The sequence below is a fragment of the Polaromonas sp. genome, assembly GCF_030689685.1.
GTDB lineage: Bacteria > Pseudomonadota > Gammaproteobacteria > Burkholderiales > Burkholderiaceae_C > Polaromonas.
Window position 1 is genome coordinate 1 of the sequence record NZ_JAUYEY010000078.1, and the last position, 54,597, is coordinate 54,597.

Consider the following 54,597-nt stretch of genomic DNA (forward strand, 5'->3'; position numbering starts at 1 on the left):
CCAGCGCGCGCAGCGTCACGTGCCAAGCTCGATCACAACGCTGCGCCTGCTGCTGAGCGTCGCACTCGCAAGCGCCCTGGGTCATTGCCCGCATTGCCATTGGATAAGTCCGAGACTAAACTTATGACACAGTAAGACTAGCTGAACGTAATCCCGGCCCACCGCACACGGCCTATGACCGCAAAGTCCCGACCGCTACTTTCCATGTCGTGAATATCAAAGGGCTCGTAAGCCGGGTTGTGGCTGCTCACGCGCAACACCTTGCCCGGCAAGCGTTGCAGCTTTTTGACCAGCAAGGCGCCGTCGAGCCCGACGATGTGGATGCCTTCGTTCAGCACCTGGGTATCTCGACGGTCTGTCAGCAAGGTGTCCCTGGCGTGCAACCACGGCTCCATGGAAACGCCCACCATCGCCGACAACGCGATGTCGTTGTGCTCAATGTTCAAACCCTGCCGGATGAATCCGGCGTCGAAAGGCTGCATTGCAAGCACCGAAGAGACATCATCGAACGCGGCTTTGCCGGTTGAACCTTTGATGTCGAACAGCGGGACATGAACAAAGCCGTCCGCCTCAACCGCCCGCACGCCGCTGACCACTCTTGCGATGAGTTGGGCATGGGCGTGCGGCTCACCTTCAAGTAAATGGGTGGACGTGGTGTTGTATTCACGGGCAAGCACCTCCAGTTCGAAGGCGTCCGGCAGGCTGTCGCCGCGCTCAATGTTCCAGATCGTGTTGCGGTGCACGCCGACCGTGGCGGCTACCTCCGCAATTTCTTTCGAGCCGCGCGCCAATTTGCAGCGCTCGCCGAACCGGCGCATGTAGGCCGCGCGGGCTTCGCTTCGCACGGACTTGACGCCCGCCCGGTCGGTTGCCGCAGCAGCATGGTGCAGGTACCAGGCAATGGGCTCTTCGACAGACAAGGCCGCCTGTTGCCTGACAGGGTAGGTTCCGATCAACCCCGGCGGGGTCGGCGCTGTTTCTTTTGTGTCCATGAACACTATTCTGAATTCTGATAGAGTAAAAAGCAAATTTCAGGTAAAAAATCTAGAATAAATACATAAGAAACGCCAAAATTCCTTTATTTTGAGCAATACGGTTGACTTGCACCGCATTTTTTCCATAATCATGCCCATGGGCACAAAAAAATCGACATCCATACAGGAGGATATGCATCCCGCGGATGTGGTGGCAGCCTTGCACAAGCGCGGTACCAGTCTGCGGAAAATTGCCCGGGAAAATGGATACAGCCATATCCAGCGCGTCCTCACCAGCCCGTGGCTTGCGGCGGAGCAGCTGGTCGCCAGGGCGCTGGATAAAAAGCCCGAGGACCTTTGGCCCTCGCGGTATGTCAACCCCTCTGACCGGGTCCTGGCTTTTCGGCAGACACGAAAAATCGCAGTCACCATGCCCTTCAAGCGCAGGCAAACGACGCCGGCGGGCGGCGTATGAACTGGTCTTCACTTGCCGTGCTGGCAAGCGCGCGTGATGTCCGGTAGGCCGCACGGCTTGCAGGTGGCGCCTTGCAATGGCCTCACGCCGGATGTGTGTGCTCTGTGGCTGATGCTCAAAACCGGCGGCGGCTGGTGGACAGCGGCACGGCTGACGCCTAGCTGGCACCCGACCTTTCAGCCACATGAGGTTCAGCAGGCCCTGGATGCGCTGGAAGCCGGCGGGTATATTGAAAGCCGCGATCAGGCGGGCGACCGCATTTATGGCGTCAGCCCGGCTTGCGAAGCGCCGCCCGACGATGTGCCGCAGGCCGGCCATATGGCCTTGCACGAGCGGCCAGCGGTGCATGTGGGCACACATTCTCCAGCCGGCTGGGAGGAAAACCAACTGGGCGCCAGCGCCTCTGCCGCTGGGCCGTGAGGTTTTCTCCGTGTCGCGTGCGCGCGTGCTCCCTATGAAGCCGCGCAGTCCTCGCTTTCAGTTTTCGGGCAATTGTTTTTTTAAAGCGCCAGGATGTTCTGGCCCACAATTGCCGTCATGCGCAAACATTTTTCCGAAACCACCGGCCCGCAGCGCCTGATCTACGGCCTGGCCGCCGGGGTGGGTGTGGCCTTGCTGCCGGTGCCGACCACTTTGCCGTTTCGCGCCCTGCTGGGCTGGTGCGTCGGCGCGGCGGTGTATCTGGTGCTGGCCTGGTGGCTGGCCGAGGTGTTCGACTCCAAAAACACCCGCCAGCGCGCCCAGGCGCAGGACGAGCCCAGCGTGGTGATCTTTGGGGTGATGGTGCTGGCGGTGCTGGCCTGCGTCGCCAGCGTCACGCTGATGCTGCAGCAGGTCAAGGAAATGAGTGGCAATGAGCGTGTGCTGCACATGGCGCTGGCGATGCTGGCGCTGGCGCTGTCGTGGCTGTTCATCCATACGATTTTTGCGTTTCGATATGCACACCGTTATTACCAGGAAGAAAAGCGCAAGGAGCCCGACGGTCCGGGGCTGGTGTTTCCGAAGCAGCCTGACCCCGACTACTTCGACTTCCTGTATTACTCGTTTGTGATCGGCATGACCTCGCAGGTGTCGGACGTGCAGGTCAGCTCGCGCGAGATGCGGCGGCTGACCCTGGGCCACGGCATTTTGTCCTTCGCCTTCAATGTGCTGATCGTCGCGCTGACCATCAACGTCGTCGCCGGGTCGGTCTGAATTGTCAACGCTCGTTGATCTGCTTCTTGAGCGCCATTTTCTCCGCACGGCGCAGGGCGGCGGCGGACTTCTGATGGGAACCGGCCTTGCGCTGCAACGCTGGTGCGACCAGCGGATTGCGCGGCTTGGGCGCCGGCAGCTTGAGCTTGATCTTGCGGGCGGAAGTCATCGCCCGAGTTTAAGCAATCCGGTGGACAGCGCGGTGCCGAAGATGATCACCACCGCGCACAGCAGCATCCACAGCGTGACTGCCTCGCCGAGGAAAACCACGCCGTAAAACACCGCGAATACCGGCACCACAAAGGTCACGGCCAGCGCGCGCGCCGGGCCGGCAGTTTCAATGAGCCGGAAATAGAGGACGTAGGCGATGCCGGTGCACAGGACGCCGACCACCAGCAGCGCCAACCAGGCGCCGCTGCCGGGCTGGCGCGCTGGCCACAGCCAGGCTGCGGGCAGGGCCAGGCCGAGAGTCGCGCCGATCTGGCTGCCAGCGGCGGTGACCAGCGGCGGCAGGCCGGTGAGGTAACGCTTGGCATAACTGGCCGACAGCGCGTAACAGACGCAGGCCAGCAGGCAGGCCAGCACGGCCCAGCCGGGGGCGATGCCCGAGGCGTCGGGCTTGAAGGTGGCCTTGTCCCAGGCCAGCATCGCCACGCCGCCAAAACCGATCAACAGGCCGAGAACGCGCGAGGCGGTAGGGTGGTCCTTCAGCCAGAACCACGCGACGATGGCGCCGAACATCGGCACGCTGGCGTTGAGGATGGCCGACAGCCCGGTGGTGATCGACAGCAGGGCAAAAGCAAAACACGCAAACGGAATGCCGGAGTTGAACAGCCCGACCAGGAACACACGGCGCCAGTTCTTCATCAGCGCCGCGCCGTGACCGCGCAGCAGCACCAGCGGCAGCAGAAAGGCCGCAGCAATCGCCACGCGCACGGCGGCGGTCGGCAACGGGCCGAAATCCACCACGGCGATACGCATGAACAGAAAGGACGAGCCCCAGATGGCCGCCAGCAACACGAAATCGCTGAGCCAGGCCTTGTTTTTCAGAGCGGGTAGCGCAACACTCACCGGGCACCCTCAAGGGCCACACCCTCCAGTTTGAGCAGGGCGCTTTTGCGCTCCAGGCCGCCGGCATACCCGGTCAACGCCCCGTCGGCACCCATCACGCGGTGACAGGGCACGATGATGCTGACCGGGTTGCGGCCCACCGCTGCGCCCACGGCGCGCACGGCGGCCGGCTTGCCGATGCGCGCGCTGATCTCGCTGTAGCTGGCGGTGCCGCCCTGCGGGATTTTCAGCAGAACCTGCCACACCGATTGCTGAAAGGCCGTGCCGTAGGCCAGATCCAGCGGCACATCAAATTGCGTGCGTTGGCCGGCGAAGTATTCGCCGAGTTGCCGGATGACTTGTTGCAGCACCGGGTGGTTTGGGTCGCTGGGCCACGTGGTCGTGCGCCGCGAAGCGACAAAGGTGGGGGCCAACAGTTCTTGTGGGAGGTGCCGCTGGCCGTCGAACCAAAGTCCGGCCAGGCCCTTGTCGGTGGCCGCGATGATGATGCTGCCCAGCGGGCTCTCGTGGCGCGTCTGGACGATGGGGTTGACGAATTTCATGGTGATCTCCTGGAAGTGTCTCTCATTGAGAGGTATCGGCTTCTCAGCCCTGCGGGCTGTCGTCAAGGTTTTATAGAAGGTTTTTGGGCTCCAGCCCTTTGCGGACGGGTTCGGACAGCTATCAATTCAGTAGCGTTTGACGGGGTGGCTGCGGCCTCCATCGCACCGCTCCAGGCGCGTATCACGGCGTAACTGCGCCAGGGCTTCCAGGCCAGCGAGGCCTGCTCGGCTTCCTTCGCTGGATTTTTCAGGCCCTGCACACCGAGTGCCTTGTGCAGCGCCACGTCGCCGGCCGGAAAGGCATCTGGCCAGCGCAGCGCGCGCATGGCGATGTATTGCGCGGTCCAGTCGCCGATGCCGGGCAACTCTTTCAGCGCGGCAACAGTGGCATTCACATCCGCACCGCCATGCAGTTGCACCCGTTTTTCTGCCACCGCTTTAGCAATACCGACAATCGCCGCCTGCCGCTGCCTGCCGATGCCAAGCTGGCCCAACACATCGCCGCTGGCCTGCGCCAGCACGGCGGCCGACGGAAACAGGCGCGTCAGGCCGGGCCAAGGTGTTTGAATCGGCTCGCCGAGTTTGTCGACCATGCGCTGCGCCAGCGTGCGTGCTGCCGCCACGGTGATCTGCTGGCCCAGCACGGCGCGCACCGCCAGCTCGTAGCCGTCCATCGCGCCGGGAACACGCAGGCCGTCGCCACCGGGGAAACTGTCGTGCAGCACCGCGTTGATGGCCTGGGGGTCGGCGTCCAGGTCCAGCATGGCGCGCACCCGGCGTATCACCAGCGGCAACACTTCGCGCAAGGAGTCGCTGATGCGCAGCGCCACATGGCAGCGGCTTTCGTCAAAGCTCGCCATCAGCCAGCCGGCGTGGACCTTGCCGCCCGCCTCGACGCGGAAAGTGCGCCCCATGCGGGGGCCAGCCGCGCTCTCATCGACACATTCAATCGCATGGATCTGCCGTTTTTTAAAGAAGCCGATCATGGCCGCTACGTCGTAGGGCGGGCGGTAGCCGAGTTTGACGGTGATGCCTTGGTCCGACGGTGTGTTGCCCTGGCGCCGCAACTGCGTCGGGTTCAGGCCGTAGTGGCCGACAAAGGCGGCGTTGAAGCGGCGCACGCTCGCATAACCGCTGATCAGCGCAACCTGTGTGATCGGCAGCGCGGTGTCGGCCAGCAACTGCTTGGCCGTCAGCAGGCGGCGCGTTTGCAGGTACTGCATGGGCGAGACGCCAAATTGGGTCTCGAAAATGCGCCGGACGTGGCGGTCGCTGACACCGAGTTTTGCAGACAGCAATTCGACCGAAGGCGTTGCATCTCCCCAAGCCTCGGGCTCATCGAGAAGGCGCGCGGCCTGGTGCGCCAGGATGTAGCTGGCGTCCTGAATCGACCAGACCACCGAATGCGGCGCCAGTTCGGGCCGGCAGCGCAGGCAGGGCCGAAAGCCAGCGTTTTCTGCCTGCGCTGCATGGCCGAAGAAGCGGCAGTTTTCGCGCTTGGGTGTTTTCACGCTGCAGACCGGCCGGCAGTAGATGCCGGTGGAGGTCACGCCGGTGAAAAAACTGCCGTCAAAACGCGCGTCCCGCGTCTTCAGCGCGAGGTAGCAGGCGTCATCGGCGAGCAAGGCGTTGTCCGTGGTCATGGCTGAATCATACGTTGCAGGCCGGTTCAGACTAGCCGTTTTCGGACATCTTCCCCGCCCACCCCCGCGCCTACAATCAGTGCGCTACAGCAACCCCAGGAAGGCCCCATCCATGCAGGTGAACCCCTCGATTTTCAAGGCTTACGACATCCGCGGTGTCGTGCCTTCCACCGTCAACGAAGCCATGGCCGAAGCACTGGGCCGCGCTTTCGGCGCCAGTGCGCTGGCGCAGGGCGAGGCCACGGTGGCCGTGGGCCGCGATGGCCGGGTCAGCGGGCCTGCGCTCAGCGCGGCGCTGGTCCGTGGCCTGGTCGCCAGCGGCGTCGATGTGGTCGATGTCGGTATGGTCACCACGCCCATGCTTTATTTCGCGGCCAGTACGCTGGCGAATTCCGGCATCCAGATCACTGGCAGCCACAACCCCAAGGACTACAACGGCTTCAAAATGGTGATGGCCGGCCGCGCCATTTACGGCGACGAGATCCAGGGCCTGCGCCAGCGCATGGAAGCCGACGACAGCGCTGTACCGGCGCGCAGCGGAAAAGTCACCCTCGTCAACGTGCTCGCGCCTTACCGCGACCGCATCGTCTCTGACATTAAGCTGGCGCGGCCCATGAAGGTCGTGATCGACTCCGGCAACGGCATTGCCGGCGCTTCTGCCCCCGGCATCTTCCGCGCGCTTGGCTGCGAGGTGACCGAGCTGTTCAGCGAGGTGGATGGCGACTTTCCCAACCACCACCCGGACCCGAGCAAGCCGGAGAACCTGAAAGACCTGATCACCGCGCTGCAGGCCGGCGACGCCGAGCTGGGCCTGGCCTTCGACGGCGACGGCGACCGCCTGGGCATCGTCACGCGTGACGGCCAGAACATCTACCCGGATCGCCAGATGATGCTGTTTGCGCGCGATGTGCTTGCGCGTGTTCCGGGCGGCACCATCGTCTATGACGTGAAATGTTCGCAGCGACTGGCGCCCGAGATCACAGCGGCCGGTGGCGTGCCCATGATGTACAAGACCGGCCACTCGCTGATCAAGGCGAAGATGAAAGAAGTCAACTCCCCGCTGGGCGGAGAGATGAGCGGCCACATCTTTTTCAAGGAGCGCTGGTTCGGCTTCGACGACGGCACCTATGCCGGCGCACGCCTGCTGGAGATCCTGAGCAAGGTGGCCGATGTGGGCGCGTTGCTCAATGGTCTGCCGACCAGTTTCAGCACGCCCGAGCTCAACGTGGCCTGCAAGGAGGGCGAGCCGCACATGGTGGTGGCGCAACTCATCAAAATAGCCTCTTTTGCGGCGCCGGCAAAGATCAGCACGATTGATGGTGTGCGCGTTGACTGGCCCGACGGCTTCGGCCTGATCCGCGCGTCCAACACCACGCCGGTGCTGGTGCTGCGTTTTGAAGGGCACACCGAGGCGGCGCTCAAACGCATCGAGACCGACATGCTCAAGCTGTTACGCAGTGTCAAGCCGGATGCGAATTTTTCCGCTCCCGCACATTGAGCCCGCTTGCTGTCATCCCGGGCTCGACCCGGGATCCATGTTTCGAACTCCCGGCTGCGCGACGATGGATTGCGGGTCAAGCCCGCAATGACATTCAGTGAAGATTCTTCTGGTCAAACTCTCGTCGCTCGGCGACGTGGTGCACACGCTGCCTGTGGTGCAGGACATCCTGGCCGCACATCCTGCGGCGCAGATCGACTGGGTGGTGGAAAAGGCCTTTGCGCCGCTGCTGGCCCCGCTGCGGGGTGCGGGGCTGCAGCGCGTCATTCCCTGCGAGCTGCGTCGCTGGCGCCAATCGCCCTTCAGTGCGGCCACGCGCAGCGCGTGGCGCGCCTTCCGGCGCGAGTTGCAAAGCCAGCACTACGACGCGGTGATTGACCTGCAGGGGCTGACCAAGTCAGCGCTGGTTGCCTGGCTGGCGCGGCTGGCGCCTGGCGGCAAGCGTTACGCCATGGCCAACCAGACCGAAGGCTCGGGCTACGAGGCGCCAACACGCTGGGTGGCGGATGTGGCGATTGCCCTGGCGCCGCACAGCCACGCCGTAGTGCGTGGGCGCGAGCTGTGCGCGCGTGCGCTGGGCTACACCCCGGCGGAGCGTCCCGGTTATGGGCTCAATCGCTCTCCAGCCCATGTCGGGTGGACGCGGATTGCTCCTGAAACAATAGCGTTCGTACATGGCAGCTCGCGCCCCGACAAGCTCTGGCCGCTTGAACATTGGCTGGCGCTGGGGCGGCAACTGAATGCCCAGGGTTATCTGATCGCGCTGCCGCATGGCAGCGACGACGAACTGGCGATTAGCCAGGCGATTGCTCAGGGCTTGAACACCGGCGAAGAAAAAGCGGTCGTAAATGCAGTCGTGTTGCCCCGGCTTGCGCTGGACGAGCTCACGCAACAGCTCGCGCAGTGCGCCGGCGTCATCGGCGTGGACAGTGGGCTCAGCCACATCGCCGTGGCGCTCGACTTGCCGCATGTACAGATCTACAACTTCGACACCGCCTGGCGCACCGGGCCGCTGCCGGATTCCACCGGGGAAGAGGGCGCTCGCCAGCTCAGCGTCTTCGCACAAGCTTCGCCGTCGGTCAGCCAGGTGTGGAATGCCTGGCTCACCTGTCAGCCAGCGCGTGCACATGCCCTTGGGGAGACGACGTGATGGAGCGCTTCATCCGCAAGCTCTATTCGCTGCTGATGTGGGCCGCCCAGCCTTTTCTGCGGCGCAAGCTGTCGCGCCGGGGCCAGGCCGAGGCTGGTTACCTGGAAGCGGTGGACGAGCGCTTCGGCTTTTACACGCAGCCAGCCGAAGCGGGTTCTGAACTGGTTTGGGTGCATGCGGTGTCGCTGGGCGAAACGCGCACCGCCGGCATATTGATCGACGCGCTGCGCGGCCGGTGGCCGGGCCTGCGCGTGCTGCTGACCCATGGCACGGCCACTGGCCGCGCCGAGGGCGCCGGGCTGCTGCGGGGCGGCGACGTGCAGGTCTGGCAGCCCTGGGACAGCGAGGCCGCCGTCGCGCGTTTTTTCATGCACTTCAAGCCGCGCCTGGGCCTGCTGATGGAAACAGAGGTCTGGCCCAACACCGTGGCCAGCGCGCAGGCGCGCGGCGTGCCGCTGGCGCTGGTCAATGCGCGCCTGTCGGGCAAATCGCTGCAGCAGGCCGCCCGCATCGCGCCGCTGTCGCGCCCGGCCTATGCGGGCCTGGCGGCGGTGTACGCCCAGAGCGACAGCGATGCCGAGCGCCTGCGCGAGCTGGGGGCCACGGTGCAGGGCGTGTTTGGCAACCTCAAGTTCGACGCCACGCCGGACGCAGCGCAGCAGGCGCAGGGCCGGCAGTGGCGCCAGGCGCTGGGCCAGCCGGTGCTGATGCTTGCCAGCTCGCGCGAAGGCGAGGAAGACGATTTTCTCAAGCAAATAGTGGCTCTGGCCCTTTCCACACGGGCGCAACCAGCTATCAATACCGTAGCAGGCGCACACGTTCAGGTCCTCATCGTGCCGCGCCATCCGCAGCGCTTTGACGAGGTGCAGGCGCTGGTTGAAAAACATGGGCTCTCCGTCGCGCGCCGCTCGGCCTGGGGCGGCGAGCCGCAGACCGCCGATGTCTGGCTCGGCGACTCACTCGGCGAGATGGCGCTTTATTACGCGCTGAGCGACGTGGCCTTGCTGGGCGGCAGTTTTGCACCGCTGGGCGGGCAGAACCTGATTGAGGCCGCTGCCTGCAGCTGCCCCGTGATCATGGGCCCGCACACCTTCAACTTCGCCGAGGTGTCCGAACTGGCGGAAGCGGCCGGCGCCGCGCGCCGCGTGGCAGACATGGACGAGGCGGTGCGCAGCGCCCGCGCCCTGCTGGCCCGGCCGACCACGCAGCAAGCGGCCGCAGCGGCCAGCCTGACGTTTGCGGCGCAGCACCGCGGCGCGGCGGCCAACACGGTGCAGGCACTCGCGCATTTTCTGAAAGCCTGAGTTCGTGGCAGAACCACTGGTCAACCAATACGGCGCCGATGTGCCCAAGGCCATCGCGCGCATGATCACGGCGGTGCAACCGGCCTTCGATGCGCGCAAGTTTGTCGCCGATGCACTCACCGGTTATGACGGGCTGGCCCTGATGCCGCGCGGCAAGCACATTGCGCAGGCGCTGCACCGGCATTTGCCGCCCGACTACGCTAAGGCCATCAACATCCTGCTCGCCTCGCTGGACCAGCCGCATGGCCGGGGCGAAGGCCTCAGCATGGCGTCTTTCCTCTACCTGCCGCACACCCTGTTCGTCGCGCAGTTCGGACTCGATCATTTTGAAGACTCGATGCGCGCGCAACACGCGCTGACCCAGCGCTTCACGGCTGAGTTCAGCATCCGAGCCTTTCTGCACAAACACGAAGCCCCCACACTGGCGCGCTTCAGGCAGTGGGCGACGGACCCGAGCGAGCATGTGCGCCGCCTGGTGTCCGAAGGCAGCCGCCCGCGCCTGCCCTGGGCCAGCCGCCTGTCGGCCTTCCAGAAAAATCCCGCGCCCGTGCTGGCGCTGCTGGAGCTGCTCAAGGACGACCCAGCCCTCTACGTGCGCCGCTCGGTCGCCAACAACCTCAACGACATCGGCAAAGACCACCCAGCCGTGCTGGCGCAGACAGCAAAGCAGTGGCTCAAGGGCGCGAGCGACGAGCGCCGCTGGATCGTGCAGCACGCGTTACGCTCAGCCGTCAAGCGCGGCGAGGCCGGCGCGTTGTCTGTACTGGGCTTCGGTAAAAGCGCCGAGGTCGACGTGTCGAACGCACGCATCACGCCCACGCGCGTAGTGATGGGTGAAAAAGTGAACATCGCCTTCGACGTTTCCAACACCAGCGGGAAGGCGCAGGAAGTGCTGGTGGACTTCTGCATCCACTACGTCAAGGCCAGCGGCAAGACCAGTGCGAAGGTGTTCAAGCTCAAGGTGCTGGAGTTGGCGCCGAAAGAAACGGTGCGGCTGAGCAAGACGGTATCCACTGCAGAGATGACCACGCGCAAGCATCATGCGGGGCTGCATCGGGTGGAGGTGCTGCTGAATGGGCAGGCGAGGGCGCTGGGGGTGTTTGAGTTGGTGGCCGGCGCCTGAGCAATTAGGCTAGCTATCGACAGTCTTGGATGGTCGATAGGCAGCCGATGTGACTGTTTTCGAGAAAAAGCTGAATTAGCACGCGCTCAACTGTTGGGGCTCGACATGCACGCAAAGGTAGCGCAATAGTGACTACACGATCTCCACTAAACTCAGGCGGCGCTGGGTCGGCGTCTGGGCAGACGCCGGGACGTGATCGAAAAACAAAGAGTAAGAAGTTGCTGCTCTAAGTATTTGACCGCCAGGACGAGGCTGGGCGACATTGCCTGATCGATCAGTTATAGGCCTCAGCCACAGCAGATCGTTGAAGAACGATATTTTTGCTTGAATGAAAACTTCAATAAGACGTGAGGAATGCAGCATGGCAAAGACCCAACTCAAAAAAATAACAATTGAAAAATTTCGTGCATTGAATAACGTCGAAGTTGAGTTCGGTGATTACATCACGGTTATTTGTGGGAAGAACGGGACATCCAAGTCCTCAATCCTTGGGATCGCAGCGCAAATTTTCAGCTTTGAAAAAGACTACGTCACTGGATCAAACCTCCGCGGCTTCAAGCAAATCAGCGGTAAGGGCTTCAAGTCGCAGTACAAAGAGCACATCCGAATATCTGAAGAATTTGATGTGCCAGGTTCCTTATCCGCCAGCATTCTTCTACACGAGGGGTACACCGATCAGGGCGCAACAGCCAATTTGGAGTTGATGACACGGACGGACGACGAGACCAAAAAAATATTGCCTCGCCCTGTCATCAGGAAAAACAGCACGGCTACGGGAAATACAAGCAGGAACTTCACGCATCCTGTGATTTTTTTGAGCTTGAAGCGTTTGTACCCAATTGCCGATCGCGACTACAAAGCAATTGACTTCGATTATTTGAAAGCCCACGAGCAGGAGTTCATTGCGCTGACCAACGAGTTACTCAACCGCAGCTCGACTCAAGCTACTGGCACGCATGGAACAATCACTTCTGCCGTGGCCCACGGTGACAACTACAACCATGAGTCGGTCTCGGCGGGCGAGGACAATGCGGGTCAGATCATCATGGCGCTACTGTCGTTCAAGAAGCTCAAAGCAGAATATGCCGACTACAAAGGCGGTTTGCTGCTGATGGATGAGGCTGATGCTGGCTTGTTTCCAACCGCCCAAGTCAACCTGCTGAAGATTTTTGAACGTGAATGCAGGAAGCTCAATTTGCAGGTGGTTATGACATCTCACTCCCCAGTCATGATCGAGTACGCATACGAACAGAGTCAGCATGAACACAGCAAGAAATTCAAGACCGTCTATCTGAGCAACACATACGGATCTGTTCAGGTCATACAGGATTGGTCTTGGGCGAAAATCAGTGCCGACATCCATACGAGAACTGTCAGCGCAGGACCAACGACAACCCTGCCAAGCGTCAATGTTTATTTCGAAGACAAAGAAGCAGAGAACTTTTTCGATGCATTAATAAGTAGGCAGCCGGTTAAAAAATTCACCATCGCAATGTCAGAAGTTACGCTTGGGTGTACCAATTACGTGAATCTAATAAAAAACAAGGTGCCCGAGTTCACTGAGAAGAGTGTGATTTGTCTTGACTCAGATGCGCATTCACACATTAAAGGAAAAAACTACAAAACTATTGTTCTTTTACCCGGCGAATTTCCACCTGATCAGTTAATTTTTCAGCACCTATACAACCTTCCTGCCAAAGATGGTTTTTGGCAGAATGAGTTGCAATTCACCCGCGATGTGTTCACCAATGCAGCACGGGACACAACCAATGAGCTGAAAATTACGGGCTCCAAGGTTGATCTCGGTGAACGTATCAAAGCGTACGAGGGCGCACTCAAGCCACGTGACATTTTCAAGAAGTTCTACAAAGGCGATGAAGTGCAGAAAGTGCTGAGCTGTGGAACTAAGCCTTACGGCGCATGGAAGCATTGGATCGACACCAATCCAGTGTTAGTCAACCAGTTCTTGGAGCAATTCAAGGCCACAATCTACGGTGTCATGAAAAACGGTTATGCCGTAGACGATGCCAAACTCACCACCTTGAAAGTCACGTTGAAGAAGGTGCCCCATGTTCTCAAATAGGCTTTACAGCCCACTGCGCTACCCCGGTGGCAAAGCGCCTTTTGCGCCGTTCATCGCCAAGGTGATGGAAGTCAATGGCGTTGCGGGTGGGCATTACCTAGAGCCCTACGCGGGCGGCGCAGGGGTTGCCCTCGATCTGCTGTTTCAGGGACATGCACGCCACATTCATATCAACGATGCAGACCCCGCAGTGTTTGCGTTTTGGGTCTCTGTGACGCAGCATTCTGAAGAATTGCTTGAGCTGCTTGCATCAACCCCCATCGCCATCGAGGAATGGTTTAAGTGGCGCTCGGTACTCCGTGAAGACTGTCAAGCCAGCTTGGTCGAGAAGGGGTTTGCCACGTTGTTCATGAACAGAACCAACCGTTCCGGCATTTTGAAAGCGGGCGTCATTGGCGGGAAGAGTCAGGAAGGTGCCTACAAGCTGGATGCTCGCTTCAAGAAGGAGGTCATTGCTGCACGGATTGTGGAGATCGCTAAACGGTCGAAAGACATCACCGTGTACGGCGAAGATTCTTTGGCTCTTCTGAAACGCTGCAAAGAGTTTCTGCCAGAAAAGTCGCTTATCTATCTTGACCCTCCTTACTATGTCAAAGGCAAGGGGCTGTACCGCAACTATTATGAGCACGACGATCACGTTGCGATCGCGAAAACTATCAAGGCTAAAGGCTTCAAGCGGCATTGGGTCGTGTCTTATGACAATGCAGACGAAATCCGCGCCATGTATCAACTCGTCAACACGAAAACATACGGGCTTAACTACACGGCTCAACGGCGCTATGTAGGCAATGAGGTCATGTTTTTCAGCCAAGACCTAATTGTTTCTGATGATGGTATCCCTCAGACAAAAAAAGTCGCTTGATTAATAGTTGGGCGTTCATCGCGCTCTGGCCGGACTCCCAGGCGCATGCACCACCATCAACCCAGCCACCCACTCAATAAACACTCGCAGCTTCGCACTGACATGCCGGCTAGGCGCAAACGCAATGTACAGCGGCATCGGATCTAAGCGCCAGCCTTCGAACAACGGCACCAGCTCACCGCTGGCCAGGTGCGCCCTGGCCATGTACTGCGGCAGCCAGAGTACGCCCAGCCCTGCCAGGCCGGCTGCCAGGTAGGCGTTGCCGTCATCGACTGACAATGCGTAACGCCCTTGCACCTGGGCGCTTTCGCCATCCAGGTGCATGGTGTACCCAAGGGTTTTGCCGGTGCGCGCCCACAGGAGGCCCACGATGCGGTGATGCGTGTCCTCCAGCTCTCGCGGGTGCAGGGGTGTGCCGGCACGCGCCAGGTAGCTCGGTGCAGCGTAGACGCCGAGCTGAAAATCGCCGATGAGGCGGGCCATCAGCGACGTTTTGCCGAGGGTTGGCTTGCTTTGACGCGCTGTAGTTCGCTACTTATTTGATAGCTATTGGCGCTTAAGGGGCGGAGGCTGGAGGCCGATTTGATGCCTAATGCCGATCCATCGTCCTGAGGAGTTCTCATCCCGCACTGTTCATGAATGAAAACGGGCTCCGGCCCTTTGGGTACGGGCGTGACCAGCTACTGAATGGATAGCGAATTAGTCGGCCCATACATTCAACGGGCGTGCTCCCGGGCCATCAGCACGTCCGAATTGCATTCGGTACCTGAAAATGGTACCATTTAACAATGAAGCGACGGCATCAGCGAATTGTTGAATTGATCTTTTCGCGGCCGACGAGCGGCAATGTCCAGTGGCGCGATGTTGAGGGCCTCTTCATTGAACTGGGCGCAGAAATTGAAGAACGAGCAGGCAGCCGGGTTTCTGTCTTTTTGTTTGATGAGGTGCGGGTCTTTCACCGTCCACATCCATCACCCAACACGGACAAAGGCGCGGTGGCCGCGATTCGCAAATGGCTGGAACAACACGGAGTCGAACCATGAACGTAATGACTGTTGACGACTATCACGCAACGATTGAATTTGACCCTGATCTTGACTTGTTCAGGGGGGAGATTCTCGGCCTTAACGGTGGTGCGGACTTTTACGGGAAGAATCCGAAGGAACTTCGTGCGGAGTTCAAGCGCTCGCTTCAGGTGTTTCTTGAGGTTTGTGCGGAGAAGGGGATTGAGCCAAAGCGTCATTTTTCTGGCAAATTTAATTTGCGGATTTCACCGCAGTTGCACGAAAAGCTCGCTATTGCGGCGCAGGCAAAAGGCAAAAGCATCAACACTTTGGCGCAAGAGGCTTTGCAGGAAAGTTTCGCGTGAATGGGCGACAAGGTAACTGGTCATTTTCATCGGTCGGTTCTGTCGGGCGATGAATTTTGATTCAAGCCATACCAGCGGATGAAAAAACGCACCCGCTACATTACTGCACCAACAGCGAATTGACCAGCAGCAAATCTTCCGGCGTCAGCGTGCCATTGGCCTGGCGCAGCTTCAGGCCACCCACCAGCACGTTGTAGCGTGCCACGGCCAGGTCGCGCTTGGTCTGGAACAGCTGGCTTTGTGCATTGAGCACGTCGATGTTGATACGCACACCGACCTGGTAGCCCAGCTTGTTGGCGTCCAGTGCGCTCTGGCTGGACGCCTCGGCGGCTTCCAGTGCCTTGACCTGGCCCTGGCCCGACAACACGCCGAAGAAGGCGGTGCGGGTGCCCAGGGCAACGCCGCGTTTGGCGCCTTCCAGGTCGGTGCGTGCCTTTTCTTCCAGAGACAGGGTTTCACGAATCCGGTTTTGCGTGGCAAAACCGGCAAACAGCGGCAGGTTCAGCGCCAGCCCGATGGTGGTGCTGTTGCTGCGTGAGTTCAGGGTGCTGATTGCGCTGCCTTGCGGGTTGCGCTGCACGCCGTAGCTGGCGGTCAGGTCCACCGTCGGCTTGTGGCCGGCCTCGGCCTTGTTGATTTCAAGTTTGGCGACCTCGAGGTTGGCTTGCGCCTGTTTGATGGTGGGGTGAAAGTCTTCGGACTGGCGTACCCACGCCGCCACGTCGTTGGGCACCAGTGGCGGCAGGGCAACCGGCACCAGCAGGCCTTTGGGCTGCGCGTCGGTTTTGCCGACCAGCTGGTCCAGCGCAATTTTCTTCACGCGCAAATCGTTTTCGGCGGCGATCTCCTGGGCAATCACCAGGTCGAACCTGGCCTGCGCCTCGCGCGAGTCGGTAATGGTGGAGGTACCCACTTCGAAGTTGCGTTTGGCTGATGCCAGTTGTTCCGCCACCGCCGCCTTTTGCGCGCGCACAAAGGCCAGCGTGTCCTGCGCGGCCAGTACATCAAAATAGGACTGGCTGGTGCGCACAATCAGGTCCTGCTCGGCGGCCTCCAGCTGGGCTTTGGACAACTCCACCTGCTGCTTGCCCTGTTCATACGTGGCCCAGTTGCCGGGCCGGTACAGCGGTTGCGAGGCATTGAAGCTGGCGGTCTGTGCGTTGAAGCTGCGGTCAGTCACCGGGTTGTTGTTTTCAAAATTGGTGCGGTTCATGCCCGCCGACAGCCCGGCAGTGGGCAGGACGCCGGCCTTGGCCTGGTCGGCTTTGGCCAGATTCGCCTGGTACAGCGAGCGCGACGACTGGTAGGCGGCGTCGTAGCCGCGTGCCGAGCGGTACAGCTCCACCAGGTTCTGCGCTTGCGCGGCGGGCGCCAGCGCCGCCAGCACTGTGCCGAGTGCAAGGGCCAGCGGCAGCAAGGCCGGTTTTTTGAGTAGCGTCGTCATGGGTGTCCTGATGAAATGTAGGGGGAGTGCGTGTGGGACGGCAATTCAATACATTGGCACGGCGGTGTCGCGTTGCTTGGACCAGGCATCGATGCCGCCGTGGAGGTTCACCACGTCGGTGAAGCCGCTTTGCGCCAGGAAGTTGGCGACCTGCAGGCTGCGCATGCCGTGGTGGCACAGGCAGGCCACGGGCTGGTCGGCGCCAAACTGCTCCTTCAATTGTTCGACACGGGCCGGAACCTCGCGCATGGGAATGCGCAGCAGCGTGAAGCCGTCCTCGGTCACCGAAGCGGTTTGCAGCTCCCAGGGCTCGCGCACGTCCAGCACCACCGGTGCGGGAGCATCCGCGTCCAGGCCGTCGCGCCAGGCGTTGAAGTCGGCAGGAGAGAGCTGGGCAATCATGGGCGGTGCTTTGTGCGAAAAAATCAGAAGTTGAACTTGGAAGGTTCGGGGAAGTTGAGCAGGCGCGGCGCCACCGTGTCCCAGCCCTGGGTGGTGCGGAAGGCGGCCTCACCGACGCGGGTCACCAGCGTGGCGCGCATCATGGGCTCAAAGCCGACGATGGCACTGAGCCGGCCGCCAATTTTGAGCATGGCCAGCAGGGCGGGCGGCACCTCGGCGACCGAGCCGCTGAGCACGATCACGTCGAAGGGGCCGCTCAGCGGGTCGCTGCTGGAGACGGCCTGGCCGAGTTTGGCTGCACCATCACCGGTGCGCACTTCAGCGTTGTAGACGCCGGCTTTCTTGAGGTTGTTGCGCGCGAGCTGCGCCAGATCGGCGTCGATCTCGAGCGTGATCACCTGCTGCGCACGGTGCGCCAGCAGGGCCGCCATGTAGCCGGAGCCGGCGCCGATCTCGAGGACTTTTTCATGTTTTTGCACCGCCAGGTCTTGCAAGATACGCGCCTCGACCTTGGGGGCCAGCATGCATTGGCCGGGTTTGGAGCTTAGCGGAATTTCCATGTCGGCAAAGCCCAGCGCCTTTTTGGCTGGCGGCACAAAATCTTCGCGCTTGACCACCGCCAGCAGGGAAAGAACCTGGCTGTCCAGCACTTCCCAGGGGCGGATTTGCTGCTCGATCATGTTGAAGCGGGCTTGTTCGTAGTTCATGGTGTGGCCTGTGAAATATCGGGGTGAGGAATTGCGGGTAAACCTGTGATTTTAAGGGCGGGCCACTGCGGCTTCGGGCAGGGCGCGCCGGCCAGTGAGGCGGCGTTTGAGCCATTGCGCCAGGTCGTCGAGGTAGCAATAAGTGACCGGCACCACCACCAGCGTCAGCAGCGACGACGTGATGACGCCACCGATCACGGCCTGGCCCATGGGGGCGCGCTGCTCCGAGCCTTCGGTCAGCGCAAAGGCCAGCGGCACCATGCCGAAAATCATGGCCAGCGTGGTCATCAGGATGGGGCGCAGCCGCACGCGGGCGGCGACCAGCAGGGCCTCGCTGCGTTCCATGCCCGGGATGTGGCGGCCGTCCGTTTCCGTCCGGTCTTGCCTCATCCGGATCGCAAAGTCCACCAGCAGGATGGCATTTTTGGTGACCAGCCCCATCAGCATGACGACACCGATGATGGAGAACATCGACAGCGTCGAGCGAAACAGCAGCAGCGCCAGCACCACGCCGATCAGCGTCAGCGGCAGCGAGGTCATCAGCGCCAGCGGCTGCAGGAAACTCTTGAACTGGCTGGCCAGGATCATGTAGATGAACAAAATGGCCAACACGAGGGCGGAGATCGCATAACCAAAAGACTCGGCCATGTTTTTGGTCGACCCGCCGAACTGGTAGCGGTAGCCGGGCGGGAAGCTGATGCCGTCGAGCGCTGTGCGGATGTCATTGGACACCTCGCCGGCCGATCGCTTGTAGACATTGGCATTGATGGCCACTTCACGCGTCAGGTCGCGCCGGTTGATCTGGTTCGGCCCGGTCGCCTCCTTCACTGTGGCGAGCTGGCCCAGGCGCACCGTGCGGGCCGAGCCGTCGGCATTGCTGCCGATGGCGCTGCTCAAAAAGGGCAGGCGCTCCAGGTCTTGCGGGGCGTTCCTTGCGTCGGGCGACAGGCGCACGTTCACGTCGTAGGTCTGGTCGTCGGGCGCGCGCCAGTTGCCCACGGTCTGCCCGGCCACCAGAGTGCGCAGCGCACCGGCAATTTGCGACACGCTCAGGCCCAGGTCGGACGCGATATCACGTTTGACATCAATCTCGATGGTCGGCTTGTCGGGCTTGAGGCTGGAGTCCAGGTCCACCAGGCCGGGGATGGCCCTGATGCGTTCGGTCGCCAGCCGGGTCAGCCGTTCCAGCTCCTTCAGGTCGGGGCCCTGCAGCGAAAACTCCACCTGCTTGTTGCCGCCAACGGAGTCGAGCAGGCCGACGTGGGTGACGGTGATGCCGGCCACCTGTTTGAGACGCTCACGCAGCACGCCCGAGAGCTCATCGACGCTGCGGCTGCGCGCCTTGCGGTCGACCAGGCGCACATACATGCTGGCGTACATTTTTCCCTGGGCGCTGCCGGTGTTGATGGTGGCCAGCGTGTACTTCACCTCCGGGAACTCGCGCACGATGGATTCGACCTGGGCGGTTTTGGCCTCGGTGGCTTCGAGCGAAGAACCGACCGGTGTGTAAAACGTCAGCGAGGTTTCCGAGAAGTCGGCCTTGGGCACAAACTCCGTGCCCAGCAGCGGCACCATGAAGATGCTGGTGATGAAGATGACCAGGGCCAACCCGAGGGTGGCCAGCTTGTGTAGCAGCGACCAGCGCAGGATGCGCTGGTAGGTCTCGGCCAGCGAGTCGGTGGCGCGCTCGAACCAGCCGGTGACGCGGCCTATGGTTTTGTCGTACCAGTTTTTCCGACCGTCCTGCGCTTGTCGAAGGATGCTCGGGTCGTGCCAGATGCTCGACAGCATGGGGTCCAGTGTGAAGCTGACAAACATCGAGATCAGCACCGCCGCCACGATGGTGATGCCGAACTCATGGAAAAACTTGCCGATGATGCCGCCCATGAAACCGATGGGCAGAAACACCGCGACGATGGAGAAGGTGGTGGCCAGCACCGCCAAGCCGATCTCCTGCGTGCCGTCGAGTGAGGCCTGGTAGGGCAACTTGCCCATTTGCACATGGCGCACGATGTTCTCGCGCACCACAATCGCGTCGTCAATCAGCAGGCCCACACACAGGCTCAGCGCCATCAGCGTGATCATGTTGATGGTGAAGCCAAACAGGTTCATGAACAAAAACGTGCCGATGATAGAGATCGGCAAGGTCAGGCCGGTGATCACCGTCGAGCGCCAGGAGTTCAGGAACAGGAAGACGATCAGCACCGTCAGCAGCGCGCCTTCGATCAGCGTGCGGCGGACGTTTTCGACGGCGACGCGGATCGGGCGTGAACCGTCGGAAACCAGCTCCAGGCGCATGCCCGCTGGCAGTTGGGCCTGGATGTCCTTGATGGACTGGTTCAGGCCATCGACCACCGCGATGGTGTTTTCGTCCTGGGCCTTTTGCACCGTCAACAGCAAGGTGCGCTGGCCGTTGTACAGCGCCAGGTTGTCGATCTCCTGCGAGCCGTCACGCACGCTGGCGACCTGCCCAACCGTCACCGCCGTGGCAGCGCCAGTGGCGGACGCCTTGCGCGCTACGATGATGTTGGCGAAGTCTTCTGGCCGCTTCATGCGGGCGTCGATCTTGACCACACGCTCTTGTGCGAGAGAACGGATGGCGCCGACCGGCAGGTCCTGGTTTTCGCTGCGCACCGCATTGGCAACCTGGTCGGCCGTGATGCCCAGCGCTTCCATGGCCTGCGGGTTCAGGTAAATGTTGATCTCGCGTTTGCTGCCGCCCACCAGGTTGACCGCGCCCACGCCGCGCACATTTTCCAGCCGCTTTTTCAGCACCTGGTCGGCCCAGTTGGTGAGTTCCACGGCGGTGGGAGGCGCGGGCGCTGCGCCGCTGCTGGCTGCTGATGGCGGACATTTTTCCGACGGGCCGCCCCTAGGAAAAATAGCCCCCTCAGGGGGCAGCGCAGCACACGCAGTGGCAAGCGTGGGGGCCGCTAACACCGCCACCGACCAGATGGCCCGACTGGCCGGGTCGAAGCGCAGCACGCGGGGTTCTTTCACCTCATCGCGCAGCAGCGGGCGCAGCGAGGCAATCTTCTCGCGCACGTCTTCGGCGGCCTTGCGTCCGTCGATGTGCAACTGAAACTCAATGATGACGATCGCCATACCTTCGTAGCTGCGCGAGGTCAGGGCGTTGATGCCGGCAATCGCATTGACGCCTTCCTCGATCTTCTTGGTGACTTCGCTTTCAACAATCTCGGGCGAGGCGCCGGGGTACTCTGTGGTGACCACCACCACCGGAAAATCAATGTTCGGGAACTGGTCAACCTGCAGCCGCTGATAGGAAAACAGGCCCAGCACCACGATGGCCAGCATGACCATGGTGGCGAACACTGGGTTTTGCAGACTGACGCGGGTGAACCACATCGCGATTAATAGGCTTTGGGCGACGAAGCCGCCGGTGCTGCTGGTGCGGCCCAGGCCGGCGCCTGGGTGAACTTCACGGCCGTGCCTTCACGCAGGCTGCCGACGGCGCTTTTGATGACAACGTCGTTTTCAGCCAGGCCCTGAACGGCCACCATGGGCTCGCCGTCGGCCGCGTCCTTGCCGCGTACACCCAGCTCAACCGGCTTGTGGGCAATCTGATTGTTCTCGACCACCTGCACATAGGGCGCGGGCTTGTCGGTGCGCACTGCGCTGACCGGCACTGCCAGCAGCGCCGCGCGCGCCATGCCCAGCGTGCCCTGTGCAAACAGCCCTTGCCGCAAGCCCGCACTCGCGGCCGTGTTGTCGATGGACAGGTAGACCAGCACGCTGCGGCTGCCAGCCTGCGCACTCGGGTTGATGCGGGCCACGGTGGCGGTCACGGTTTGCGCGCTGCCCTCGATGCGCAGCGTGGCGGTCTGGCCGGGGCGCACGGCCAGTGCGTCGGCCGCGCTGAGACTGGCTTCGAGTTCGAGCCGGCTCAGGTCCACGATCTCCAGCACCTTGGTGTCGATGCCGACACGCTCGCCCGGCTGCGCCAGCCGCTGCGCAACCTGGCCCGACAGGGGCGCGCGCAGCACCGTGTCGTCCAGCGATTTTTTCGCCACCGCCACGGCGGCCAATGCGGCGTTGTGGTTGGCCTTGCCGGCGTTGAGGTTGGCCTGCGAGGCGTCCAGCGCGGTTTTCGAGATGAAGCCCTGGTTCACCAGCGCCTGGTTGTTGTCGAACTGGCGCTGCACGATGTCGATCTGCGCCTTGGCCGAATCGGCCTGCTGCTGCGCCTGCATTACGCGCGCCTGGTACTCGCTGGCGTCCACCCGCGCCACCACCCGGCCGGCCTTGACGAAGTCGCCTTCGCGCACCGTCAGGCCTTGCAACTCACCGGCCACGCGCGCCTTGACGAAGGCCGAGTTGATGGCCTTGAGGGGGCCCGACAGCGCCAGGCCCTGGCTGAGCTCGCGGGTTTTTGCCTGCAGCACATCGCTGGCGGCCAGCTCGACCACGGTCTGTGTCTTGGCTGCCCCGGCTGCGGCCAGGGCCTGCTGCTGCGCCCGGCGCGCCGACAGGGCGCTGACCACCGCTGCTGCCAGCAACAACAAAATCAGGCCGATGATGGTCCACTTGATCCAGCGTTTCATGCCTTGCCTTTGGCGGGTTTGCCGGCGGGTTGGACCGACAGGCCATACAAGATGATGTCTACCTGGGCGGCAATGTATTTTTCAGCGTTGCCGAGCAGGGCCGGGTCGCCGCAGGTGCCGGCTGAATGTTTGGACAGAATCAAGAAAATCATGGGCGCAATCACGCTGTAAATCGCGTAGTCGAGGTTCATGGGCCGGAACTCGCCGCAGTCGATGCCGCGCTGCATGATGCGGCGAATCAGCGCCTGACCGGGCTGGATCACTTCCTGCTGGTAGAAGGCGGTGATCTCGGGGAAGTTACCGGCCTCGCTCATCATGAGTTTGGTGAGGCCTGAGGCGCGAGTGGCGCCGACCCGCTCCCACCAGGTGGTCATGCAATACGTCAACATCTCGGCGGCCGTGCCTTCAAAGGATGCAAACTCCTCGTTCCATTCCTTGAAGCGGCCCGAGATGTTTTCACGCACCACGGCTTTGAAGAGTTCTTCCTTGCTTTGAAAATAGAGAAACAGCGTGCCCTTGGAGACGCCGGCGCGGGCCGCCACTTCCTCGGCGCGGGTGGCGGCAAAGCCTTTTTCAACAAACAGGTCGAGCGCGGCGTCCAGCAGTTCGCCGGGGCGCGCGTCCTTGCGGCGCTCCCGTTTGACGGACAGCGCACTGGTTTTTTCGCAGAGGAATTTGGAGATGGACATAAATTACTGACTGGTTGGTTAGTAATGTAGCGATTCGCTAGATGCCCGTCAAGCCGTCACTCTGCAGTGCAGGGTTGAAGACGCGTGCGCGGTTGAAGTAAAGCTCAGGTAAAGCGATTTACCAGCAAACCCAGCCATTCCTTGAGCACGAGCTGGGAGGTACCCAACCCGTCTGCCGAAGGCGTCCATTGCAGCACGCCGTTGCGGCTGGGCAGGATAAAACCCATGGGCGCGCGCACCACGATAAAGCCTGCGCGTTCAAAAGCGCCGACAGCGCGCGGCATGTGCCAGGCGTGCGTGACCAGCGCAATCCGCTGGACTTTGTCTTTCTGCATCAGCGTTCTGAGGAAGCGGCCATTTTCAGCCGTGTCGCGTGACTGGTTGTCGACCCAGCGCAGGGCCAGGCCGTAGTCTTGTTGCGCCGCGCGGCGTGCCACTTCGCCTTCGGACGCCACTTGTTCGCCGGCTGCGCCCCAGCCCAGCCCACCCGCAAAAGCCACGGGCAAGCCCGTTTGGCGCGCCAGCCAGGCGCCGTAGCGCAAACGCAGGGTGGCTGCAGCTGAGGCCTGTGGCTCGCCGTACTCGGGCGCCACCGGGTGCACGCCACCGCCCAGCACCACAATGGCCTGCGCGCCGCTGCTTTTCAGGGCCGCGACCGACAAGGCGGTTTGTTGCGGCAGCAGATTCTGCGCCAGCCAAACAGCAACTGCATGGCAGCTCAGCAGCCAGAGCAGGGCCGCCGCCACAAAAGCCAGCAACAGGCCGCCTGCCTTTTTCCGCGCCGCCAGCAGCAGCCCCAGCCCGGCCAGCAACAGCAGCGAAGCGGGCGGCAGCAGCAGTGCGGTCAGGACCGGCTTGAGTTCACCTAATGCAATCATTGAAAACGCTCTTAAATTAATAGCTGCTTACGCCCGCGTGGTATGGGCTAGAGGCCAATTTGACCATTAAAAACGCCGTACGCAGCCGTGTCTGAGGTTTTTGGGCCGGTGCGACCAGTGACTGGCTATTTTCCAGGATGATGGTTGTTTGATTGCTGTATATAAAAAAGGACGAGGCATGGAACAAAACTCAACAACTGAAGCTGGCGGCCCAGCCTTGCAGACCCTCACGCTGGGCGGGGGTTGCTTCTGGTGCACCGAAGCGGTGTTTGTGCAGGTGCGCGGCATTGTTGACGTGGAGTCGGGTTATAGCAACGGCCACGTCAACCGGCCGACCTATGACCAAGTGTGCACCGGAACCACCGGCCACAACGAGGTTGTCAAGCTGGTCTACGACCCGGCGCAGATCAGCTTGCGCGCAATTCTGGAAATTTTCTACGTCATCCACGATCCGACCACACTCAACCGCCAGGGCAACGACAGCGGCACGCAATACCGCAGCGGCATTTACTACACAACGCCCGAGCAGAAGCAGATTGCCGAAGACATGGTCAGCGCATTGAACCGCGACAAGCTGTTTGGCAAACCTGTGGTGACCGAGGTGCTGGCGCTGTCCAACTACTCCGCCGCCGAGGAATACCACCAGGACTTCTTCGAGAAAAACCCGGACCAGGGTTATTGCATGGCAGTCGCCGGCCCGAAGGTGGCGAAGTTCCGTAAAACCTTTTCGGAATACGCCAAAGCTTGAGTCCGCCGGGGGGCCGAGCCCCACGCTAAACCCGTCGCTGCCTCTTCAAATGTCCTATTGACAGAACAATAGGACTGTTCTTACGATGCGCCCATGGCCGCCACCTTGCCGATGACCAAGTACCACCAGATTTATCTGGTGTTGCGTGAGCAGTTGCATGAAGGCCGGTTTTCTGCGGGGCTGCCCGGCGAACTGAACCTGATGCAGCAGTTTGGTGTGGCGCGTGTCACCGTGCGCCGTGCGCTGGCGCAGCTGGCTGAAGAGGGGTTGATCTCGCGCGAGCCGGGGCGTGGCACCCGCGCCCTGGACCCGGTGGCATCCCCGGCAGCGCCGCGCAGTACGGTGGGGCAACGCGCCCAGCTCACGGGGCTGCTTGAAAACCTGGTCAGCATGGGGCTCAAAACCTCGGTCAACGTGCTGGAAGTGGAGATGGTCACCGCTTCTGCCAATGTTGCCAATGCCTTGCAGCTCCAGCCTGGCGATGCGGTGCAAAAAGCGGTCAGGGTGCGCAGCACGCGCGAAGGCCCGCTGTCCCACATCACCACCTATGTGCCGGCGGACATCGGCCGCCAGTTCGGGCGGCGCGAGCTTGCAAAAAAACCGATTCTTGTGCTGCTCGAAGAATCTGGCGTGACCGTGGGCCGCGCGCACCAGACCATTTCGGCCCGGCTGGCCGACGTGGCGGTGGCCCGGCACCTGGATGTTGCTGTGGGCTCGGCTCTGCTGGCGGTGCGCCGCCTGATCTACGACGACCAGGACCGCCCGATTCAATGGCTGCATGGCCTGTACCGTCCGGACAGGTACGAGTATGAAATGCAGCTCTCGCGTGTTGGCAGCATCGATGCCAAGGTCTGGGTCAGCAAAGAGTTGTCGGCCCAGTTTCAGTAAGTCATCACTCCCATTCCCCCATTAGCTACATCAACCAGGAGAAAGCCATGCGTACACGTCGCCACTTCATGTCCCAATCTGCTGCCGCTGCTTCGGCGCTGGCTTTTCCACTGGTCGGGGGTGCGCAGCCCAAAACGATCAAGATCGGTGTGCTGCACCCGGTGACGGGCGCACTGGCCTACTCTGGCCAGCAGTGCCGCGAAGGCGCGCTCATGGCCATCGAAGACATCAACAAGGCGGGCGGCATCAAGGCCATGGGCGGGGCAAAACTTGAGGCCTTGCTGGGTGACGCCCAGTCGCAACCGCAGGCCGGTGCGGCTGAGGTGGAGAAGATGAACGAGGCGGGCGTCTCGGCCGTGGTCGGGGCTTTCGCCTCGGCCATCTGCCTGGCGACCACCCAGACGGCGGCCAAATACGGCTTGCCGCATATTGTGGACATTGGCGTGGCGGACCAGATCGTCGAGCGCGGCCTGAAGAACACCTTCCGCTTTGGCCCGGGCTACCGAAAATGTGCTGAAGTGGCGGTGGCCAACCTGCATGCGCTCAATACCGCAGCCGGCAAGCCGGCAAAGACGGTGATGATTGTTCATGAAGAGTCGTTGTTCGGCAGCGGCACCGCTGCCCTGCTGTCGCGCGAGCTGCCGGGTTACGGCTACGACGTCAAGGAAGTCATCAAACACGCGAACCCAACGCGCGACTTCAACAACATTGTGCTGCGCATGAAGGCGGTCAACCCGGACATCGTCATCCCGGCCAACTACTACAACGAGTACGCCTTGCTGGTGCGCACCATGCAGCAGCAAAAGGTCACACCCAAGGCGATTTATTCCGTACTCGGCGGCGCCGCTTCCAGCTACAAGTTTGTCAAGGAGTTTCCGGATGCGGCCAACGGCATCATTGACTGCAACCACTGGTTCAACCCCAAAGACAAACGTTCGACGGCGCTCAAAAAACGGGTTGAGGCCAAGGGTCTGTTCTTCAGCTACGAGATTTTCAACACCTACACCGCCATGATGCTGTTGGCTGATGCCCTGGAGCGCGCCAAGTCAGGTGATCGGGCAGCCATCATCGATGCGCTGGAAAAATCGACCTTCGCCGATCACTTCATGCCCTACGGCCCGACCAAATTTGTCAATGGCCAAAACACCGGTGCGCAGCCGCTGATGACGCAGGTGGTCAAGAACGACATCAAGGTCATCGTCCCGCGCGATTACCGCGAGACCGAGCCGATTTTCCCGCTCAAGGCTTGATGCGACCGCTGACCGGATGTTCGATTCAGGAATCCTTTTCCCCTCGCTGCTCAACGGCATCACCACCGGGGCGGTTTATGCGCTGATTGCGCTGGGCCTGACGCTGATCTACGGCGTGCTGCACATCATCAACTTTGCCCATGGGGCGGCATTGATGGTGGCGCTGTATGCGGTGTACCTGCTCAAGCAGCACTGGGGGATCGATCCTTACCTGGCGCTGCCGCTGGTGGTGCCCGGCATGTTTGCGCTGGGTTATGCGCTGCAGCGCCTGATCATCAACCGGTCCAGCCACGGCAAGGACGAAAACATCCTGCTGGTGACCCTGGGCATTTCCATCGTGCTGGAGAATGCGGCCCTGCTGCTGTTCAAGTCCGACACACGCACCATCGAGACGGCCTACACGCTGACCACTGTCGCCATCGGCCCGGCCATGATTGCCTTGCCCAAGCTGGTGGCGTTTGCCGGTGCGCTGGTGGTCTCTGCCCTGTTGCTGTGGATTGTCGGCAAGACCGACCTGGGCCGCGCCATCCGCGCGGTCGCCAAGGAAAAACACGGCGCCAAGTTGATGGGCATCGACGTGGACCATGTGTACGCCATGAGTTTTGGCATAGGCCTGGCCTGCCTGGGCGCGGCGGCCTGTTTTTTGTTGCCGGCCTACTATGTCAATCCGCAGGTCGGCAGCGGCTTTGTGCTGGTGGCTTTCACGGTGGTGGTGCTGGGCGGCATGGGCAGCTTTGGCGGTGCCTTGCTGGGTGGCCTGCTGATCGGCGTGGTCGAGTCGCTGGGCGGCTTGTACCTGGGTGAGTCGCTGGGGCAGATCGGCATTTTTGCCATCTTTATTGCGGTGCTGCTGTTTCGCCCGCAAGGCCTGTTTGGGGCCCGGACATGAAGGGCGGCCTCAAAGACCTGGCGGGCATCGCCGCGTTTGTGCTGCTGGTGGCGGTCATTCCGCTGCTGACGGACTCTGGCGTGGTGCTGAACTTTGTCATGATGGCGCTGTATGCGGCCTTGCTGGGCCAGGCCTGGAACATTCTGGGCGGTTTTGGCGGGCAGTTTTCTTTTGGTCATGCGCTGTTTTTTGGGACCGGTGCCTATATCCAGGCGATGGCCCAGTTGCATGGCGGCCTCAACGCCTGGCTGGCCCTGGCCCTGGCGGTGGCGGGCAGTGCCGGCATTGGGGCGCTGGTGGGCGCACTGACTTTTCGCTACGGGCTCAAGGGCTCTTACTTTGCACTGGTGACGCTGGCTTTTGCCGAGGTGTTTCGCATCCTCGCGCTTTCGGTGCCTTTCACCGGCGCCGGGGTGGGCCTGATGCTGCCGCTGCAGGAGTCGTTTGCCAACATGCAGTTTGGCTCACGCAAGGGTTATCTTTACCTGGTGCTGGCTTTTGTGGCGGCTGCCTTGCTGGTGACCTGGTGGCTGAAAAACTCGCGCTTCGGCGCCTACCTGCAGGCGGTGCGCGACAACGAGGACGCCGCGCGCGCCATCGGTGTCAACCCCTTCGGTGTGAAGCTGGGCGCGATTGCGCTGTCGGCCGGCTTCATGGGCGCGGGCGGCGCTTTTTATGTGCAGGTGTTCCAGTACATCGACCCCAGCATTGCCTACGGCCCCGGCGTGTCGGTGGAGGCACTGGTCGCCGCGATTGTGGGCGGCATGGGCACCTTGTGGGGGCCGCTGCTGGGCGCGCTGGTGCTGCATCTGCTGGCCGACATCACACGCAACCTGTTTGGCCAGTTGCCCGGCATCAACATGGTGATTTATGGCGTGGTGCTGGTGCTGATCGTGATGTTTGTGCCGCGTGGCATCGCGGGCCTGGGCGCCACGGCGACAGCACTCTGGCGCAGGCGCCAGCAGAAAACCGGGGACCGGCGTGGCTGATTGTCTGCTGGCCATCCAGGGCCTCTCAAAATCCTTTGGTGGGTTGAAGGCGGTGCAGGACGTCAGCCTGGCTGTGCCCGCAGGCAGCCTGACGGCGCTGATCGGCCCCAACGGCGCCGGTAAAACCACGCTGTTTGCGCTGATGTCGGGTTTCCTGATGCCCGACAGTGGCCAGGTGCTGTTTGACGGGCAGGATATCACTGGCCGGGCACCACACCTCACTGCGCGCCTGGGCATGACACGCACCTTCCAGATCGTGCAGCCTTTCGCCACGCAGACGGTGCGCGACAACATTGCTGTGGGTGTGCATCTGCACTTGAAAGACCGGCGCGCTGCGCTGGCGCAGGCCGAAGAAGTGGCTGCCCGTGTCGGCCTGAGCGCGCAGCTGGACAAGCCGGCCTCTGACCTGACGGTGGCGGGCCGCAAGCGGCTGGAACTGGCGCGCGCCCTGGCAACACGGCCGCGCCTGCTGCTGCTCGATGAGGTGCTGGCAGGCCTGAACCCGCAGGAGATCGCCGAGATGATTCCGGTGGTGCGCGGCATCATGCAAGGCGGCGTGACGGTGTTGATGATTGAACATGTGATGCAGGCGGTAATGAACCTGGCGCAGCATGTGTGGGTGCTGGCGCAGGGCCAGCTGATCGCCCAGGGCTCGCCGGCCGAGGTCACCGCCGACGAGAAGGTGGTTGAAGCCTATCTGGGCCATGGCACGGCCGCGCGCCTGCGTGCCGCTGCACTGGCGGGCAAGAGCGAGGCACTGCCATGACGCCCTTGCTCGAGATTCGTGGCCTGCATGGCGGTTATGGCCAGGTCGAAGTGCTGCGCGGTGTGGACCTGGCGGTGCAGCCCGGCGAAATGGTGGCGCTGCTGGGCAGCAACGGCGCGGGCAAGTCCACCCTGAACAATGTGGTCAGCGGCATTTACCCGGCCTGGGCCGGCTCGGTGTTTTTTGACGGCCAGGACCTGAGTCGTGCGCATTACCGCGACGTGGTCAAGGCTGGCTTGATTCAGGTGCCTGAGGGGCGCAAGGTGTTTCCCAACCTCAGCGTGCTGGAAAACCTCGAGCTCGGCTCTTTTGCCCGGGCACGGGAACGCCGGGCCGTCAACCTGGAAAAAGTCTTTGGCATCTTTCCACGCCTCAGGGAGCGCCTGCAGCAACTGGCAGGCACCATGAGCGGCGGCGAGCAGCAGATGCTGGCGATTGGCCGAGGCCTGATGGCCGAACCGCGCTTGCTGATCCTGGATGAACCGTCGCTGGGTTTGTCGCCATTGCTGGTGGACGAATTGTTCGCTTTGATACGGCGGCTGCGTGACGGCGGCCTGGCCGTGCTGCTGGTGGAGCAGAACGTCGGCCAGTCACTCGAAATTGCTGACCGCGCCTATGTCATGGAAAACGGCAGCATCCGTTTTTCGGGTAAGCCGGCAGACTTGCTGTGCAGCGACGAGTTGCGCCGCGCCTACCTGGGGCTTTGATGGCCGATACACCCTGTCTGATGCGGGCTCTGGAGACTGAACATGAAACGTCGTGACATTTTGCTATCGTCCGCCGCGTTGCTGGCGTCAGGCGCACATGCGCAAACCGTAGCCACACGCATTCTGGTTGGCGCGCCGGCCGGCGGCTCCACCGACACGTTGGCGCGTACGCTGGCCACTGAGCTCGGCCGACTGCTGGGCCGTACCGTCATCGTTGAAAACCGGCCCGGCGCCGGCGGCAATATTGCAGCCGAAGCCGTGGCCAGGGCCGCGCCCGATGGCAACACGCTGCTCATGAGTTTCACCAGCCATGCCATCAATGCCTCGCTGTACCCCTCACTGCCGTTTGACCCGGTCCGTGACTTCACGCCGCTGACCTGTGTGGCCACATCGCCCTCAGTGCTGGTGGCCCACCCCTCGGTGCCGGCCAAAGACGTGCGCGAGCTGATTGCGCTGGCCAAGGCGCGACCCGGAAAATTGAATCTCGCCATCGGCGCGGTCGGCTCGTCGCTGCATCTGGCGGGTGATCTATTCAAGATGCAGGCCGGGGTTTTCATCGTGAACATTCCCTACCGCGGCACGGCGCCAGCGATTCAGGACGTGATCGCCGGCCAGGTCGAACTGATGTTTGCAGCAATCGGCAATGCGCAGGCGCAGGTGCGCGCTGGCAAGCTCAAGGCGCTGGGCGTGACCAGTGCGAAGCGCCTGCCGCAGTTTCCCGACGTGCCCGCAATCGCCGAGGTGTTGCCCGGTTATGAGTCCAGCGCCTGGTTTGGCCTGTTCGGCCCCGCGCGCTTGGCCCCCGAGCTGACCCGGCGCATCAGTGATGCCGCACGCCAGGCCATCGCCTCGCCCGATGTGCGCAAGCGCCTGGAAAGCGAAGGCTCGGTGCCGGTTGGCAACAGTCCGGAGGAGTTTGGCCGCTTCGTGCAATCGGAGATCACGCGCTGGGCCAAGGTGGTGAAGTTCTCGGGGGCCAAGCCCGAATGAGCACGCCCGCAGCCCCGGGCCAAACCCTGGCGCAAAAACTCATCGCGCGTGCGGCGGGTGTGGCGTCTGTGCAGCCCGGTGAGATTGTCACCTGCAAGGTGGACATGGCCATGTTCCACGACTCGTCCGGCCCGCGCCGGCTCAAGCCCATGCTGGAAGCGCTGGGCGCGCAGATCTGGGACAAGTCGCGCGTGGTGCTGGTGATGGACCACTACGTGCCCGAGCGTGACGACGAGTCGCGCCAGATTGTGCGTATTGCGCGTGACTGGGCGCGTGAGCAGCACCTGCCCCATGTGTACGACAGCCAGGGCATTTGCCATGTGGTGGTGGCGCAGCAGGGCCACATCCGCCCCGGCATGTTCTGTGTGGGCGGCGACTCGCACTCGCCCACGGGCGGGGCTTTTGGCGCCTACATGTTCGGCATCGGCAGCACCGAAATGCTGGGCGTGATGGTGACCGGCGGGATCTGGCTGCGTGTGCCGCGCACCGTGCGCATGTGCTGGGATGGCCGGCTGACCCCCGGCGTTTGCGCCAAAGACATGATGCTGCACATGATTGCCCGCTTCGGCATGAACGGCGGCCAGTACCAGGCGGTTGAATTTTGCGGCCCCGCAGTGCAGGCGTTGGCCATGAACGAGCGCATGACGCTGTCCAACATGAGCGCCGAGCTGGGCGCGCAAGCCGGGCTGATTGCGCCCGATGCGACCACGCTGGCCTGGCTGGCGGCGCAGGCGGCGCAGGCCGAAAAAATTGATAAAAAAGTGGCTCCAGCCCAGGCGGAACGTGCGCAGGCAGCTATCAAATCAATAGCAGATATAAATCAATGGCAGACCGATGCGGCGGCCCTGGACAGCCCCGACTGCATCACCCATCGCTTCGACGCAGCCGCACTCGAGCCCGTGGTGGCCGCGCCGCACAGCCCGGCCAATGCGCAAGCGGTGTCGGCGTTTGCCGGCACAGCCATTGACGTGGCCTACATCGGCGCCTGTACCGGCGCCAAGCTCGACGACCTGCGCGCCGCCGCGCAGGTGTTGCGTGGCCGCCGCGTGGCCAGCGGCGTGCGGCTGATGGTGGCGCCGGCCAGCCTGCGCGACCAGGAAGCAGCGCGCGACGAAGGCGTGTTGCAGATCCTGCAGGACGCCGGGGCCGAGTTGTTTCCCACGGCCTGCGGCGCCTGCGCCGGTTTTGGCGACACGCTGGGTGACCACACCACCGTGATATCGAGCACGGCGCGCAACTTCAAGGGCCGCATGGGCTCGGCGACCGCACAGGTCTATCTGGGCTCGCCCTACACGGTGGCGGCGTCGGCGCTGCACGGCAAAATCACCGACCCGCGCGAGGAGCTCGCATGAGTCAGTCCAGACCCTTGGCCGGCCATGACGCGGGCGTCTGGCGGCTGGGCGCCGACGTGGACACCGATGCGCTGGCCCCGGGTCATGCGATGAAACATGGCGTGGACACCATGGCCCGTTATTGCCTGGAGCAGCTGCGGCCAGATTTTGCGGCGGGTGTGCGGGCGGGTGATGTGCTGGTGGCAGGGCCCAACTTCGGCATTGGCTCCTCGCGTGAGCAGGCGGCTTCGGTGCTGGTGGCGCTGGGCGTGGCAGCGGTGATTGCGCCCTCGTACAGCGGCCTGTACTTTCGCAACGCCTTCAATGTCGGCCTGCTGCTGCTCACCTGCCCGCAGGCCGGGGTGCTGGAGGAGGGCGAGCGTATTGCCTTCGACGCGCGCAGCGGCCGTATCACGCGCGCAAACGGCGAGGTACTCGCGGCCGAACCCATTGCTGACTTTCTTCTCGCCATGGCCGGTGCCGGCGGGCTGCTTGCCCAACTTCAACAATCCCTCACCTCAAGGAAAACCGCATGAGCCCGTCCCCACGAAAACCCATCTACGACCTGCTGATCAAGAACGTGCGGGTGGTGCGTCCGCACGGCAACGTGGTGCATACCTCCGACATCGCCATCCGGGACGGCAAGATTGCCAAAGTGGCGCCCGCCATCGACGTGGCCCTGGCCAAACAGCTACACGACGGCCACGGCCGGCTCGCCTTTCCGGGTGTGGTTGATGCGCACATGCACAGCGGCATCTATTCACCGCTGGAAGAAGATGCGATCAGCGAAAGCAAGGCGGCGGCCATGGGCGGAGTGACGTCCAGCCTGAACTACTTCCGCACCGGCCAGTACTACCTGAACAAGGGCGGGCCCTACAAGAAGTTTTATCCCGAGGTGCTCAAGCTCGCGAAAGGGCGCTTTCATGTGGACTACGGTTTCCACCTGGCGCCCATGGACGGCACACACATCAAGGAAATCCCCGAGCTGATCGAAAAGTTCGGTGTCTCCAGCTTCAAGATATTCATGTTTTATGGCTCGCATGGCCTGCACGGCGCGTCCAACTCGCAGAAAGACTTTCTGATGATTGGCGAGGAAGACCGCTACGACTATGCACACTTTGAATTTGTCATGCGCGGCGTACAGGCCGCGCGCGAGCAAATGCCCGAGCGCGCCAAACAGATATCGCTGTCGCTGCACTGCGAAACCGCCGAGGTGATGACGGCCTATACAAAAATCGTTGAAAAGGACAAGTCACTCAAGGGCCTGGCTGCCTACAGCGCCTCGCGGCCCCAGCACTCCGAAGGTCTGGCGGTGTTCATCGCCAGCTACCTCGCGCACGAAACCGCGCTGACCAACATCAACCTGCTGCACCTGTCCTCGCGCAAGGCCGTGCAGGCCGCGATGATGATGGCCGAGACTTTTCCGCACATTGACTTCAAGCGCGAGGTCACCATCGGCCACCTGATGCTGGACATCAACAGCAAGGCCGCCGAGCTGGCCAAGGTCAACCCGCCGATCCGCCCGCGTGAAGATGTCGAGTTTTTGTGGGAGGCGCTGCTGGCTGGTGAGCTTGACTGGGTGGTCTCCGACCATGCCTGCTGCCGCCACGAGATGAAGATTCCCAAACATTACTTTGGCAATATCTGGATGGCCAAAAGCGGTTTTGGCGGCACTGAATACCTGCTGCCGTCGCTGATCAGCGAAGGCACACGCCGCGGCATGAGCTACAACCACATGGCCAAAGTCACAAGCTGGAACCCGGCCCAGCGCTACGGTCTGAACCGCAAGGGCGACATCGCCGAAGGTTTTGATGCCGACCTGGCCTTGGTGGACCCTGGCAAGACCTGGACCATCTCTGCCAAAAATTCACCTTCCACCCAGGGTTACACACCGTTCGAGGGGCTGGAGCTGTCAGCCCGGGTGGAAGAAACCTTTTTGCGCGGCAATCTGATTTACCAGGACGGCCAGGTCATTGGCAAGCCGCGCGGCGAATATTTGTTCCGGCCGACCGCCTGATGGCATGCCGCACGCGATCTTGCCTTGCTCCCTCGCCCTCCGGGAGAGGGCAGGGGTGAGGGTTGTGCGCGCGAAGATTCCTCACCCTCTCGCAGACGGAGCCACTGCATGAACCCCGTCATCGTCCACGCTTGCCCACCCAGCGACACACCGCACATTCCAGTCGCCATCGTTGGCGCAGGCGCGTGCGGCCTGGTCGCCGCACTGGTGCTGGCCGGTGCAGGCATTGACTGTGTGGTGCTGGAGCGCGATGCCGCGCCGGCTGGTTCGACCGCGCTGTCCTCGGGTTTTATTCCGGCGCCCGACACGCGGGTGCAAAAAACACGCGGCATCAGCGATAACGCGGCACAGTTTGCCGCTGACATCCAGGCCAAGGCCAAGGGCACGGCTGCGCCGCTGCTGGTGCAGGCGTATGCCCAGGCCATAGGCCCGGCGCTGGACCTGCTGGAGGAAAAACACGGCCTGCAGTTTGAATTACTCCAGGGTTTTTTGTACCCCGGACACAGTGCGCTGCGCATGCACGCGGTGCCCGAAAAAACCGGCGCCGGGCTGATGACACGGCTGCAGCGCGCCGCCGATGCTGCCAGCGTGCCAGTGCTGACCAATGCCCTGGTCTGCGAGTTGTGGGTGGGCGAGGACGGTGTCCTGACCGGCCTGGGTTACCAGCGCCCCGACGGCACGCTGGAGCGCCTGGCTTGCGCGGTCCTGCTGCTGGCCTGCAACGGTTTTGGCGGCAACCCGGCGCTGGTGCGCGAGCTGCTGCCCGAGATGCGTGACGCCATTTTTGCCGGCCATACCGGCAACGATGGCAGCGCCATCCGTTGGGGCCGCGCGCTGGGCGCGCGCCTGGCCGACCTGGGGGGTTACCAGGGCCATGGCTCCTGGGTGGTGCCGCAAGGCATATTGATGAGCTGGGCCGTCATGGTGGAAGGCGGCATGCAGCTCAACAACAAAGGGCTGCGCTTTCACGACGAGACCCAGGGTTATTCCGAGGCGGCGGTGGCCGTGCTGGCCCAACCCGGTGGCGTGGCATGGAATGTCTTTGACGAGCGCCTGCTGGCGCTGGCGCGAAGTTTTCCGGATTTTTGTGTGGCTGAAGAGGCCGGCGCATTACACCGCGCCGACAACCGCGCTGCGCTGGCGGCCTTGATCGGCTGCGCAGAAGCAGATTTGTCACCCGACCTGGCGCGGCTGGCTGCGCCGTATTTTGCGGTGCGTGTCACTGGTGCGCTGTTCCATACCCAGGGCGGGCTGGACATTGATGCGAAGTGCCGCGTGTTACGCGAGGACGGCCAGGTCTTTGCCAACCTGCTGGCCGCAGGCGGTGCCGCGCGCGGTGTCTCGGGCAATGCCGTCTGGGGTTACCTGTCGGGCAACGGCCTGCTCAGTGCGATTGCCGGCGGCTACATCGCGGCCCACACGGCGCAAGCCATTCTGGAGACCACAGCGTGAACCCCTTTTCATTCAAGCAGCGCCTGGCGCAAGACCGGGTGTTGCTGGCCCCCGGTGTGTACGACGCGCTGAGTGCGCTGGTGGCCGCGCAGGCCGGGTTTGAGGCGCTGTACCTGTCGGGCGCGTCGATTGCCTACACGCGACTGGGCCGCTCTGACGTGGGGCTGACCACCTACAGCGAAGTGGCCGACACCCTGGCCCGCATCACCGAGCGCGTCAGCCTGCCGGTCATCGTGGACGCCGATACCGGCTTTGGCAATGCGCTCAACGTGATGCGCACCATCAAGGGATTTGAGCGGGCCGGCGCGGCCATGGTCCAGCTCGAAGACCAGAGTTTCCCCAAACGCTGCGGGCATCTGGACGGTAAATCCGTCATTCCGGTGCAGGAGATGGTGGGCAAGCTCAAGGCCGCACTGGATGCCCGTAGCAGCGAGCATACGCTGATCCTGGCGCGCACCGATGCGCTGGCAGTTGAGGGCCTGGACGCCGCGCTGGACCGCGCCCAGCGTTATGTCGAATGTGGCGTGGACGCCCTGTTCATCGAAGCCCTGCGCACGCCAGAACAGATGGATGCGGCTTGCGCGCGTTTTGGCCAGCGCGTCCCGCTGCTGGCCAACATGGTGGAAGGCGGCAAGACGCCGGTGCAAAGCGCTGCTGAACTGGGCGCGCGCGGTTTTCGCATCGTGATCTTCCCCGGCGGCACAGCCCGCGCCGTGGCGCACACCTTGCAGGGCTACTACGCCAGCCTGAACCAGCACCAGACCACAGCGCCGTGGCACAAGCAGATGCTGGATTTTGACGGGCTCAATGCCGTCATCGGAACGGACGAGCTGTTGGCGGCGGGCAAGCGCTACGAGTGAGCGGCGTGACTCAGCTTCGGCGCTGTGCCATGTAAAACCACTCCTGCCCGGGCTCGGCGCGCGGGTTGGGAAAAACCACAAAGCCGTCGTGCGGCGCTTTCACCTCAGTGCCGCTGTGGCGTATGCCAATCAGCTCGCCGGCATACACCGCGTCAAAGCTGCGCCATTCGCGGCTGAACTGGTCACCGGCATGTTCGCGATCCGTCACATCAACCAGGCGCAGGATCTCGCGCTCGGTGGGTGTCGCTTCCAGCGGCCTTGAAATCATGTTCAGCAGCGCCAGCGTCTGCAAAATCGCGCGGCGCGCGACCTGCACCCCTTTCGGGTCGTCGTGTTGGCCGCACTCCAGCGTCACGCCGTAACCGCCGCGCGAGCGCATGTATTCGGTGCTGCCCACGCCATAGTTCGGATTGGTCACCAGCGTCTGCGCCCGGGCCGTGCCGGCGGCGGCGGGCGCCGCTGCGCGCCGCGCCACACCCCGCGCATAGGTGTCCAGCCAGCCTTCAACAATGCGCGGCGCACCGGTGCACAGGGCTAGCTGCATTTCTGCTTCGGCGTGGCTGAAAGGCTCCAGCGTGCCGCTGTTGTTCTGCGGGCCGATCATCACAAAAGGTGCGCCACCGGTGTGGAAGGAGTGCAGGTCCAGCAACACATCGTGCGCATCAAGCAGCGGGCACAAGACATTGGCAATGCAGTCTTCAAAATCCTGCGGAATCGCACTGGGCGCCATGTTGCGGTTCAGGTTGCGGTCACCGGTGCGCTGATTGAGCCGGTAGGCCAGCGGGTTGGTGACGGGCACGAAGGTCACCGTGCCGCGTTCGATGCCGAGCTGGCCGCGGTCGATCTCTTGCAGCAGCTGCGTGATGGCTTGGGTGCCGCAGACCTCATTGCCGTGGACGGCGCCCAGGACCAGCAGGCGCGGCCCGAGGGCCAGACCGTGGCAGGTGTGGGTGCGCAGATGGGTGGGGCGGGGCCCGGATGCCGGGGATGCGACGGTCGGGGTGGGGTCGGTCATGGTGCTTTGTTTATACAGCGCTTCCTGAAGGTTGAGCGGCTCGGGGCTTGCCTGGCCTTTCCTGCATTCGCAGGATGCGAAACGGGAAAACTTCGCGTCTATGATCTGCGGTGTTTGGGGTCTGTTATATTGACCTGACTGGAGTCCGCGATGTGCATAAATTTGTTGAACTAAACCGCTGACGCGGTGGCTGTCTTCGCAGACCACCACCGCGTCAGCGGTTTAGTTCAACAATTCATTCAAGCCGAAGCCGCTTCGCGGCTCGGCTTAATTCAGGCGTTAGCGCGCATGGGAGTGTCGCCTATGTTTCCTCTCGAAGTCTGGCTGGCCTATACCGCCGCATGTGTCTTGCTAGTGCTTGCTCCAGGCCCTGACAATCTTCTCGCCATTGGGCGCGGCCTTAGTCAGGGCCGGTTTGCCGCCTTCATTTCTGGTTTGTCGTCGGGCGTTGGCATCCTCTTTCACGTTGCGGCCGCCACATTTGGCCTTACGCTGCTCATTCAAACTTCGGCCATCGCGTTCTTGGTCGTTAAGGTAGTTGGCGCTGCCTATCTTGTCTGGCTCGGGGTCAAGGTGCTTCGTTCCCGTAGTCTCATCACATTTGCTCCCGTGGCCCGCCAGCCGGCGCGAACCATTTTCCTTACCGGTTTTTTCTCGGCGGCGCTTAACCCCAAGCCAAGCCTATTTGTGCTTGCCTTCATTCCGCAGTTCGTAAGCCCTGAGCGCGGTTCGGTCACTATCCAAATGTTGTGCTACGGCTTGTGGTTTGCGCTGCTCACTGCGGCGGGTTTTTCGCTCATGGGCATCTTTGCCTCGCGCCTTTCCGCTTGGTTGCGGCGCCGTCCGCGTGTCGTCGCCACTCTCAATGTTGGCGCTGGCGTTACCTTCATTGCGTCCGGCCTTTCGGTCTTGGCGCTCAAGCAGCGGTAATGGGCGCTAACCCGGCGGTCAACCGGACGCTGCGCGATAAAGCCGCGCAGCGCAGGTTACCTTGAACGGTTGGGCGTCTCACACATGAGTACCGATATGTCCGCCGAGCAAAAAATCACCGCGGCACCACCAGATGGTCTGCCGACTTACCGTCTACTCACAGGCCCTGATGATGCAACGTTCTGCCACCGGGTCAGCGAAGCCATCGCTCTTGGCTACAAGCTCTATGGTTCACCAGCTGCGACATTCAACGGCCAACAGGTCATCGTCGCACAGGCCATCATCTGGCCGTCAATCGAATCGGCAATCGCGGAGCGAAAAACATGAGTCTCGAATCTCGTGCCCATGTATTTTGCCCACCGCGTTGTGCAGAGTATGGATCGAGCAGCGCAGCAGCAGTCGCACTACCGTCCGGTGCATCGCGCATAGCTGACGAGGCGCCCAACCATGCCTTGCACCGGGCGCTCAGCCAGCGGCGCTCCGCTTGCTGGTTTGGCGCCGGTGAAGGCAGACATTGAGGCTGTATTTTTGTCCCTTGAACCAAAGGTGGCTGTGGGCCGTGTCAGCTCAGAAACCGATGCCTGCGCCACCCCGAGCGCACGCCGGTGCGACAAGTCTCTTTCTTTGCGCGCAACCAGGCCTCACCGCACCAGTTCACCGAGCGCATGAAGCAGGCCATTGACAGCCCCAGGGGCAGAAAGCTTTATAGCCAGCGCATGGCCCACCGTAGAGCCGGTGTTTGCCAACATCCGGCACAACAAGCAGCTCAACCGCTTCACGCTCAGGACGCAGCCCAAGGTCAATACGCAGTGGATGCTGTATTGCCTGGTGCACAACATCGAGAAGTTGGCGAACAACGGGTATGCGCAGGGCTAAAGGCGGGCAAAGTGTCTCGCAGGGGCAGCATAGGGGCCGATATCCCGGCTACAGGCTTGCATGAAGGCCGGCGGCTCGGGCAAACTGGAGGAGAGAGGACTCAGGGTCAGAGGACTCAGGGTCAGGTCTCCCATCTTGCATTTTATCTAAGCCAAACATTTCAACGGGCGACAGCTCGTCACCCTTCACTCACTTCTTTTCCTGGCTTGGCCGCTGATACTGCGGCATATGCGTCCGTACCAGCTCTTCAACCAAATCAGCCTGCAGCGCATCCTTGACGCGTTTTTTTGGGTCGCGCCCCGGGGCGTTTGAGATCATGCGTTTGATGGCCACGAAAGTCAGCGGGTCCATCGTGTTCATCACGGCCATGTGGCCTGTCTCGGCAACCACCACCTGGCTGAAGCGCTGGGCGCTCAGGATTTTTTCGGCGCCCTCAATCTGAACTGCCCACAAATCGTTTTCGTCATTGCTCATGCGGAAGGGGTGCGGGTCGCCGTCTTTGGCGGTGCGCCTGATGACATCCACCTCAAAGCCTGAATCGTTGATTGCCGTCTGCTTCTGGTCTTGCTTCACCCTGAAGGTTGGGTCGGCTTTGCGCAAGGCGCCAATAAACGAGCTGTCCATGCGCTGCATCTGAGAGACAAATGACATGCGTTTGCGGCTGTCAAACAACAGGTCAATGTCTTGCGTGGCGAGGGCGTCAGGCATGAAGCGCACGCCGCATGCGCTTTCGTAGGCATACAGCGTGTGTGTGCCTATGGTCACAAAATGATCTTGCAGGCCAACCGCCTCCAGTGCGTTGAGGGTTTTGATGACGATACCGGGCACGCGGCCAACGCGCAGTGCTTTGTTCAGGCGTTGCTGGTTATGCGCGGCGGCGGTTAAAGAAACCAGTCGGCTTGAGGCCTCGGCTTTCCGGGTTTTGAAGCGCTGGTAAATTTGCGCGTTCTCTGCGCTGCGTGGCCCCAGCGATTTTTGCGCGCCCCGGGATGACTCGCGGATCAGGTACTCGGTGCCGCTTTGCGTACGCCAGAACATCGAGCCCCGCACCTCAGCGGCTTCGGCCCGGGCACGGCGCAACTCCAGAAAGACGGTTTCAGCATCGATGTATTGCCGCGTCTGATTCGGGAGGAGTTCCAGGATGGGGCTCATCTTTTCAGGTGTTTCTATGAAAAACTCAAATTATCCTGAAAACTAATATAAATCAAGGACTAATTGACTTTACGGAGACGCGTTGTGGAGCAGCTACAGGCGGGAAAGGGTTGCTTTTGGGGTAATGCAACATAATTGCGTTTATGATGCTTGTCGCGCCAATCGCCGCAAAATCCTGACCACATGACCTCCGCTACCCCCCAAAACGACACCACCGTTGATCCCATAGCCGCACTGCTGTCCGCCCACGGCCTGCGGCGCACGCATGCTGCGCGGCGGGTGCTGGGTTGGCTGCTGGCGCATCCGGATACGAGTTACACCCACGCGCAGTTGCAGGCGGCACTGACCGAGGGAGACGAAGAGCCTGGATTGCGAATCAAGTCCCCAATGACAAGGACGGGGGAGAAGGCGAGGGCGGCAGACACGGCACCTCTGGACCGCGTCACGCTTTACCGCCTGATTGACCGGCTCACACAGGTTGGCCTGTTGCTGTGCCGGGTCGATGCCAGCCGGGTGCGGCGTTACCAGGCGATGCCGGCGGGCGTGCACGCCATGCCGCACTTTGAATGCCAGAGCTGCCACCGCGACAGCCCGCTGGAGAGCGCTTTGCAATCCAGCGCAAATGACCTGGAGCGGGCGGCGCAATCTGCGCTGGATGCGCTCAAGGCCTTGGGTTACCGGGGCATGAGCCTGGACTTTGCGGTGCGTGGTGTGTGCGCCGACTGCGCCACCGGCAGCACCGGTACCGCAGTGAAAGGGCTGGCGGCATGATCAGCACCCGGCAACTGGCCTACCAGTACCCGGGCGGCGCCGAGCTGCGGTTTGAAGACATGGCTGTGCCGCAGGGTGGGGTGGTTCTGTTGCGCGGCGCCTCGGGCTCGGGCAAGTCAAGCTGGCTGGCGCTGGCGGCCGGGCTGCTGGCGCCAACGGCGGGCGACATCACCGTTGCCGGCCAGTCCATGGCCACGCTGGGCAAGGTCGCGGGTGACGCCTGGCGCGCCAGAACGATTGGTTTTCTGCCGCAAAAGCTGCATTTGAGCGAAGCACTGACGGTGCACGCCAACCTGGCGATGGCGCAATGGGCGGCGGGGCAGGCGCAGGACGACGGCCGCATCCGCGAGGCGCTGACGGCGCTGGGTGTGGCTGAACTGGCAGCACGCAAACCAGGGCAACTCTCTGGCGGGCAAGCCCAGCGGGTCGCGCTGGCGCGGGCGGTGCTGTTGCAGCCGAAAGTGATTCTGGCGGACGAGCCGACGGCCAGCCTGGATGACGAGGCCGCGAGCCAGGCGGTGCAGTTGCTGCAGGCGACTGCCACGCGTTACGGCGCGACGCTGGTGATTGCCACGCACGATTCGCGGGTGGCGGCCAATCTGGATGGTCAAATCGGCTACCAGCCCTTATTCTTTGTGCGTAACCAGCTATGAAAACAATAGCAATCGCCTGGCGGTTTTTGTGGGCACGGCCGCTGGCGGCGGGCCTGAACCTGTTGCTGCTGAGTCTGGGGCTGGCATCGTTGAGTTTTGTGCTGCTGGTTAGCCACCAGATCACGCGAGCTTTTGAGCGCGACCTGGCCGGCATCGACGTGGTGGTGGGAGCCAAGGGCAGCCCGATGCAACTGATTCTGTCGGGCGTGTTTCACCTGGACGTACCCACCGGCAATGTGCCGCTGGCGGCGGTCAAGGCGCTGGCACAGCACTCGCAGGTGGCCAAACTGATCCCCTTGAGTCTGGGCGACAGCGTTAGCGGGTTCCGCATCGTGGGTACCACGCCGGCCTACATCGCACATTACCAGGCCAGCTTTGCGCAGGGCGGCGTCTGGGCCGCGCCGCTGCAGGCGGTGCTGGGCGCGCAGGTGGCGGCGCAGACCGGGCTGAAGGTGGGTGAGCGTTTTGTTGGCAGCCACGGCCTGGGCAGCGGTGGCGCCAGCCATGACCAGGCGCCTTATGTGGTCAGCGGCGTGCTGGCTGCCAGCGGCTCGGTGCTGGACCGGCTGGTGCTGACCGCGCAAGAGTCGGTCTGGCAGGTGCACGAAAAAATGCATGAGGGCGACAGCGCGCTCGACGACGAAGACCGCAAGGCGCTGGAGGCCGAGCGCGAAGTCACGCTGGCGCTGATTCAATACCGCACACCGCTGGCGGCGGTCACCTTCCCGCGCTTTGTGAACACCACCACCGAGATGCAGGCCGCCGCGCCGGCGCTGGAGATCACGCGCCTCTTGAGGCTGATCGGCGTCGGCACCGACGTGTTGCGTGCGCTGGCGGGTGTGCTGCTGCTGACAGCGGGCCTGAGTGTCTTCATCGCGCTGTGGAGCGCAGTGCGCGAGCGTCGGGCCGACCTGGCGCTGCTGCGTTTGCTGGGCGCGCCGCCGCGCAAGGTGGCGGCACTGCTGCTGTGCGAGGCGCTGTGGCTGGCGCTGCTGGCCGCGGTGATTGGCGTGCTGGCGGGCCAGGGGCTGATGGCGTTGCTGGGTTGGCTGCTGCAGCTAGAAAAATCAGTCCTGATCGGCACACTCGCGTGGCCAGCGGGGCTGTGGGGTGTGCCGGCCCTGGCGGTGGGGGTGGCGCTGCTGTCAGCACTGCTGCCGGCCTATGAGGCCTACCGGGTCAGTGTGTTTGAACTTTTACAATCGAGGTGAACCGAATGCCCATGAAATTGATGAAAAAAATGGCCTCAGCCCTTGCTGCACTTGCGCTGGCAGCTACGTTTTCGATAGCGCATGCGCAGCACAGCGACAAACAAACCAAGGAAGACGTGTTGCGCCACCGCGCCATGGCCAGCGCGCATGAGGCCGCCGCCAAGTGTCTGGAATCGGGCAAAAAGGAAGATATTTGCATGAAAGACCTGCAGGCTTCCTGCAAAGGGCTGGCGGTGGGAAAATACTGCGGAATGAAACACGCGCATTGAACTGGTGCAGTCATCCCGGACTCGATCCGTGATCCATGCAGCATGGACCAGCGACTTTGGTTTGCGTGGCATGGATTGCGGGTCAGGCCCGCAATGACAGGCCCGAAGATATTGTCTAAAGCCCCGTTTCCGGAGAACCCATGAATACCTCTGCTTCCCTCGCTTTCAAGCCCCAGTCGCTGCTGATGGGCCTGCTGCTGGCCTTCGGGACGGCGCAGGCGCAGCTCAGTTCCCCCTTGCCACCGGGCAGCAGCAAACCCACTGCGCCAGCGGCTGCAGCCGGCACAGGTTTGCCAGCCGGGCAGGGTGCCGGTGTGCATGGCGCCAACAGCCCGTTTGCGCCATTGGCCCCGCGCGATGACGTGCTGGCCTGGTCGGTGCTGACCGATGTCAAAACCAAAAACGAGAAGAACCGCATTCTGCCGGTGTTCAACGCTGGCCAGCTCGGCATGAACGGCAAGACCCAGCGCATCCAGGGTTTCATGATGCCGCTGGAGCCGGGCAAGAAGCAGCGCCACTTCCTGCTGTCGTCGGTGCCGCTGAGCTGCTCTTTCTGTCTGCCTGGCGGGCCAGAGAGCATGGTCGAGGTCAAGACCAAAACCCCGGTCGAATACAGCATGGAGGCGGTCGTGGTCGAGGGCCGGCTGCAGGTGCTGCATGACGATCCGTATGGCCTGTATTACCGCATCAACGATGCGGTGACGGTGAAGTAAACACGCATGTTGATCCGGCGCATGGCACTGCGAGCGGCTTGGGGCTATCTGGCCCTGGTGTTGTTGCTCGCGCCCATGCTGGGCCTGATGCATGGGCTGGTGCATGGCGCCATTGACTCTCACCACGCTGCGCCGGCGCATCTCGCCCAGGCCGATGATTCCAGCCATGCGCACAGCTGGCTGGCCGATCTTTTCTCTGCCCATGCCGACGACTCGGATTGCCGTGTCTATGACCAGCTTTGCCACGCTGATGCTGCTTTGGTGCCGCCCCTGGCGGCCTTGCCGATGGTGCTGTCTGCTTTCGTTTTTCTTTTTCTGCAGGGCGAAGCACTCGCCCGGCGGGCTGCGCTTTTCGAAGCGCGCGGTCCGCCCCTGACGCGCTGAATCCCCCCACTGAAGCCGCTGAACGCACCTTTTGCGGGTGCCGTTTGGTGTTTCCCGTTCCAGATTCATCGAGTCCCCATGAAAAAATCATTTCCCCGCAGTGCCATCGGCACGGCTACCTTGTCCCTGCTCGCCCTTGGCAGCACAAGCGTGCTGGCGCAGACGCCCGCCCCAACGCTCAAAGAGATCACCGTGACTGGCAACCCGCTGGGCAGCACGGATTTGATAGCGCCCGCCACCCGGTACTCGGGCGACGGCCTGCTGCTGCGCTCCAAAACCACACTCGGTGAAACGCTGGACGGCACGCCCGGTGTCAGCAGCACTTACTTCGGCCCGAACGCCAGCCGGCCCATCATCCGCGGGCTGGACGGCGACCGCATCCGCATCCTGGCCAACGGCGGGGGCTCGCTCGACGCCTCCAGCCTCAGTTATGACCACGCGGTGACCAGCGACCCCTTGAGCATTGAGCGCATTGAAGTATTGCGCGGGCCGGGTGCCTTGTTGTACGGCGGCAGCGCGGTCGGTGGCGTGGTCAACGTCATCGACAACCGCATTCCGCGCGAGGCCCAGTTTGATGAAAACGGCGGTATCAGCGGCAAGGTGGATATCAATGCCGCCACCGGTAATTCAGAGCGCGGCAAGGGTGTGCTGCTGGAAGCGGGCAACCAGCGCTACAGCCTGCATGTCGATGCCTTTGACCGTCAGACCAGCGATGTGCGGGTGCCGCGCGACCTGGCCTGCACCAAGACCGCAGTCACCACGACCGCCAGGCGCATCTGCAATTCAGCCAGCGATGTCAGTGGCGGGGCAGTGGGTGGATCGGTGTTTTTTGACAGCGGCTACCTCGGTGCATCGGCCAGCAACTACCGCAGCAGCTACGGCACGGTGGCTGAAGACAGGGTGACGATTGGCATGAAGTCAGACCGTTATGCGCTGGAGGGTGAAATCCGCAATCTGGACGGGCCGCTGCAAAGCATCAAGGCGCAGTACAGCCAGACCGATTACCGGCACACCGAGTTTGAAGGGCCACGGCCCGGTACGGTTTTTACCAACAAGGGCAGTGACTTCAGGCTGGAAGCGCGCCATGCCAAGATCGGCAACATCGATGGCGTGCTGGGGGTGCAAACCGAATCCAGCCGCTTTTCTGCTGTGGGCACAGAGGCTTTTGCGCCTTTTAGCAAAACCTCCCAGTCGGCCCTGTTTGCTTACGAAGAACTGGGGACGGCTTGGGGCAAGATGAGTCTGGGCGGGCGGCTTGAGTCGGTCCACGTCGAGTCATTGGGCAACCCCAGAGTTGCTCGCTTCACACCCGCCAAAAAAGAATTCAAACCCGGCAGTTACGCGCTGGGCGCACTGTGGAATGCCGCACCGGGCTGGCAAATGACGAGCAACCTGGCCTACACCGAACGCGCGCCCAAGGACTACGAGCTGTTTGCCGATGGCCCGCACATCGCCACTGCTGCCTATGAAGTTGGCAACGCCAATCTGGCCAAAGAGCAGTCCAGCAACCTGGACCTGGGCGCTGCCTGGAAGTCGGGCGGACACAGCTTCAAGGTCAACACCTATGTGAGCCGGTTTAAGAACTACATTGCACTCAACCAAACGACGGGCGTGAGGCGCAACGCTGAAGACGGCGAGGTCAACCCGACCGAGGATCCCGGTAACGCGGGGTTCACAGCGTCCGGCGCGGCGTTCCGGCCGCTGGCCGAGTTTCGTTATCAGCAGGTACGGGCGCGCTTCACCGGTATCGAGGCCAGCGGCAACATCCGCCTGCAGGAGGGCGCTTCGACGGTGGATCTGGCGCTGCGCGGCGATGTAGTGCGTGCCACCAACCTGAGCAACGGCCAGTCGCTGCCGCGGATCGCGCCTTGGCGCGTGGGTGCGTCGCTGCTGTGGGCCAGCGGCCCGTGGGGTGCGAGTGTGGGCTTTGACCACCTGGCCGCACAAAAACGGGTGTCGGCCCCACCGGTGGGGGTGACGCAGGCTTACACCTTGTGGAATGCCACTTCGTCTTACCGCATGAAAGCCGGGCCGGCTTCGTTGCTGTGGTACGCCCGGCTCGACAACATCACCGACAAGCTGGCCTATAGCGCGACCTCGGTGTTGACGAGCACGGCCTTTCCGAAGGCGCCTTTGCCGGGGCGCAGTTTGAAGGTGGGGTTGCAGGCAAGTTTTTAGTTTTTATCCTATCAAGCGTCATGCTGCGCCTCAGGTCTGCTCAGGACAGTAGGGCCTAACTCCCCACTCCCTCCCCCAGCCCCTCCCCCGCCCCGCTGGGCGGTGGAGGGGAACCTCATTTGGCCGCGTGTGCTGCTCTCGCGTGCAAACATCACCGCCGCGTACGCCGACGATGACGCGCTTCGCGCGTCATCGTCTCCCCGAATCCGATTCCTTCCCCAAAGCCCGTTTGGCTGAGCCGAGCAGCGCAGATGGAGGCGGTGTCAAGGGCGGCAGTTGTTTGAGCGAAGCGAGTTCTGCCGACCCCCGCCGTAATCGAGCAGCGCAGGTTGCCCGTAGCGCAGCGAAGGGACCCAGACAGTCGGGTCGCCTTTCTTTTCCTTAGGTTTCTTTGGCGAGACAAAGAAAAGTAAGTCGCCCGCCGGGGCGAGACCCGGCTTGCTGGAAGCACAACCAAGGCTGCAAGCTACCGCAGTTGATCGGTTCCGCCGGAACAGCATGTGTGTCATCGCCGCAGTGTTTGCGCTGAATCAGCACCGCAACACGACCTTCCCGGATAATGGTTTTCAAAATATCAGGAGACAACCGTGACGGATGCCGCCCAGCCTCTTTCCTCGCTCAACGCCGACTTGAGTCCGTCCAGCAGCCTGCTGACCAACCTGCGCCAGGAGCTGATGCGGCATCCGCCGTTTGCGCAAATGCAAGCCGGCGACGTGGATTTCTTCCTCAGTCATTCCCGCGAAAACTATTACGCACCCGGCGAGCTGCTGATCACCCCCGACAGCGGCCTGGTGAAACAATTATTTTTCATTCGTCAGGGCGCGGTCATCGGCGAGCGCGGCCTGGCCGAGCTGTCGGGCGGTGCTTTTCACTACGAACCCGGCGAGTTGTTTCCGGTCAGTGCCGCCGTCGCGCAGCGCGCCGTCACAGCCAGCTACCGCGCCGTGGCCGACACCTTTGTGCTGGGCCTGCCGCTGCCGGCCATGCAGGCGCTGGCCGAGCAGAGCCCGGCGTTCGCCGATTTTCTGAACCGGCGCATTCTGAAGTTTCTGGAGCTTTCGCGGCGTGCGCTGCAAGTGGCTTATGCGTCGCAGGCGCTGGCCGAGCAGTCGCTGGAAACGCCGCTGGGCGATGTGGCGCGCCAGGCGCCGGTGAGCTGCCGGCCGACCACGCCGCTGCGCGAGGCGCTGGCGCAAATGCACCAGCAGCGCATAGGCTCCATGCTGGTGACCGACGCGCAGCAGCGGCCGCTCGGCATTCTCACGCGCTACGATATTTTGGGCCGGGTCGCGCTGCCGGCCTTGCCGCTGGACACGCCCATTGCCGAGGTGATGGTTCAGCCAGTGCTGTCGCTCAGCCACGAGCACACGGCGCTTGACGCGGCGCTGCTGATGAGTAAACACGGTATCCGCCATGTGCCGGTGACGCGCGGCGGCGCGGTGCTTGGCATGGTGTCTGAGCGCGATCTGTTCGCGATGCAACGCCTGAGCCTGAAGCAGGTCAGCACCTCGATCCGCTCGGCCGCTGACGTGGACACGCTCAAACTGGTGGCGCAGGACATCCGCCGTTTTGCGCACACTTTGCTGGGCCAGGGCGTTCACGCGCGCCAGCTCACCGCGCTGATCAGTCACCTCAATGACGTGTTGACCGCGCGCCTGCTTGAAATCAAGGCGGGCGAGCACGGCATGGATTTGGCGCGCATCTGCTGGCTGGCGCTGGGTTCGGAAGGGCGCAGCGAGCAGACGATTGCCACCGACCAGGACAACGCGCTGATCCTGCCGGACGACAGCACGCCGGCCCAGCGCGACGCCGCGTTGCGCTTTGCACGCGAGGTCAATCTGGCGCTCGACGCCTGCGGCTATCCGCTGTGCCGCGGCGGCATCATGGCTGGCGAGCCGACCTGCTGCCTGACGCTGCGCCAGTGGCGCGAGCGTTTTGCCCACTGGATAGAACACGGCGCGCCGCAGGACCTGCTTCATGCCAGCATCTACTTCGATTTTCGCGCACTGGCCGGCGACGACCGCTTGGCCGATGGTCTGCGCCGCGAGGTCAGCGAGGCGGCGCGGCGCGCACCGCGTTTCATCAAGCAACTGGCGCTCAATGCGCTGATCCACAGCGCGCCGCTGAACTGGACCGGCAGCATCGCCGTCGACGACGCAGGCCTGATCGATCTCAAGCTGCAGGGCGCGGCGATTTTTGTTGATGTGGCGCGGATTTATTCGCTGAGTCACGGTGTCACCGCCACCAGCACACGTGAGCGGCTGGAGGCCGTCGGCCTGCGGCTTGGCCTGGCCGCCCCCGAATACCAGGCCTGGGTCAGCGGTTTCGAGTTTTTGCAGACGCTGCGGCTGCGCATCCAGCTGGAGGGCACGGCCCCGCCGCAACACCCGAACCACCTCGAAGTTGCGCGCCTGAACAACATCGACAGACGCATTCTGCGCGAATCGTTTCGCGTCGCGCGTTCGCTGCAGCAGCGCCTGAAACTGGACTACGAGCGATGAGCTGGGGCGATCGGCTGCGCGGCTGGTTCGATGCGCCAGCCTCCGTGGACGAGACGCGCTGGGTGGTGCTGGACGTGGAGACCAGCGGGCTGGATGCGCAGCGCGACCAGTTGCTGGCGATTGCCGCGATTGCCGTCCAGGTGGACTGGCCCGCGCGGCGCCTGAGCATCACGCCGGGCGACAGCTTTGAGTTGGTGCTGCGCCAGTCCGAGGTGGCGTCTGCCAGGGACAACATCCTGCTGCACGGCATTGGTCTGCAGCGCCAGCGCGAAGGCGAGCCTATGCCTGACGGGCTGCGTGCCTTCGCCCGCTTCGTCGGCAGTTCGCCCTTGCTGGCCTTCCATGCACCTTTCGACCAAGCCATGATCGGCCGCTTTGTGCTGGAGCACCTGGGCGCCGCGCTGCCCAACCGCTGGGTCGACATTGAGCAGCTATGCGCGGTGACGCACGAGAAGGTCAGAGCCCGCGCGCTGGACGAGTGGTTGGCGCACTTTAGTATCGTGTGCGCCAACCGGCACCAGGCCGCCGCCGATACGCTGGCCGAATGCGAGTTGCTGCTGCGCATCTGGCCGCAAATGGCCGGGCAGTGCACGTGCTGGCGGGATGTCGAAAAACTCGCGGCCCAGCAGCGCTGGATTGCGCGCGCTTGAGGCTTGCCGCTGTTTGCTGCGGGCGGGAATCCCAAATGCTATAGATTTTATAGCTACACGCGCTTATCTGGTATGGGTTGGAAGCCGATATGGCTAATAAAAACAACGCACAGGTGCTTGAACCTGCAAAGCCTGGAAGGCATCGGCCGCAGATAGGATCCTGCCAGCCCGCAGGCGCATCGCCCCCCTCGAGGGGGGCAAAGAGCCACGCGCAGCGAGCGAACGTGGAGGCACTATTTCATGGGCTGCGAAATTTTTCTGGCTTCCTCGACCTGGTATTCAAAGTAGCGCTGAAAGCTGAAGACGATGCTGGACATCAGGGCAATGGTGCCGAACAGCAGCGCAAACACCATGGCTCCGATGGTCAGCCAGTTGGTTCTGCCGGGAGCAGCATCCGGCGCTGCGGCGGAGTTGTGCCGGGCATTCCATTTTTCAGGAGCCATCAGGCCGTAATAAATCGCCGTCAGCGCCGTGCCGGCCAGGGTGAATCCAAGGATGGGAATCAGCGCCCACGCGAGCTGGTCGTCCTGTCCGTACATCCGTACCCTTTCGACGCCCCACCAGCCCAGGGCGGCGGCGATCGGGTGCAGCCAGGCCAGCACATCGCCCACGCCATACAGGTAGAGGCGGTGAATGCCCAACTGGCCGCCAGCTAAAGACAGCCAGGCAGCCAGGGTTTTGTTTTTGTCTTTCATGGAGTCCGTGAGGGTGGGGAGGAGGGAGGCGAAGCGCCAGCGAATTCGCTGGGCGGCAAGGTATCGCCAGCGCCCAGCGTTTTTTGCATGATAACGATATCACGCCAGGCGCCGAACTTCCAACCGCAGGACGCCACAATTCCGACCTGCGTGAAGCCCAAGGCGCGATGCAGTCCGACCGAGCTGGCGTTCGCAGAGTCGCCGATGATGGCCATGATCTTGCGGATGCCTGCGCTTTCGCAGCGCGCCAGCAATTCCGACAGCAGAACGCGCCCGACGCCCTTGCCGCCCGCGTCGGGCGCGAGATAGATCGAGTCTTCCACCGAATAGCGGTAGGCGGGCCGCGGCTTGAACCAGTTGCCGTAGGCAAAACCGACAACGGTGCCGGCTTCCTCGGCGACCAGGTAGGGCAGGCCCTTGGACAACACGTCGGCGCGGCGCGTGCCCATGTCGGCTACGCTGGGTGGCTCGGTTTCAAAGGTGCCGGTGCCATGAAGCACATGGTGCGCATAAATGGCGGCGATGGCGGGGAGGTCCTCCTCGCGGCTGGGTCGTATCAGGGGCATGACTGGGCTCGGAAAAGAAGGCCTGAAGGCCGATTAAAGGGAACTTGCGGAGCGCGGGTTATAATCTACGGCTTTGCAGCATTTCGCTGGCCGGGTGCCATGTCGTGTGTCTCAATCGCTGCAGGAACATTTTGGGGTGATTTTTTCACCCCGCCACCCGAAGGATAAATCATGGTCGTCATCCGACTCTCGCGCGGCGGTTCTAAACACCGTCCTTTTTTCAATATCGTTGTGGCTGACAAACGTGTCCGCCGCGATGGCCGTTTCATCGAGCGTATTGGTTTTTACAACCCCATCGCCAAAGGTGGCGAAGAAGGCCTGCGCATCGAGCAGGACCGCCTGACCCACTGGCTCGGCGTGGGCGCACAAGCCTCGCCTACCGTGGAACGCCTGGTCAAGCAGGGCGCTGCCTCTGCTCCCAAAGCCGCCTGATTTTCCCGGTCGCCAGATGCTTCCGGGCCTAGAGTCCTCGGGTCTGCCTGAGGACGCCATCGAAGTCGGGCGCATTCTTGACGCCTGGGGTGTCAAGGGCTGGGTCAAAATCCTGCCGCACAGCGCCTCTTCCGAGGCGCTTTTTTCTTCCGTCCGATGGTTTCTGCAGTCGCCCGAAGCCAAACACCGGCCGGGCTTTGACGCTTTTGCCGGCACGGTCATCCTGAACGTCAACGAATCCAAAACCCATTCAGACTCCGTCGTCGCCAAGTTCGAGGGCATTGACGACCGCACGCCGGCCGAAGCCCTGCGTGGGGCGCGGATTTTTGTACCGCGCAGTGCCTTTCCGAAAGCTGGCAAGGACGAGTATTACTGGGTGGACCTGCTGGGCCTGAATGTCGTCAACCGTGAAGGCGTGGCACTGGGCAACGTGCGCGACCTGATGGCGACCGGTCCGCATTCGGTGCTGTGCGTCGAATACACCGAAGAAGGTCAGGCGCTGGAACGCATGATTCCCTTTGTGGCCGCGTATGTGGATGGTGTGGATTTGCCGGGCAAAACCATCACGGTGGACTGGCAGCCAGATTATTAGAGCCCCCGAGGTAGAGTCCCCACGCTTGTCGCTTCGCGTACTGCGCTGCCCCCCGAGAGGGCGCTGCGCCTGCGGCCCGGCGAAGCCGGTTCCGCGGCCCCGGCTGGTCTAAAACTTCCTTGGCAGCGTCGCTTGTCGCTTCATAGCGCAAAATACAGCCATGCGTTTTGACGTCATCACCCTGTTCCCCGAGCTTTTCGCGCCGTTTTTGAGCAGCGGCGTGACGCGCCGTGCCTACGAATCCGGCCTGGTCGAGGTCAAGCTCTGGAATGCGCGCGAATTTGCCGAAGGCAACTACCGCCGCGTCGATGACCGGTCCTTTGGTGGCGGCCCCGGCATGGTGATGATGGCCGAACCGCTGGCGCGTTGCCTGGAGGCCATCCGCGATGAGCGCGCTGAGTCTGAAGGCTCACGCGCGCCGGTGGTACTGTTCTCGCCGATAGGCCGCGTGCTGAACCACACCGGCGTAGCCGGCTGGTCGGCCAGCGCTGGCGCTGTCCTGGTGTGTGGCCGCTACGAGGGCCTGGACCAGCGTTTTATTGACAGTTTTGTGGATCAGCAGATCAGCCTGGGCGACTTCGTTCTGTCCGGCGGGGAAGTCGCTGCCATGGCCCTGCTGGACGCCGTGGCGCGCCTGCAACCCGGCGTACTCAACGACGAAGGCAGCCACCAGCTCGACAGTTTCAATCCGGCGCTGGACGGCTTGCTCGACTGCCCGCATTTCACCCGCCCCGAGACCTGGCGTGATCAAACCGTACCGGACAAATTGCTGTCGGGCAACCATGCCCAAATCGAGCGCTGGCGGCGCGAGCAGCGGCTGGTACTGACGCAGCGCCAGCGCCCCGATCTGTTGCAGCAGGCGCGCGTGGCCGGGCGCTTGAGCGCCAGCGACGAAGCTTTTCTGGCGGATTTGATCGAAAATCCGGAGCAGGACGCATAAACGCTATAATCAAAGGCTTTTCGGTCCTCTGGCGGCCACTGCAACCATCTTGACCATTTCGAAGTGTCCATGGATTTGCGGTCTTTAGTGCAGCGCGTGTATGAACGAAAAAGTTAGCTGGAATAAATCATGAATCTGATCGAAACCCTTGAGCGGGAAGAAATTACCCGCTTGAACAAGACCATTCCCGTGTACGCCCCCGGCGACACCGTGATTGTCAGCGTCAATGTGGTTGAAGGTACACGCAAGCGTGTGCAGGCCTTTGAAGGCGTTGTGATTGCCAAGCGCAACCGCGGACTCAACTCGAGCTTCATCGTGCGCAAGATATCCAACGGCGAAGGCGTCGAGCGGACCTTTCAGGTCTACAGCCCGCTGATCGCCAAGATCGAAGTCAAACGCTGCGGTGATGTGCGCCGCGCCAAGCTGTACTACCTGCGTGATCGCAGCGGCAAGTCGGCACGTATCAAGGAAAAACTGGGCGCCAAAGCTGCATAAAAGCGGCCAGGCCCCTGAAAAAGCCGCTCCCAGGAGCGGTTTTTTTTATGCCTGCTACGCTTGACTTCGCATGACTTTCACCAAACCGCTGCCGAAATTCGATCCGCGGACCATCCCGGTCATCGGGGTGGATACACACCTGTCGGAGGTGCCGGTACAGGCGCTGATGCCGCAGGCCCTGCGCCAGCGTTTCCGGCACCCGCCGCTCTGGACGCCGGAGCACAGTGTCGAGAAGAAGTTTTCCAACCGGGAGCCGGCACTTGCTTCCGTGCTGATCCCCTTGGTCATGCGTGACGAGATCACGCTGCTGCTGACAGAACGCGCCGGCAACATGTCTACCCACTCCGGCCAGGTCGCATTCCCCGGCGGCAAGACCGATGACACGGACCACGACGCGGTGGACACCGCCTTGCGCGAAGCCCACGAAGAGATCGGCCTGACGCGTGAACACGTCGAGGTGTTGGGCATTCTTCCGACCTACGTCACCGGCACCGCCTTCATCATCACCCCCGTCGTGGCGCTGGTGCAGCCGGGTTTCACGCTGCAGCCCAATCCGTCCGAAGTGGCCGATATTTTCGAGGTGCCGCTGCATTACCTGATGAACCCGGCGAACCACCAGCGCCATGAATTCGAGTTCGACGGCGCCATCCGGCAGTGGCTGTCCATGCCATACACCGGACCGGTGGACAGCAGCGGCAGCAAAGAGCGCTACATCTG

57 protein-coding genes and 1 pseudogene (1 of these 58 only partly in view) are annotated in these 54,597 nt (G+C 62.4%); 41 read left to right on the top strand and 17 right to left on the bottom strand.

From position 1 onward, the window contains the following. Positions 1-137 precede the first annotated feature (137 nt). Positions 138-992, bottom strand: a complete 855-nt coding sequence (locus tag Q8O29_RS16910; protein WP_305564890.1) for a LexA family transcriptional regulator — start codon at positions 990-992, stop codon at positions 138-140. Between the two features lie 139 nt (positions 993-1,131). Between Q8O29_RS16910 and Q8O29_RS16915 the strand changes: the two genes are divergently transcribed. The 3 genes from Q8O29_RS16915 (at position 1,132) to Q8O29_RS16925 (ending at position 2,643) form a co-directional block, all read left to right on the top strand. Then, on the top strand, positions 1,132-1,449 hold the full coding sequence (locus Q8O29_RS16915; RefSeq protein WP_305564892.1) for a helix-turn-helix transcriptional regulator: 318 nt from the start codon (positions 1,132-1,134) through the stop codon (positions 1,447-1,449). 36 nt (positions 1,450-1,485) lie between these two features. Beyond that, positions 1,486-1,869 (top strand): hypothetical protein, encoded by a 384-nt coding sequence (locus Q8O29_RS16920; RefSeq protein WP_305564894.1) that lies wholly within the window; start codon positions 1,486-1,488, stop codon positions 1,867-1,869. Between the two features lie 117 nt (positions 1,870-1,986). Then, the gene (locus Q8O29_RS16925; RefSeq protein WP_305564896.1) at positions 1,987-2,643 is read left to right on the top strand and encodes a DUF1345 domain-containing protein; all 657 of its coding nucleotides are present in this window, start codon (positions 1,987-1,989) and stop codon (positions 2,641-2,643) included. A 4-nt stretch (positions 2,644-2,647) separates the two neighbouring features. Here Q8O29_RS16925 and Q8O29_RS16930 read toward each other — a convergent pair whose 3' ends face one another. From Q8O29_RS16930 to Q8O29_RS16945, 4 genes are all read right to left on the bottom strand, one after another. Next, positions 2,648-2,812 (bottom strand): hypothetical protein, encoded by a 165-nt coding sequence (locus tag Q8O29_RS16930; protein ID WP_305564898.1) that lies wholly within the window; start codon positions 2,810-2,812, stop codon positions 2,648-2,650. Beyond that, positions 2,809-3,714, bottom strand: coding sequence for a DMT family transporter (locus tag Q8O29_RS16935; RefSeq protein ID WP_305564900.1), 906 nt, complete (start codon positions 3,712-3,714; stop codon positions 2,809-2,811). The genes Q8O29_RS16930 and Q8O29_RS16935 overlap by 4 nt, the downstream gene beginning before the upstream one ends. Then, on the bottom strand, positions 3,711-4,256 hold the full coding sequence (locus Q8O29_RS16940; protein WP_305564902.1) for a methylated-DNA--[protein]-cysteine S-methyltransferase: 546 nt from the start codon (positions 4,254-4,256) through the stop codon (positions 3,711-3,713). The genes Q8O29_RS16935 and Q8O29_RS16940 overlap by 4 nt, the downstream gene beginning before the upstream one ends. A gap of 62 nt (positions 4,257-4,318) precedes the next feature. Further along, complete coding sequence (locus tag Q8O29_RS16945; protein ID WP_305564904.1) at positions 4,319-5,899, bottom strand: DNA-3-methyladenine glycosylase 2 family protein; 1,581 nt, start codon at positions 5,897-5,899, stop codon at positions 4,319-4,321. A 112-nt stretch (positions 5,900-6,011) separates the two neighbouring features. Between Q8O29_RS16945 and Q8O29_RS16950 the strand changes: the two genes are divergently transcribed. The 6 genes from Q8O29_RS16950 (at position 6,012) to Q8O29_RS16975 (ending at position 13,919) form a co-directional block, all read left to right on the top strand. Then, positions 6,012-7,397 carry a phosphomannomutase/phosphoglucomutase gene (locus Q8O29_RS16950; RefSeq protein ID WP_305564906.1) on the top strand — a complete coding sequence of 462 codons (1,386 nt, stop codon included), beginning with the start codon at positions 6,012-6,014 and terminating at the stop codon, positions 7,395-7,397. Between the two features lie 97 nt (positions 7,398-7,494). Next, on the top strand, positions 7,495-8,547 hold the full coding sequence (gene waaC, locus Q8O29_RS16955; RefSeq protein WP_305564908.1) for a lipopolysaccharide heptosyltransferase I: 1,053 nt from the start codon (positions 7,495-7,497) through the stop codon (positions 8,545-8,547). Next, a complete protein-coding gene (locus Q8O29_RS16960; protein ID WP_305564910.1) occupies positions 8,547-9,851 on the top strand; it encodes a 3-deoxy-D-manno-octulosonic acid transferase in 1,305 nt (434 codons plus the stop codon). Before waaC ends, Q8O29_RS16960 begins: the two co-directional genes overlap by 1 nt. Positions 9,852-9,855: 4 nt before the next feature. Next, a complete protein-coding gene (locus tag Q8O29_RS16965; protein WP_305564912.1) occupies positions 9,856-10,974 on the top strand; it encodes a DNA alkylation repair protein in 1,119 nt (372 codons plus the stop codon). Between the two features lie 361 nt (positions 10,975-11,335). Next, entirely contained in the window at positions 11,336-13,057 is a 1,722-nt protein-coding gene (locus Q8O29_RS16970) for an AAA family ATPase (protein WP_305564914.1), read from the top strand. Next, complete coding sequence (locus Q8O29_RS16975) at positions 13,044-13,919, top strand: DNA adenine methylase (RefSeq protein ID WP_305564916.1); 876 nt, start codon at positions 13,044-13,046, stop codon at positions 13,917-13,919. Before Q8O29_RS16970 ends, Q8O29_RS16975 begins: the two co-directional genes overlap by 14 nt. 15 nt (positions 13,920-13,934) lie before the next feature. Here the strand turns inward: Q8O29_RS16975 and Q8O29_RS16980 are convergent. Then, a pseudogene (locus Q8O29_RS16980) lies at positions 13,935-14,408 on the bottom strand (LysR substrate-binding domain-containing protein); the annotation flags it as partial. A 299-nt stretch (positions 14,409-14,707) separates the two neighbouring features. Between Q8O29_RS16980 and Q8O29_RS16985 the strand changes: the two are divergent. Together Q8O29_RS16985 and Q8O29_RS16990 are read left to right on the top strand one after the other, a co-directional pair. Further along, positions 14,708-14,962, top strand: coding sequence for a type II toxin-antitoxin system HicA family toxin (locus Q8O29_RS16985; protein WP_305564918.1), 255 nt, complete (start codon positions 14,708-14,710; stop codon positions 14,960-14,962). Further along, the gene (locus tag Q8O29_RS16990) at positions 14,959-15,288 is read left to right on the top strand and encodes a type II toxin-antitoxin system HicB family antitoxin (RefSeq protein WP_305564920.1); all 330 of its coding nucleotides are present in this window, start codon (positions 14,959-14,961) and stop codon (positions 15,286-15,288) included. The genes Q8O29_RS16985 and Q8O29_RS16990 overlap by 4 nt, the downstream gene beginning before the upstream one ends. Positions 15,289-15,388: 100 nt before the next feature. Here the strand turns inward: Q8O29_RS16990 and Q8O29_RS16995 are convergent, their stop codons facing one another. The 7 genes from Q8O29_RS16995 to Q8O29_RS17025 all read right to left on the bottom strand — a co-directional run bounded on the left by Q8O29_RS16995 (position 15,389) and on the right by Q8O29_RS17025 (position 23,970). Beyond that, entirely contained in the window at positions 15,389-16,732 is a 1,344-nt protein-coding gene (locus Q8O29_RS16995) for a TolC family outer membrane protein (RefSeq protein ID WP_305564922.1), read from the bottom strand. A gap of 45 nt (positions 16,733-16,777) precedes the next feature. After that, on the bottom strand, positions 16,778-17,134 hold the full coding sequence (locus tag Q8O29_RS17000; protein ID WP_305564923.1) for a rhodanese-like domain-containing protein: 357 nt from the start codon (positions 17,132-17,134) through the stop codon (positions 16,778-16,780). 23 nt (positions 17,135-17,157) lie between these two features. Then, the gene (locus Q8O29_RS17005; RefSeq protein ID WP_305564925.1) at positions 17,158-17,841 is read right to left on the bottom strand and encodes a protein-L-isoaspartate O-methyltransferase; all 684 of its coding nucleotides are present in this window, start codon (positions 17,839-17,841) and stop codon (positions 17,158-17,160) included. A 51-nt stretch (positions 17,842-17,892) separates the two neighbouring features. Next, positions 17,893-21,207 carry an efflux RND transporter permease subunit gene (locus Q8O29_RS17010; protein ID WP_305564927.1) on the bottom strand — a complete coding sequence of 1,105 codons (3,315 nt, stop codon included), beginning with the start codon at positions 21,205-21,207 and terminating at the stop codon, positions 17,893-17,895. A 5-nt stretch (positions 21,208-21,212) separates the two neighbouring features. After that, positions 21,213-22,403 (bottom strand): efflux RND transporter periplasmic adaptor subunit, encoded by a 1,191-nt coding sequence (locus Q8O29_RS17015; protein ID WP_305564929.1) that lies wholly within the window; start codon positions 22,401-22,403, stop codon positions 21,213-21,215. Then, a complete protein-coding gene (locus Q8O29_RS17020; RefSeq protein WP_305564931.1) occupies positions 22,400-23,092 on the bottom strand; it encodes a TetR/AcrR family transcriptional regulator in 693 nt (230 codons plus the stop codon). The genes Q8O29_RS17015 and Q8O29_RS17020 overlap by 4 nt, the downstream gene beginning before the upstream one ends. A gap of 104 nt (positions 23,093-23,196) precedes the next feature. Continuing rightward, positions 23,197-23,970, bottom strand: a complete 774-nt coding sequence (locus Q8O29_RS17025) for a YdcF family protein (protein WP_305564933.1) — start codon at positions 23,968-23,970, stop codon at positions 23,197-23,199. Between the two features lie 178 nt (positions 23,971-24,148). Between Q8O29_RS17025 and msrA the strand changes: the two genes are divergently transcribed. From msrA to Q8O29_RS17090, 13 genes are all read left to right on the top strand, one after another. Then, entirely contained in the window at positions 24,149-24,718 is a 570-nt protein-coding gene (msrA, locus tag Q8O29_RS17030; RefSeq protein WP_305564935.1) for a peptide-methionine (S)-S-oxide reductase MsrA, read from the top strand. A 93-nt stretch (positions 24,719-24,811) separates the two neighbouring features. Then, positions 24,812-25,606 (top strand): GntR family transcriptional regulator, encoded by a 795-nt coding sequence (locus Q8O29_RS17035; protein WP_305564937.1) that lies wholly within the window; start codon positions 24,812-24,814, stop codon positions 25,604-25,606. A 47-nt stretch (positions 25,607-25,653) separates the two neighbouring features. Further along, positions 25,654-26,856 (top strand): ABC transporter substrate-binding protein, encoded by a 1,203-nt coding sequence (locus tag Q8O29_RS17040; RefSeq protein WP_305564939.1) that lies wholly within the window; start codon positions 25,654-25,656, stop codon positions 26,854-26,856. A 16-nt stretch (positions 26,857-26,872) separates the two neighbouring features. After that, a complete protein-coding gene (locus Q8O29_RS17045) occupies positions 26,873-27,745 on the top strand; it encodes a branched-chain amino acid ABC transporter permease (RefSeq protein ID WP_305564941.1) in 873 nt (290 codons plus the stop codon). Next, complete coding sequence (locus tag Q8O29_RS17050; protein ID WP_305564944.1) at positions 27,742-28,734, top strand: branched-chain amino acid ABC transporter permease; 993 nt, start codon at positions 27,742-27,744, stop codon at positions 28,732-28,734. Before Q8O29_RS17045 ends, Q8O29_RS17050 begins: the two co-directional genes overlap by 4 nt. Continuing rightward, positions 28,727-29,500, top strand: a complete 774-nt coding sequence (locus tag Q8O29_RS17055) for an ABC transporter ATP-binding protein (protein ID WP_305564945.1) — start codon at positions 28,727-28,729, stop codon at positions 29,498-29,500. Before Q8O29_RS17050 ends, Q8O29_RS17055 begins: the two co-directional genes overlap by 8 nt. Continuing rightward, positions 29,497-30,207, top strand: coding sequence for an ABC transporter ATP-binding protein (locus Q8O29_RS17060; RefSeq protein WP_305564947.1), 711 nt, complete (start codon positions 29,497-29,499; stop codon positions 30,205-30,207). The genes Q8O29_RS17055 and Q8O29_RS17060 overlap by 4 nt, the downstream gene beginning before the upstream one ends. Before the next feature lie 42 nt (positions 30,208-30,249). Beyond that, positions 30,250-31,197, top strand: coding sequence for a tripartite tricarboxylate transporter substrate binding protein (locus Q8O29_RS17065; RefSeq protein WP_305564949.1), 948 nt, complete (start codon positions 30,250-30,252; stop codon positions 31,195-31,197). Further along, positions 31,194-32,549, top strand: coding sequence for a 3-isopropylmalate dehydratase large subunit (locus Q8O29_RS17070; protein WP_305564951.1), 1,356 nt, complete (start codon positions 31,194-31,196; stop codon positions 32,547-32,549). The genes Q8O29_RS17065 and Q8O29_RS17070 overlap by 4 nt, the downstream gene beginning before the upstream one ends. Continuing rightward, on the top strand, positions 32,546-33,064 hold the full coding sequence (locus Q8O29_RS17075; RefSeq protein WP_305564953.1) for a 3-isopropylmalate dehydratase: 519 nt from the start codon (positions 32,546-32,548) through the stop codon (positions 33,062-33,064). The genes Q8O29_RS17070 and Q8O29_RS17075 overlap by 4 nt, the downstream gene beginning before the upstream one ends. Then, positions 33,061-34,545 carry a dihydroorotase family protein gene (locus Q8O29_RS17080; RefSeq protein ID WP_305564955.1) on the top strand — a complete coding sequence of 495 codons (1,485 nt, stop codon included), beginning with the start codon at positions 33,061-33,063 and terminating at the stop codon, positions 34,543-34,545. Before Q8O29_RS17075 ends, Q8O29_RS17080 begins: the two co-directional genes overlap by 4 nt. Before the next feature lie 108 nt (positions 34,546-34,653). Then, on the top strand, positions 34,654-35,997 hold the full coding sequence (locus Q8O29_RS17085; protein WP_305564956.1) for an FAD-dependent oxidoreductase: 1,344 nt from the start codon (positions 34,654-34,656) through the stop codon (positions 35,995-35,997). Further along, positions 35,994-36,857, top strand: coding sequence for an oxaloacetate decarboxylase (locus Q8O29_RS17090; protein WP_305564958.1), 864 nt, complete (start codon positions 35,994-35,996; stop codon positions 36,855-36,857). The genes Q8O29_RS17085 and Q8O29_RS17090 overlap by 4 nt, the downstream gene beginning before the upstream one ends. Before the next feature lie 10 nt (positions 36,858-36,867). On the opposite strand, the gene Q8O29_RS17095 is transcribed toward Q8O29_RS17090, so the two are convergent. Further along, positions 36,868-37,872, bottom strand: a complete 1,005-nt coding sequence (locus Q8O29_RS17095) for a succinylglutamate desuccinylase/aspartoacylase family protein (RefSeq protein WP_305564960.1) — start codon at positions 37,870-37,872, stop codon at positions 36,868-36,870. A gap of 303 nt (positions 37,873-38,175) precedes the next feature. On the opposite strand from Q8O29_RS17095, the gene Q8O29_RS17100 reads away from it, so the two are divergent. From Q8O29_RS17100 to Q8O29_RS17110, 3 genes are all read left to right on the top strand, one after another. Further along, entirely contained in the window at positions 38,176-38,802 is a 627-nt protein-coding gene (locus tag Q8O29_RS17100; protein ID WP_305564962.1) for a LysE family translocator, read from the top strand. A gap of 96 nt (positions 38,803-38,898) precedes the next feature. Continuing rightward, positions 38,899-39,129: a DUF1737 domain-containing protein gene (locus Q8O29_RS17105; protein WP_305564964.1), complete on the top strand. Its 231-nt coding sequence runs from the start codon at positions 38,899-38,901 to the stop codon at positions 39,127-39,129. A gap of 351 nt (positions 39,130-39,480) precedes the next feature. Next, positions 39,481-39,678 (top strand): transposase, encoded by a 198-nt coding sequence (locus Q8O29_RS17110; RefSeq protein ID WP_305564966.1) that lies wholly within the window; start codon positions 39,481-39,483, stop codon positions 39,676-39,678. 189 nt (positions 39,679-39,867) lie between these two features. Here Q8O29_RS17110 and Q8O29_RS17115 read toward each other — a convergent pair whose 3' ends face one another. Next, positions 39,868-40,830 carry a GSU2403 family nucleotidyltransferase fold protein gene (locus Q8O29_RS17115; protein ID WP_305564968.1) on the bottom strand — a complete coding sequence of 321 codons (963 nt, stop codon included), beginning with the start codon at positions 40,828-40,830 and terminating at the stop codon, positions 39,868-39,870. A gap of 183 nt (positions 40,831-41,013) precedes the next feature. Here Q8O29_RS17115 and Q8O29_RS17120 point away from each other — a divergent pair, with 183 nt between their 5' ends. The 9 genes from Q8O29_RS17120 (at position 41,014) to Q8O29_RS17160 (ending at position 50,160) form a co-directional block, all read left to right on the top strand. Next, positions 41,014-41,601 (top strand): Fur family transcriptional regulator, encoded by a 588-nt coding sequence (locus Q8O29_RS17120; RefSeq protein WP_305564970.1) that lies wholly within the window; start codon positions 41,014-41,016, stop codon positions 41,599-41,601. Continuing rightward, positions 41,598-42,254 carry an ABC transporter ATP-binding protein gene (locus Q8O29_RS17125; protein ID WP_305564972.1) on the top strand — a complete coding sequence of 219 codons (657 nt, stop codon included), beginning with the start codon at positions 41,598-41,600 and terminating at the stop codon, positions 42,252-42,254. The genes Q8O29_RS17120 and Q8O29_RS17125 overlap by 4 nt, the downstream gene beginning before the upstream one ends. After that, a complete protein-coding gene (locus tag Q8O29_RS17130; RefSeq protein ID WP_305564974.1) occupies positions 42,251-43,465 on the top strand; it encodes an FtsX-like permease family protein in 1,215 nt (404 codons plus the stop codon). The genes Q8O29_RS17125 and Q8O29_RS17130 overlap by 4 nt, the downstream gene beginning before the upstream one ends. Before the next feature lie 20 nt (positions 43,466-43,485). Beyond that, positions 43,486-43,734 (top strand): hypothetical protein, encoded by a 249-nt coding sequence (locus Q8O29_RS17135; protein WP_305565045.1) that lies wholly within the window; start codon positions 43,486-43,488, stop codon positions 43,732-43,734. Positions 43,735-43,874: 140 nt separating this feature from the next. Continuing rightward, the gene (locus tag Q8O29_RS17140) at positions 43,875-44,447 is read left to right on the top strand and encodes a DUF3299 domain-containing protein (RefSeq protein WP_305564976.1); all 573 of its coding nucleotides are present in this window, start codon (positions 43,875-43,877) and stop codon (positions 44,445-44,447) included. Between the two features lie 21 nt (positions 44,448-44,468). Then, a complete protein-coding gene (locus Q8O29_RS17145; protein ID WP_305564978.1) occupies positions 44,469-44,831 on the top strand; it encodes a hypothetical protein in 363 nt (120 codons plus the stop codon). 78 nt (positions 44,832-44,909) lie between these two features. Continuing rightward, complete coding sequence (locus tag Q8O29_RS17150; RefSeq protein WP_305564980.1) at positions 44,910-47,009, top strand: TonB-dependent receptor; 2,100 nt, start codon at positions 44,910-44,912, stop codon at positions 47,007-47,009. 587 nt (positions 47,010-47,596) lie between these two features. Then, on the top strand, positions 47,597-49,510 hold the full coding sequence (locus Q8O29_RS17155) for a DUF294 nucleotidyltransferase-like domain-containing protein (RefSeq protein WP_305564982.1): 1,914 nt from the start codon (positions 47,597-47,599) through the stop codon (positions 49,508-49,510). After that, complete coding sequence (locus Q8O29_RS17160) at positions 49,507-50,160, top strand: 3'-5' exonuclease (protein WP_305564984.1); 654 nt, start codon at positions 49,507-49,509, stop codon at positions 50,158-50,160. The genes Q8O29_RS17155 and Q8O29_RS17160 overlap by 4 nt, the downstream gene beginning before the upstream one ends. 233 nt (positions 50,161-50,393) lie before the next feature. On the opposite strand, the gene Q8O29_RS17165 is transcribed toward Q8O29_RS17160, so the two are convergent. Further along, positions 50,394-50,855, bottom strand: a complete 462-nt coding sequence (locus Q8O29_RS17165; protein WP_305564985.1) for a hypothetical protein — start codon at positions 50,853-50,855, stop codon at positions 50,394-50,396. Next, on the bottom strand, positions 50,852-51,421 hold the full coding sequence (locus Q8O29_RS17170) for a GNAT family N-acetyltransferase (protein WP_305564987.1): 570 nt from the start codon (positions 51,419-51,421) through the stop codon (positions 50,852-50,854). Before Q8O29_RS17170 ends, Q8O29_RS17165 begins: the two co-directional genes overlap by 4 nt. A gap of 171 nt (positions 51,422-51,592) precedes the next feature. Here Q8O29_RS17170 and rpsP point away from each other — a divergent pair, with 171 nt between their 5' ends. The 5 genes from rpsP to Q8O29_RS17195 all read left to right on the top strand — a co-directional run. Then, positions 51,593-51,853, top strand: a complete 261-nt coding sequence (gene rpsP, locus Q8O29_RS17175; RefSeq protein ID WP_305564989.1) for a 30S ribosomal protein S16 — start codon at positions 51,593-51,595, stop codon at positions 51,851-51,853. A 16-nt stretch (positions 51,854-51,869) separates the two neighbouring features. Next, positions 51,870-52,445, top strand: coding sequence for a ribosome maturation factor RimM (gene rimM, locus Q8O29_RS17180; protein ID WP_305564991.1), 576 nt, complete (start codon positions 51,870-51,872; stop codon positions 52,443-52,445). 160 nt (positions 52,446-52,605) lie between these two features. Next, positions 52,606-53,385, top strand: a complete 780-nt coding sequence (gene trmD / locus Q8O29_RS17185; protein WP_305564993.1) for a tRNA (guanosine(37)-N1)-methyltransferase TrmD — start codon at positions 52,606-52,608, stop codon at positions 53,383-53,385. A 129-nt stretch (positions 53,386-53,514) separates the two neighbouring features. Beyond that, positions 53,515-53,880, top strand: coding sequence for a 50S ribosomal protein L19 (gene rplS, locus Q8O29_RS17190; protein WP_305564995.1), 366 nt, complete (start codon positions 53,515-53,517; stop codon positions 53,878-53,880). A 70-nt stretch (positions 53,881-53,950) separates the two neighbouring features. Continuing rightward, positions 53,951-54,597, top strand: the 5' portion of a protein-coding gene (locus Q8O29_RS17195; RefSeq protein WP_305564997.1) for a CoA pyrophosphatase. The gene runs 52 nt beyond the window's last position; the window shows 647 of its 699 coding nt (coding positions 1-647); the start codon lies at positions 53,951-53,953; its stop codon lies beyond the right edge, outside the window.

Bases quoted from the DNA above. Each gene is read 5' to 3' on its own strand.
- Q8O29_RS16910 (WP_305564890.1), bottom strand. From the start codon at position 992: ATGGACACAAAAGAAACAGCGCCGACCCCGCCGGGGTTGATCGGAACC.
- Q8O29_RS16915 (WP_305564892.1), top strand. From the start codon at position 1,132: ATGGGCACAAAAAAATCGACATCCATACAGGAGGATATGCATCCCGCG.
- Q8O29_RS16920 (WP_305564894.1), top strand. From the start codon at position 1,486: ATGTCCGGTAGGCCGCACGGCTTGCAGGTGGCGCCTTGCAATGGCCTC.
- Q8O29_RS16925 (WP_305564896.1), top strand. From the start codon at position 1,987: ATGCGCAAACATTTTTCCGAAACCACCGGCCCGCAGCGCCTGATCTAC.
- Q8O29_RS16930 (WP_305564898.1), bottom strand. From the start codon at position 2,812: ATGACTTCCGCCCGCAAGATCAAGCTCAAGCTGCCGGCGCCCAAGCCG.
- Q8O29_RS16940 (WP_305564902.1), bottom strand. From the start codon at position 4,256: ATGAAATTCGTCAACCCCATCGTCCAGACGCGCCACGAGAGCCCGCTG.
- Q8O29_RS16945 (WP_305564904.1), bottom strand. From the start codon at position 5,899: ATGACCACGGACAACGCCTTGCTCGCCGATGACGCCTGCTACCTCGCG.
- Q8O29_RS16950 (WP_305564906.1), top strand. From the start codon at position 6,012: ATGCAGGTGAACCCCTCGATTTTCAAGGCTTACGACATCCGCGGTGTC.
- Q8O29_RS16960 (WP_305564910.1), top strand. From the start codon at position 8,547: ATGGAGCGCTTCATCCGCAAGCTCTATTCGCTGCTGATGTGGGCCGCC.
- Q8O29_RS16970 (WP_305564914.1), top strand. From the start codon at position 11,336: ATGGCAAAGACCCAACTCAAAAAAATAACAATTGAAAAATTTCGTGCA.
- Q8O29_RS16975 (WP_305564916.1), top strand. From the start codon at position 13,044: ATGTTCTCAAATAGGCTTTACAGCCCACTGCGCTACCCCGGTGGCAAA.
- Q8O29_RS16985 (WP_305564918.1), top strand. From the start codon at position 14,708: ATGAAGCGACGGCATCAGCGAATTGTTGAATTGATCTTTTCGCGGCCG.
- Q8O29_RS16990 (WP_305564920.1), top strand. From the start codon at position 14,959: ATGAACGTAATGACTGTTGACGACTATCACGCAACGATTGAATTTGAC.
- Q8O29_RS16995 (WP_305564922.1), bottom strand. From the start codon at position 16,732: ATGACGACGCTACTCAAAAAACCGGCCTTGCTGCCGCTGGCCCTTGCA.
- Q8O29_RS17000 (WP_305564923.1), bottom strand. From the start codon at position 17,134: ATGATTGCCCAGCTCTCTCCTGCCGACTTCAACGCCTGGCGCGACGGC.
- Q8O29_RS17005 (WP_305564925.1), bottom strand. From the start codon at position 17,841: ATGAACTACGAACAAGCCCGCTTCAACATGATCGAGCAGCAAATCCGC.
- Q8O29_RS17010 (WP_305564927.1), bottom strand. From the start codon at position 21,207: ATGTGGTTCACCCGCGTCAGTCTGCAAAACCCAGTGTTCGCCACCATG.
- Q8O29_RS17015 (WP_305564929.1), bottom strand. From the start codon at position 22,403: ATGAAACGCTGGATCAAGTGGACCATCATCGGCCTGATTTTGTTGTTG.
- Q8O29_RS17020 (WP_305564931.1), bottom strand. From the start codon at position 23,092: ATGTCCATCTCCAAATTCCTCTGCGAAAAAACCAGTGCGCTGTCCGTC.
- Q8O29_RS17025 (WP_305564933.1), bottom strand. From the start codon at position 23,970: ATGATTGCATTAGGTGAACTCAAGCCGGTCCTGACCGCACTGCTGCTG.
- msrA (WP_305564935.1), top strand. From the start codon at position 24,149: ATGGAACAAAACTCAACAACTGAAGCTGGCGGCCCAGCCTTGCAGACC.
- Q8O29_RS17035 (WP_305564937.1), top strand. From the start codon at position 24,812: ATGGCCGCCACCTTGCCGATGACCAAGTACCACCAGATTTATCTGGTG.
- Q8O29_RS17040 (WP_305564939.1), top strand. From the start codon at position 25,654: ATGCGTACACGTCGCCACTTCATGTCCCAATCTGCTGCCGCTGCTTCG.
- Q8O29_RS17045 (WP_305564941.1), top strand. From the start codon at position 26,873: ATGTTCGATTCAGGAATCCTTTTCCCCTCGCTGCTCAACGGCATCACC.
- Q8O29_RS17050 (WP_305564944.1), top strand. From the start codon at position 27,742: ATGAAGGGCGGCCTCAAAGACCTGGCGGGCATCGCCGCGTTTGTGCTG.
- Q8O29_RS17060 (WP_305564947.1), top strand. From the start codon at position 29,497: ATGACGCCCTTGCTCGAGATTCGTGGCCTGCATGGCGGTTATGGCCAG.
- Q8O29_RS17065 (WP_305564949.1), top strand. From the start codon at position 30,250: ATGAAACGTCGTGACATTTTGCTATCGTCCGCCGCGTTGCTGGCGTCA.
- Q8O29_RS17070 (WP_305564951.1), top strand. From the start codon at position 31,194: ATGAGCACGCCCGCAGCCCCGGGCCAAACCCTGGCGCAAAAACTCATC.
- Q8O29_RS17075 (WP_305564953.1), top strand. From the start codon at position 32,546: ATGAGTCAGTCCAGACCCTTGGCCGGCCATGACGCGGGCGTCTGGCGG.
- Q8O29_RS17080 (WP_305564955.1), top strand. From the start codon at position 33,061: ATGAGCCCGTCCCCACGAAAACCCATCTACGACCTGCTGATCAAGAAC.
- Q8O29_RS17085 (WP_305564956.1), top strand. From the start codon at position 34,654: ATGAACCCCGTCATCGTCCACGCTTGCCCACCCAGCGACACACCGCAC.
- Q8O29_RS17095 (WP_305564960.1), bottom strand. From the start codon at position 37,872: ATGACCGACCCCACCCCGACCGTCGCATCCCCGGCATCCGGGCCCCGC.
- Q8O29_RS17100 (WP_305564962.1), top strand. From the start codon at position 38,176: ATGTTTCCTCTCGAAGTCTGGCTGGCCTATACCGCCGCATGTGTCTTG.
- Q8O29_RS17105 (WP_305564964.1), top strand. From the start codon at position 38,899: ATGTCCGCCGAGCAAAAAATCACCGCGGCACCACCAGATGGTCTGCCG.
- Q8O29_RS17115 (WP_305564968.1), bottom strand. From the start codon at position 40,830: ATGAGCCCCATCCTGGAACTCCTCCCGAATCAGACGCGGCAATACATC.
- Q8O29_RS17120 (WP_305564970.1), top strand. From the start codon at position 41,014: ATGACCTCCGCTACCCCCCAAAACGACACCACCGTTGATCCCATAGCC.
- Q8O29_RS17125 (WP_305564972.1), top strand. From the start codon at position 41,598: ATGATCAGCACCCGGCAACTGGCCTACCAGTACCCGGGCGGCGCCGAG.
- Q8O29_RS17130 (WP_305564974.1), top strand. From the start codon at position 42,251: ATGAAAACAATAGCAATCGCCTGGCGGTTTTTGTGGGCACGGCCGCTG.
- Q8O29_RS17135 (WP_305565045.1), top strand. From the start codon at position 43,486: ATGAAAAAAATGGCCTCAGCCCTTGCTGCACTTGCGCTGGCAGCTACG.
- Q8O29_RS17140 (WP_305564976.1), top strand. From the start codon at position 43,875: ATGAATACCTCTGCTTCCCTCGCTTTCAAGCCCCAGTCGCTGCTGATG.
- Q8O29_RS17145 (WP_305564978.1), top strand. From the start codon at position 44,469: ATGGCACTGCGAGCGGCTTGGGGCTATCTGGCCCTGGTGTTGTTGCTC.
- Q8O29_RS17150 (WP_305564980.1), top strand. From the start codon at position 44,910: ATGAAAAAATCATTTCCCCGCAGTGCCATCGGCACGGCTACCTTGTCC.
- Q8O29_RS17160 (WP_305564984.1), top strand. From the start codon at position 49,507: ATGAGCTGGGGCGATCGGCTGCGCGGCTGGTTCGATGCGCCAGCCTCC.
- Q8O29_RS17165 (WP_305564985.1), bottom strand. From the start codon at position 50,855: ATGAAAGACAAAAACAAAACCCTGGCTGCCTGGCTGTCTTTAGCTGGC.
- Q8O29_RS17170 (WP_305564987.1), bottom strand. From the start codon at position 51,421: ATGCCCCTGATACGACCCAGCCGCGAGGAGGACCTCCCCGCCATCGCC.
- rpsP (WP_305564989.1), top strand. From the start codon at position 51,593: ATGGTCGTCATCCGACTCTCGCGCGGCGGTTCTAAACACCGTCCTTTT.
- rimM (WP_305564991.1), top strand. From the start codon at position 51,870: ATGCTTCCGGGCCTAGAGTCCTCGGGTCTGCCTGAGGACGCCATCGAA.
- trmD (WP_305564993.1), top strand. From the start codon at position 52,606: ATGCGTTTTGACGTCATCACCCTGTTCCCCGAGCTTTTCGCGCCGTTT.
- rplS (WP_305564995.1), top strand. From the start codon at position 53,515: ATGAATCTGATCGAAACCCTTGAGCGGGAAGAAATTACCCGCTTGAAC.